We start from the raw sequence: 44,352 nt of genomic DNA, 5'->3' as shown, positions 1-44,352 counted from the left end.
GCGGTGCTGGGCGGCCCGCCGCGGGGGGGGGGGCCCCCCCCCCCCCCCCCCCGCTTCGGGCACTCACTCGACGTCGCCGCCCGCATGGGGGTTTTCCACCCCCCTATGAATGGGGCCAAGAGCCCCATTTATCCCCCCGAGGATATTTGACGCCGAAAGACGGAGTTCGGCCTGCCCCGCAAGTCCCGGCCCGTTCACCACGGCTTGACCGCCCCCCGGCTTGCGCGCGCCGCATCAAGCGGCCACCCTCTGTTCCGCACCCGCAAACCGGAGGCCGCTTGATGCGCCGCACCCTTGCCTTCCTGCTCGCGACCGCCGCCACGCCCGCACTGGCCGAGATGCCGCCGGGCATCAGCCATTTCACGCTGGACAACGGGCTTGAGGCCGTGGTGATCGAGGATCACCGCGCCCCGGTTGTCGTCCAGATGCTGTGGTATCGGATCGGATCGGCCGACGAACAGCCGGGCAAGTCCGGCCTCGCGCATTACCTGGAACACCTGATGTTCAAGGGCACCGACAAGCTGGAAGCGGGCGAGCTTTCGCGCACCGTGACCGCGAACGGCGGCCGCGACAACGCCTTTACCAGCTATGACTTCACCACCTATTTCCAGCGCATCGCTTCGGACCGGCTGGACCTGGTGATGGGGATGGAGGCCGACCGGATGGCCAACCTGCGGATCGGCGAGGACGACTGGCAGGCCGAGCGCCAGGTCGTGCTGGAGGAACGCGCCCAGCGGACCGACAGCGACCCCCGGGCGCTTTTCGGCGAGGAACGCGCCGCGGTGCAGTATTACAACCACCCCTACGGCCGCCCGGTGATCGGCTGGCGGCAGGAGATGGAGGGTCTGACCCGCGACGACGCGCTGAAATGGTATGACGACCATTACGCGCCCAACGTGGCGGTGCTGGTGGTCGCGGGCGACGTGACGGAAGACGAGGTCCGGGCGCTGGCCGAAAAGCATTACGGCCCGATCCCCCCCAAGCCCGACGCGCCTCGTGCCGAGCGCCCGCAGGAACCCGCGCAGAACGCCGAGCGGCGGATGACCATGGCCGACCCGCGCGTGCCGCAGCCGATCCTCAGCCGCAGCGTCATCGTGCCCGAACGCAATCCGGGCGACCAGAAGACCGCAGCCGCGCTCAGCGTGCTGGCCGAACTGCTGGCGGGTTCGGCCCAGACCTCGTTCCTGGGCCAGCGGCTGGTGCTGACGGGGCAGGCTCTGTGGGTGGGCGCGGGCTATGACGGGCTCAGCGTCGATCCGACCAGCTTCTCGCTGGCCATGGCCTATGCGCCGGGTGGCGACGATGCGGCGGCGGAAGCGGCGCTTGAGGCAGGCATCCGCGACTTCCTGGCCGAAGGGCCGGACCCCGCGCAACTGAAACGGGTCAAGACCCAACTGCGTGCGGCGCAGATCTACAAGCAGGATTCGGCCCATGCCCGCGCCTATGACTATGGGCAGGGGCTTGCCGTCGGGCTGACGGTCGAGGACGTGAACGACTGGCCCGAGATCCTTGCCGCCGTGACGGCCGAGGACGTGCAGGCGGCGGCCCGGCTGGTGTTCGAGGACCGCGCCGGGGTCACCAGCCTGCTGAAGCCCGCAGCCCCCGGACAGGTGGCCGGGGCAGAGATGGCCGCGGCCGGGGATGGGGGCGGAACCCCCGCAGGCGAGGGCGGGATGCCGGCTGCATCGCCGGAGATGGACGCCAGCCCGGCGCCCGCTTCGACCGCACCCCCGGCAGAGGCCCCGGTTGCCGCCGCGTCCTCTTTGCCCGAGGAAGCGCCCTACCCCGACACCGCCCCCCCCGGCACCGAGACGGCGGCGCCCATGCCTGCCGACACGCCGCATCCGGCGCAGCCGGCGCCCGCCTCGCCCCAGCCCGCGCCGACTGAGGAGCAGACCCGATGATCCGCAGCTTCCTTTCCGCGCTGGCGCTTGCGCTGCTGGCGGCCCTTCCCGCCCGCGCCATCGACATCCAGGAAATCACCTCTCCCGGCGGGATCACCGCCTGGCTGGTCGAGGATCACACGATCCCCTTTGTCGCCGTCGAGATCGCCTTCCAAGGCGGCGCCTCGGTCGATGCGCCGGCCAAGCGCGGCGCAATCAACCTGATGACCGCCCTGCTGGAGGAAGGCGCGGGCGAACGCGACGCCGTGGCCTTCGCCGAGGCGATGGAGGAGCTTGCGGCCTCGGCCAGCTTCGACGCCTCGGACGACGCGGTCAGCGTGGGCTTCCGCGCGCTTACGGAAAACCGCGATGCCGCTGCCGACCTGCTGGCCGATGCGCTGGCCCGCCCCCGCTTTGACCCCGACGCCATCGAGCGGGTGCGGGCGCAGGCGCAGTCGCTGATCCGGGCGCAGGACAGCGACCCCAATGCGATCGCCTCGAAAGAGATGGCCCGGCAGACCTGGGGCGACCACCCTTACGGCACGGTCCTGACCGGCACCGCCGAGTCGGTCGCGGCCCTGACCCGCGACGATCTGGTCGAGGCCAAGGACCGGGTGCTGGCCCGCGATCGGGTGCTGGTGTCCGCCGCGGGCGACATCGACGCGGCGGCGCTGGGGCGTCTGATCGACCCGATCCGCGGCGATCTCCCAGCGGAAGCGACTGCCCCCTTGCCCCCCGAACCGGAACTGCTGCTGACGGGCGAGACCACGGTGATCGACTGGGACAGCCCGCAGACGGTGGTCAGCTTCGCGCAACGCGGGCTGCCGATGGATCACCCCGATTACTTCGCCGCCTTCGTGCTGAACCACATTCTCGGCGGCGGCGGCTTCTCGTCCCGGCTGATGGAGGAGATCCGGGAAAAGCGCGGGTTGACCTATGGCGTGGGCACCGGCCTTGCCAACATGGTGCTGGGCGAGACATGGGCGGGCGGCATGGCCACGGCGAACGCCCGCACGGGCGAGGCGGTGGCGCTGGTGCACGAGGTCTGGGCAGGCATCCGCGACGGCGTGACCGAGCAGGAACTCACGGACGCCAAGACCTATCTCACCGGCGAATATCCCCTGCGCTTCGACGGCAACGGGCGGATCGCGGGCATCCTGTCGGGAATGCAACTGATGGGGATGCCCCGCGATTATGTGAACACCCGGAACGAGAAGATCGCCGCCGTCACCGCCGAGGATGTCCGCCGCGTTGCGCAGGAGGTGCTGGACCCCGAGGCGCTGGAATTCGTGCTGGTGGGCCGCCCCGAGGGGATGTGAGCGCCCCCAGGGTCATGCAGAAAGGCGCAGGGGATGACCCTGCGCCTTTTCCTTGAGATGCCGGCAGGGGATCAGGGATTGACCTGAACCGCCCCCGACCCGCCCAGGGCCGCCCCGGCCACGGCGCCCACGGGCCCGCCCACGACCGCCCCGGTTGCGGCGCCGGTGGTGGCGCGGGTGGCGGTGTTCGGGCCGCAGGCGGCGATGGTCAGGGTGGCGGCGGCCAGCAGCATCGCGGTCATCGTCTTCATGGCAGTCTCCTGTCAGATCACGTTCAAGAAAGTGAGATCGGGAAATCAAGCCGTCCGGGGGCGTTGCGGTTCCAGAATAATCCGGGCGCGGGGGGCGAAACGTTTACGCCCGGTCCCGGCGGCTGCTATATCCGGGGCGATGACGCGCCCCGACCCCCGCATCCCTCCGGTGATCCGCCAGCTTGACGAGGCCGCCGCCAACCGCATCGCGGCGGGCGAGGTGGTGGAACGCCCGGCCTCGGCGGTGAAGGAGCTGGTCGAGAACGCGCTGGACGCGGGCGCGACCCGGATCGGGATCGCCATTGCGGGCGGCGGCAAGCGGCTGATCCGGGTCACGGACGACGGCTGCGGCATGACCGCCAGGGACCTGCCGCTGGCGCTGGCCCGCCATGCCACGTCCAAGATCGACGGATCGGACCTGCTGGACATCCGCAGCTTCGGCTTCCGGGGCGAGGCGCTGCCGAGCCTCGGCGCCGTGGGCCGTCTGACCATCACCAGCCGCGCCGAAGGCCACGAGGCCGCGCGCATCGCCGTCGAGGGCGGCCGGATCGAGCCTGCCCGCCCCGCCGCCGCCAACCGCGGCACCGTGGTGGAACTGCGCGACCTGTTCTTCGCGACACCCGCCCGGCTGCGCTTCCTGCGGACCGACCGGGCCGAGACCCAGGCCATCGCCGAGGTGGTCCGCCGCCTTGCCATGGCCGAGCCGTCGGTGGCCTTCACCCTCAGCGACGAGGACGAGGGCCGCATCCTCTTCCGCGCCGATGCCGAGCAAGGCGATCTGTTCGACGCGCTGTCCGCCCGCATCGGCCGGGTCATGGGCCGCGAGTTCATCGAGAACGCCATCCCGCTGGATGCCGAGCGCGACGGGCTGCGCCTGACGGGCCTTGCCGCCCTGCCGACCTATTCGCGCGGCGCGGCGGTGGCACAGCATCTTTATGTCAACGGCAGGCCGGTGCGGGATAAGCTGCTGACCGGGGCGCTGCGGGCGGGCTATTTCGACGTGCTGCCGCAGGGACGCCACCCGGCGGCGGTGCTGTTCGTCCATTGCGACCCGCAGGGCGTGGACGTTAATGTCCATCCGGCCAAGGCCGAGGTCCGCTTCCGCGAACCGGACGCCGCGCGGGGGCTGGTCGTCGCCTCATTGCGCCATGCGCTGGCGGGGGTGGGGCACCGTGCCTCCTCGACCGGCGGGGCGGCCACGCTGGCGGCGATGCGGCCCGGAACGACGTCCTTCCGGCGTGATCCGCCGCCGTCGCAGGCGGCAGTCGCCGCCGCCCATGCGGCGCAGGCGCCGCTGGTGCCCGTTGCGGCTACCCCCCCGCCCCAGGGTTTCGCCGAAACCGCCACGACTGCCTTTCCCGCTGCCGCGCGGGTCGAACCCGTGGCCGAGGCGCCCGACGCACCCCTTGGCGCGGCCCGGGCGCAACTGCACGGCAACTGGATCGTGGCGCAAAGCCGCGACGGCATCGTGATCGTGGACCAGCACGCCGCCCATGAGCGGCTGGTCTACGAGCGGCTGAAGGCGCAGGCAGCGCAGGCGCGCGTGCCGTCGCAGGCGCTGCTGATCCCGGCCATCGTGGATCTTGGCGCGGATGCCGAGCGGGTGCTGGCGGCGGCGGATGACCTCGATCGCCTCGGCCTCGTCATCGAGCCCTTCGGCCCCGGCTGTGTCGCGGTGCGCGAACTGCCAGCCGCGCTGGGGCAGGCGGATGCGGCGGCGCTTTTGCGCGACATCGCCGACGAGCTGGCGGAACAGGGCGCCTCGGACCGGCTGCAGGGGTGTCTGGACGCGGTGCTGTCGTCGATGGCCTGCCACGGTTCGGTCAGGTCGGGCCGCAGCCTGACGGGCGAGGAGATGAACGCGCTTCTGCGCGAGATGGAACGGACGCCGCGATCGGGCCAGTGCAACCACGGTCGCCCGACCTGGGTGGAACTGCGGCTGTCCGACATCGAGCGGCTGTTCGGGCGCTGATTGACGCGGCCCGGCCTGCGGGCCAGAACCGGGGAAAAGGGGAACTGCCATGCTGGAACTCGGCGCCGACAAGATCGCCTTCGTCATCCTCCGCGCCCGCGACTATGACCACGGGCCGGACGGGCGCGGCGGCCGCAACGCCTTTGAACTGCGCGACTTCATCGCCGACATGACCGAGGACGAGCAGGCCGAAATGACCGCCGTGATGTGGATCGGCCGCGGCACCTTCGACGCGGATGACCTCGAGGAAGCGATCTCGACCGCACGGGCGGAAAAGACCACGCCGACCGAGGACTACCTGATGGGCGAGCCGCATCTGGCCGACCATCTGGAAGCGGGCATGGAGGCGCTGGGCCTGACGCCGGGCGAGGAAGAGGACGCGCTGCTGCGGGGATGAGGCAGGTCCGCGCTGTCCGAAGGACAGCCGATCCGCGGCCAGCCTCGATCCGCAAAGGACCAAGGGCTGCATAATATGCGGTGGGGCCGCTCCCATGCAGGGTTTGACCCCATTCATGGATGAGGTCCGTGAACGCAGAAACACCCTGTTCTGCTGGCTGCGGGCTTCGCAGGCATGTCATCGGGGGGGCGCGGTCGAACCTGCCCCTGCAACGTCGCCGTAAAAACCCGGCCAGGTCGTCGAACCGGCATCAACCTGCCTGGCATGGGCGAGACCGATGAAGCCGGGCCAATGATGGCGTGACTTGATCGGCCTGTCGCGCAGGAAGCCAAGGTCATCCGCGCGAGCGGCAACCACATGCGGCGCGAAAACGGGGCAGCTCTCGGAAACCGCCAGAAAGGGCATGGGTGAGGCCATCCCTCACCCATGCCCCGCTCCTCGAAATCACTCGCGCGTCACCCGCACCAGTTCCCCGTTCGGCTTGTCGGTCAGCAGCATGACCGCGCCATCGGCGGCCAGATCCACGTCGCGCACCCGGCCGATGCCCTGCAGGTGCCGCCCTTCGCCCGCGACCCCGTCGCCGTCCAGTTGCAGCCGCACCAGCCCGTGATCGCCCTGCAGCGCGCCGGTGAGGATCTGCCCCTCCCATTCCGGGAACATCCCGCCCCGGTAGAAGACCATGCCCGAGGGCGCGATCACCGGGTCCCAGTAATAAAGCGGCTGCTCCATCCCGTCGGCCTGGGTGATGCCGTCGTTGATCGGCTCGTCCTGGTAGGACACGCCATAGGTGATGACCGGCCAGCCGTAGTTCTTCCCGGCCTCGATGCGGTTCAGCTCGTCCCCGCCCTTCGGCCCATGCTCGATGGTCCAGAGCTGGCCACTGCCGTCCAGCGCCGCCGCCTGCACGTTCCGCAACCCCTTGGCCCAGATCTCGGGCAGGCCCAGGTCGGGGTTGCCCTCGGCGGGGGCGCCGGTCATCGCGTCGATGCGCAGCAGCTTGCCCAGGTGGTTGTCGTCCTGCTGGGCGCTATCGCGGATCGGCACGTCGGACCGTTCGCCCAGGGTCACGAACAGGTTGCCCTGGCCATCCAGCAGCAGCCGGCTGCCGAAATGCTTGTCGCCGTCATAGACCGGCACCTGCGCGAAGATCTGCTCGACGTTTTCCAGCGTCGAATTGTCCTGCGACAGCGTGGCCGTGGCGACCGCCGTGTGGTTGCCGCCCTCGGCCGGGGCCGCGTAGCTGATCCACAGCCTGCGCGTTTCGGCGAAATCGGGGGCGATCAGCACGTCCAGAAGCCCGCCCTGCCCGGTAGCCGAGATTTCGGGCAAGCCGCCGATGGGGTCGGACAGTTCGCCCTCGGCGGAAACGATCCGCAGCCGGCCCGGCCGCTCGGTCACCAGCCAGCCGCCGTCGGGCAGCTGCACCATGCCCCAGGGATGTTCCAGCCCGTCGGCGACGACGGTGGTTTCCAGCGCGATGTCGTCGGCCAGCACGGGCGCGCGGGTCTGCCCCTCGAAGGCCGGCACCTGGTCGGGCGCGTTGGGCGGTGCGGCGTTGAAATCCTGGGCCGAGGCCACGAAGGGCAGGGCAAACAGCGCGGCAAACGCCGCGGTGGGGCGGAGGAATGGCATGGGCAACTCCCTTGTGTCTGCCCTGCAAACCGGAGAACGGAGGATTCGTTCCGGCGCCTGACCGAAGCGTGAAGACAGGGGTTGCCGCCCCTGCCTTGCGCCGAGAACTGCTTGTTCCCGGCGTCGGGGAGGCGAGGGCGGCTTCCGAGAGGCTTCTGCGAAGAAGGGCGCTTGCCGGGGCGCGGCCTGACGCGGGCCTGTCCAGCGCCGGGCAGGACGGCCGACCGGATCAGGGGTGCGCGATCCGCCCCCTCTGCGCAGCGCAGGGACCGGCAGGCAGCCCGGCTTGACTGCCCCGGTCGCCCCCTGTCCGCAGGCTGGCCGGGAACGCCCGGAACTGCCGCTTCAGCCCTTCAGGTGGTCCACCTTGGCCATGTGGTCGGCGATGTCGCCCGCCTCGACCAGCCAGCGGCCGATCAGGTCGGGATCGTCGGGGGCGGCGTGGACGCCGGCAGGGAAGGCGCCCGCCAGCACCGCCTCGACCGCCAGCGCGACGGGGACCGACACGAGCTGCGCCATCGCGGTGCCGTTCTTGTCGCCCTGCGCGTCCAGCACCCATTCCTTGTCGAACACCGCCTCGTTCCCCCGCATCGCGGCAAGGCGGACGAACAGCACGACGCGGTCGGGCTCACCCTCGGCATAGGCGTGGCGGGACCAGAACTCGTCGGCCATCTCGCCCAGGCGGGCGTCGCCTTCAGGGCCGGCAAGGCCCTCGACCTCGGCGAAGACATCGGCCCAAGCCTCGGACCAGCCTTTCAGGCGGATCGTGCCGCGCACGAAATCCCTGATCTCCCAATCGGGATCGAAGCCGTACTGGCCGATGAAGGCGGTGGAATCGCGGTTCGGATAAACCTCGAAATGCTCGGGCACCGGCAGCGGCGCCTCGTAGGGCTCGATCGCGTGCCAGGGACGCTCGACCCGCCGCTCCTCGCCATCGCGGATCGACAGGGACGGCGAGCGCAGCGCCCGCAGCACGCCCAGCGGCGACCACGAGAACTTGTAGCGGAAGGGGTTGGGATGTTTGGGAATGCCGCCGCAATAGCTGGTGAAGCTGATCCGGTCGCCGGCCCTGGCCACATGGCGGTAGTCCGCCACCAGCTCATGCGCCATCAGGTGGTCGATGCCGGGGTCCAGCCCGACCTCGTTCACCAGCGCCACGCCCGCGTCCATCGCCGCCTGTTCCAGCGCCGCCATCTCGGGCGAGATATAGGACGAACTGACGAAATGCGCCCGCTTCCCGATGCAGATGCGGGCCACGACCGGGTGCTGGTCGGCGGGCAGCATGGACACCACTACGTCGCCCGGCTGGACCGCCGCCGCCAGCGCCTGCGAGGTGTATTCGCGGATGTCGGCGGCCAGGTCGCCGACCGCCTCGCGCGCCTTGTCGACCGTGCGGTTCCAGACCACGACGGGGGTCTGCCCCTGCAGCAGCCGCCGCAGACCGGGGATCGAGGAAAGTCCGGTTCCGACCCAGTGGATCGTCATGGCGCAAGCCCTTTCAGATGGGTGTCACAGATATCGGCGGCGCGGCCCCAGGGGCCGGTATCGATGGCGTCCAGCGCCCGCAGCACCGGCAGCAGTTGCGCGGCATAGTCAAGGCTCGATTCCCGCGGCAGCATCGAGGGCAGGTTATCGATGGCCATGACATCGAGCGGCGGATTGTCCGCCACCCGCAGCACAGGCGTGTCCCATGTGGTGGTGCGGTCATAGACGCGGACCGGATTGAAGGCGCTGGTCGGGTCGCAGGCGATGTCGCCGATGACCCTCAGGGCGCGGCCGGGGTTCACGGCGCTTTCCGGGACGAAGACCGGGCAGCCGGGCTGCGCGAGGATGCAGTTGAGGAAGACCTCGTGCAGCAGGATTTCCGGGAAGGGCCCGCCATGCGCGGTTTCCGCCATGTCCCATTTGGTGACCCGGACGCCGACTTCGGCGCAAAGGTCGGCCGCCCCGCTGCCCACGCGGCCCTTTGCGCCGATGACGATGGCGCGGGGACGGGCATGGCCGGTCCCGTCCAGTTCCGCCCGCAGCGCCGCCGTCAGCGCGTCCTTGCCGGGCCAGGTGCCGACAGGCGCGCAGATCTCGCCCCGCTGCTGCGCGGCCCAGGCCTTCAGCGTGACCGCCGCGCCCGCGTAGCCCGCCCAGTAGCCGAAGGCCGCAAGGCGGCGGCCCTTGTCGTCCAGCAGGTATTCCAGGTCGTAAAGCCGCCCGCCGCCCTCGCGGAAGCGGCGCAGCAGCACCTCGCCCGCGGGCTGGCCCTTGAAGGCATGGCCGAACATGATGTGGCGGTGCATCAGGGGGTTGCCGTCCTCGGGCAGTTCCTTCAGGCCGAAGATGATGGCGTCCACGGGCGCCTCAGGCCACGACCCTTCAGGCGCGATCGAGGCCCCGGCGGCGCGATAGTCGGCGGTCGGGATCACGCGGCGGGGGCTGTCCTCGACGGTGACGCGGAAGCCGCGGCGGATCAGGTCGCGCACGCCCTCGGGGGTGATGCCGACCCTGTCCTCGTTGGGGCGGCTTTCCGCCCGGACCCAGAGATGCACCATCAGACCCCTCCTCCTGCTGCCGCCGGCCCGCGGCGGGCCATTCGTCCATGCTGCGCGACAGTTACGGAAAGGCGATGCGGTCGTCCAGACGCGGACGGCGAGCGCCAAGGAAGGGGCCGTCGCCAGCGGCATCGATGCGGGCGATGGCGGCGGCGATGTTTTCGGTGATGACCGACATGGTCCAGGCGGTCGCGTGGACCATCGTCCGGGCGTCCAGCGCCAGCGCCACATGGCCCGGCCAGAACAGCAGGTCGCCGCGCTGGATCGTCTCGGTTTCAGGAAAGGCCTCGCGCTGCAGGTCGCTGTCGCCGGGACAGGCGATCCCCGCCCCGTGCAACGCCGCTTGCGCCAGCCCCGAGCAGTCGATGCCCCAGCGGCTGTTCCCGCCCCACAGGTAGGGCGTGCCGAGAAGGCGCAGGGCGACCTCGGCCGGGTCATCGGCAGGATGGTCCGAGATGTGCTGGAGCGGCACGAGGAGGCCGTCCGCCAGTCGCGCAAAGCGGCCCTCGGTGCCCGTGACCGCCAGCCGTGCGCCCATGGACAGGCTGCCCCGTTCGGGCTGCTTGAAGTCGGGCGCGGGCCGCTGCCGTCACGCGATGGCTGATTGCGGGGCGTTCCGCGGTCAGCGCGGACAGCGCCACCCAGCCGCAATAGCCGTCCGCCGCTGCCTGCACGAAGCCCCAGCCGTCGCGTTCCTCGATCAGTGTGACGTCGGCGCCGTGCAGAAGCTGGCGGTCCCGGGCGCCCTCGGGCGCGCGCAGCAGGTCGGCCAGCGGAGCGGCCAGCCGCATCGGCCGGCCATCGGTCAGCGTCTCCCGCGCGACCCCCGATCCGCGCAGGGCCACACGGTCGGTGGCGGGGGTCAGGCGGCGGTCCATCAGGCGATGGTCGGCAGCGCGTGCAGAATCGCGCGCATCCCCTGCCCGACGCCGCCCTTGGGCCGCCCCGGCGCCGCCGCGGGCTGCCAGCCGTAGATGTCGAAATGCGCGTAGACTCCCGCCCCGCCGGTAAAGCGGCGCAGGAACAGCGCGGCGGTGATCGCCCCCGCGAAGCCGCCCGAAGGGGCGTTGTCGAGGTCCGCAATGGCGGGCTCGATCATGGATTCGTAGGGCTCCCAGAAGGGCATCCGCCAGACCGGGTCGGCATGGTCGCGGCCCGCCTGATACAGCGCCTCGGCCACCGCGTCGTCGTCGCAGAAGAAGGGCGGCAGGTCAGGGCCGAGGGCCACTCGCGCGGCCCCGGTCAGTGTGGCCATGGACAGCAGCAGGCCCGGGCTTTCCTCGGCGGCATAGGCCAGCGCGTCGGCCAGGACCAGGCGGCCCTCGGCGTCGGTGTTGTTGACCTCGACCGTCAGGCCCTTGCGGCTGGCCAGCACGTCGCCGGGGCGGAAGCTGTCGCCCGCGACCGCGTTCTCCACCGCCGGCACCAGCACCCGCAGCCCGCCTGCGCGGCCCAGCCGTGCCAGCGTCTCGGCCAGGCCCAGGACATTCGCGGCCCCGCCCATGTCCTTCTTCATGATCAGCATCGAGGCCGAGGGCTTGATGTCCAGTCCCCCGGTGTCGAAGCAGACCCCCTTGCCGACCAGCGTGAGCGCAGGCCCCTCGCCCGGAAAGCGCAGGTCGATCAGCCGCGGGGCGCGGCCCGGCCCAGCCGCGCGACCGACGGCGTGGATCATGGGGAAGCCCTCGGCCAGCGCCTCGCCCGTGATCACATCCACAGAGGCGCCGTGCCGGGCGGCCAAGTCACGGGCGGCGGCTTCCAGATCGGCCGGACCCATGTCGGAGGCGGGCGTGTTGATGAGGTCGCGGGCCAGATACTCGCCCGCCGCCATCGCCAGCACGGCCTCGCAGTCCACGCCCTCAGGGCAGACCAGCCGGGCCTTCGGCGGCTCGGCCTTCTTGTAGCGGGCGAAGCGATATTGAGCGAACAGCCAGCCGAGCGCCCCATGCGTCAGATCATAGCTGTCGGGCGCACCCTCCAGATGCCACGCGCCCTCGGGCAGCCCCTCAGCGGCACGGGCCAGCGGGAAGCGTTCGCGCGCCGGGCGGTCGGCGGGGGTGGCGGGCTTGCCGATGCCGAACAACGCCCCCGATACCCCACCCTCTCCCGGCAGCAGGCAGATCTGGCCCGGATTGGCGGTAAAGCCGGACGCCTTGGCAAAACCCGCGTCCATGCCCTCGGGCCAGACCGGGCCGTCATCACCCTGGGGGACCAGCCACAGCGGGCGGCTTTCGGCATCGGCGGGGGCGAACTCGGGCTCGGTCATCGGCATCTCCTGTCCTGCGACACAGTTTCTGCGGCTATCCGGGCTGGAAAGGAAGACCGGCGGCTTCTTTCTGGCCCAAATACCCATTGCACCCGCGCAGCCTTCACTTCGCCCGCATTATCAGCTATGCCCCGCCGTCTTGTTCGTGAAAGGGACGTCGATGGGCTACAAGATCGTCGTCGCGGGGGCCACGGGGAACGTGGGCCGCGAAATGCTGAGCATCCTGGCCGAGCGCCAGTTTCCTGCCGATGAGGTGGTGGCTCTGGCCTCGCGCCGGAGCCTTGGCACCGAGGTCAGCTTCGGCGACAAGACGCTCAAGACCAAGGACATCGAGGGCTTCGACTTTTCCGGCTACGACATGGCGCTGTTCGCCATCGGGTCCGAGGCCACGAAGAAATACGCCCCCATCGCCGCCAGCCAGGGCTGCGTGGTGATCGACAACTCGTCGCTCTACCGCTACGACCCCGCGATCCCGCTGATCGTGCCCGAGGTGAACGCCGACGCGATCGAGGATTACCGCAACAAGATGATCATCGCGAACCCCAACTGCTCGACCGCGCAGATGGTGGTGGCGCTGAAGCCGCTGCATGACCGGGCGCGGATCAAGCGGGTGGTGGTGTCCACCTACCAGTCGGTGTCGGGCGCGGGCAAGGACGGCATGGACGAGCTCTGGTCCCAGACCAAGGGGATGTATGTCCCGGGGCAGGAGGTCGAACCCAAGAAGTTCCAGCGCCAGATCGCCTTCAACGTCATTCCCCAGATCGACGTCTTCATGGAGGACGGCCAGACGAAAGAGGAATGGAAGATGGTGGCCGAGACCAAGAAGATCCTCGACCCCTCGGTCAAGGTCACGGCGACCTGCGTGCGGGTTCCGGTCTTCGTCGGCCATTCGGAATCGCTCAACATCGAGTTCGAGGACTTCCTGGACGAGGACGAGGCCCGCGACATTCTGCGCGAGGCGCCGGGCGTGCTGGTGATCGACAAGCGCGAGCCCGGCGGCTACGTCACCCCGGTCGAATCCGCGGGCGAGGACGCGACCTACATCAGCCGCATCCGCCAGGACCAGACAGTGGAAAACGGGCTGAACCTGTGGTGCGTCAGCGACAACCTGCGGAAAGGGGCGGCCCTGAACGCGGTCCAGATCGCCGAGCTTCTGGGCAACCGCATCCTGAAGAAAGGATAAGGGACGTCCGCGAACGGTCCGGCGGACTGTTCGCAAAGGGCGGTTCCCGTTCCGAACCCTTCAAAGCCGCCTCACCAAGGCGGCTTTTCTCATGCAGTTGCCTGCCCTGCGGGCTGCGCATGGGTGCCGGCCAGCGGCCGGTTGCCGGTCAGGCGGCGGACGGCGACGTAAAGGCCGGGGATCATGAAGATGCCGAGGAAGGTGGCCGAGATCATCCCGCCCATCACCCCGATCCCGATCGAGTTCTGCGCCGCGGCCCCCGCCCCCGAGGCGATCGCCAGCGGCAGCACGCCCAGGATGAAGGCCAGCGAGGTCATCAGGATCGGGCGCAGGCGCAGCTTGGCGGCCTCGATGGCGGCATCGACGGTGCTGCGGCCCGCGACCTCGAGATCGCGGGCGAATTCCACGATCAGGATGGCGTTCTTGGCCGCAAGGCCGATGGTCGTGAGGATGCCGACCTTGAAATAGACATCGTTCGACTGCCCGAAGATCAGCGCGGCCAGCACCGCGCCGAGGATGCCGACCGGCACCGACAGCATCACCGCGAAGGGCACCGTCCAGCTTTCGTAAAGCGCCGCGAGGCACAGGAAGACCACCAGCGCCGACAGCGCGTAAAGGAAGGGCGCCTGGTTGCCCGCCTGGCGTTCCTGATAGGCAAGCCCGGTCCAGGCCACGCCATAGCCGCCGGGCATCTGGGCGACCAGTTCCTCCATCGCGACCATCGCCTGGCCCGAGGTCGCGCCCGGCGCCTCGTTGCCGGAAACCGAGATCGCGTTGGTGCCCTCGAAGCGCGACAGCCGCGGGGCGATCGGTTCCCAGCGGGTGGACATGAAGGCGCTGAAGGGGACCATCTCGCCCGAGGCGTTGCGGGCATACCAGTCTTCCAGGTTCTCGGGCTGCATGCGGAACTCGGCCCCCGCCTGCACGATCACCGGGCGCAGGGTGGCGCCCATGGCGAAGTCGTTGACCTCGCGCCCCGAGAAGATCGTGGCCAGCATCCCGTTCACCTCGGAGAGGCTGAGCCCCAGCGCCTCGGCCCGCTGGGGGTCGATGTCGAGCCTGAGCGCGGCGGTATCCTCGTCCCCCGAACTGCGGACGTTGGCCAGTTGCGGGTGGTCGTTGGCTGCCTCCTCCAGCGCCTGCGCGGCCTCGCGCAGCGCGGCCGTGCCCTGGGCCGACTGGTCGATCAGGAACATCTGGAAGCCGGCGCTGTTGCCAAGCCCCTGGATCGGCGGCGGCTGGACGAAGTTGATGCGGCCTGCGCGATGGTTGGCGAAACGCTCGGTGGCGCGCTGGACAAGGGCCTGGGCCGAAAGCTCGGGGTCGCCACGCTCGTCGAAGCCTTTGAGCCGCACGAACAAGGTGGCCCGCCCCTGCCCGGTTCCCGAGAAGCCGAAGCCCAGGGCGCCGAAAGTCGAGGCGACGGCGGGTTCCTCGTTCAGCAGGTAGGTTTCGATCTCCTCGACCACGGCCAGCGTCTGCTGGGTGGTCGAGCCTTCCGACAGGTTGATCTGGGCCATCAGCACGCCCTGATCCTCGGTCGGCAGGAAGGTCGAGTTCATCCGCGTGAAAAGCTGCCAGACCACGACGCTGATGACGGCCAGCAGCAGCACCACCAGCAGCGGGTGGCGCACGGTGCGGGCGATGACCCGCGTGTACCAGTCGGTCGCCCGGTCGAAGCCGCGGTTGAACCAGCGCGCGGGCGCGAAGCGTGGCGGTCCGTGATGGGGGCGCAACAGCGTCGCGGTCTGGGACGGCGTCAGGATCAGGGCCGCCGCCAGCGACAGCATCATCGCAGTAATGATCGTGACCGAGAACTGCCGATAGACCACACCGGTCGAGCCGGCCATGAAGGCCATCGGCAGGAACACCGCCGACAGCACCACCGCGATGCCGATCAGCGCGCCGGTGATCTGGCGCATCCCCACCTCGGTCGCCCGGACGGGGTCGAGACCGTCCTCGCGCATGATGCGTTCCACGTTTTCCACCACGACGATGGCATCGTCCACCAGCAGGCCGATCGCCAGCACCATGGCGAACATGGTCAGGGTGTTGATCGTGTAGCCGAAGGCGAACAGCACGGCGAAGGTGCCCAGCAGCACCACGGGCACCACGACCACCGGGATGATCGTCGCCCGCCAGCTTTGCAGGAAGACCAGGATCACCGCGATGACCAGGACGATGGCTTCCAGCAGCGTGTGGTAGACCTTCTCGATCGACTGCTCGACAAAGGGCGAGGTGTCATAGGCGACCCGCAGTTCCACCCCGTCCGGCAGGGCGGGCTGCAGCCCCTCCAGCACCGCCCGCACACCCGCGGCGGTGTCCACGGCGTTGGCGCCGGTTTCCAGGTTCACCCCGAAGCCCGAGGCATTGGCGCCGTTGAAGCGGCTGTTGGCGCCATAGGCTTCCTGACCGATCTCGATCTCGGCCACGTCGCCCAGCCAGACGTTCGAGCCGTCGGCGCCGGTCCGCAGCAGGATGCGGCGGAAATCGTCGGCGCTGGTCAATTGGCTCTGCGCGGTCATGGTGGCGGTGAACTGCTGGCCCGGCACCACCGGCTGGCTGCCGAGCGAGCCGACCGAGACGGTCGAGTTCTGTTCCGCCACCGCCGCCGTGATGTCCGAGGGCGTCAACTGGAACTGCGCGAGCCGAAGCGGGTCCAGCCAGATCCGCATGGCATAGCCCGAGCCGAAGATGTCGATGCCGCCCACCCCGTCCACGCGCTTGACCGGGCCTTCCACGACCTCCTCCAGCAGGTTGCCCAGTTCGACCGTGGAATAGCGCCCGTCGGTCGAGACCAGCGACCCCACCATCAGGATCGACGAGGTCGAGCGCGTGACCGACACCCCGTCCGACTGCACCGCCGAGGGCAGGCGCGATTCGACGCTGCGGACCCGCGACTGCACGTCGTTCAGGGCATCCGTGGGGTCCACGCTGTCGTCGAAGGTCAGGGTCAGCGAGGACCGACCCCGGAAGGACGAGGATTCGAAATAAAGCAGGCCCTCCAGCCCGGTCAGCGTGTCCTCGATCTGCGTCGTGACCGAGTTCTGCACCGCCTCGGCGGTCGCGCCGGGATAGCTGGCCGAGATGCGGATCGTCGTCGGTGCGATGTCGGGATATTGGGACACGGGCAGGCTCAGCAGCCCCCAGACCCCGGCCAGCATCGTCACGATCGCCAGCACCCAGGCGAAGACCGGGCGATGGATGAAGAACTGCGCCATCAGTTGGCAACGCCGGCGGGGCGCGGGGCCGGAGCGGCCGCCACCGCCGGCACGGGCGCAACCTCGCCCGATGCCGGGGCGGTCTGGAAGGCGGTGGCCTCGGGTCCGGGGACCTCGCGCACCACGCCCTCGGGGTCGATGGTGACGGGAATGGTGGTGATCTCGTCGCCGTCGTTCAGGTTGGTCAGCCCGTCGAGAATCAGCAGGTCGCCTGCCTCGACGCCATCGATCACGATCCAGTTGCTTTCATGGGTCCCGGCCTCGGTCAGCACGACCTCGACCGCGCGGCCCTCGCGGGCGACAAAGGCCGTCAACTGGCCCACGGCGGATCGCCGCGTCGGACCCTGCGGGACCAGCACCCCCTCGACCGCGCCGACGGTCATCTGCACGCGCACGAACTGCCCCGGCAGGATCAGGCGGTGGGGATTCGGGAACTCCAGCCGGAAGGGGACGGTGCCGGTGGTGGGAGAGACCTCGCGCCCCGGCGCGACGAAGCGCCCGGCCTCGGGATAGACCTGCCCGGTTTCCAAGATCAGCTCGGCCTCGCGCCCCTCGACCCGGACCATCCGGCCCTGCGCCCGCTGCTCGCGGTTGCGCAGGATGCGGGCGCGGGAATCCGAGACATCGACGTAGATCGGATCGATCTGCGTGACGGTGGTCAGCACATCGCCCTGGTTGGCGGTGACGAGATCGCCGATCGAGACATTGGCGATGTCGGGCACGCCGTCGATGGGGCTGCGGATCTCGGTCCGGTCCACGGCAAGCTGGGCCAGCGCGCGTTCGGCCTCGGCCGCCGCAAGGCTGGCGCGGGCATTGGCCAGCGCGACCTGCACGGTTTCAAGCTCGGCCCGGCTGACGCCGCTGCCCTGCAGGCGGTCATAGCGGTTGACGGTGGCGGTGGCGCCCTGGACGGCAGCCTCGGCGCTGATCACCGCGGCCTCGGCGGCCGAGAGCGTGGCGGCAAGCTGGTCGTCGTTCAGCCGGAAAAGAACGGTCCCCGCCTCGACCGAGATGCCGGGCTGATAGGCGATCTCGACGATCTCGCCGCCCACCTGCGGGCGGATGCCGGTTTCCTGATAAGCCACCGCGCGGCCGGGCAGGGTGACGGTCACCGGCACCGTGTCGCGCTGAAGGGTGGTGACGCCGACCTCGCGCGGGCCCTGCGGCGCGCCCGGCCCGGAACCCGGCGCCTGCGCAGCGGCGGGAACAGGGGCGATCAGGGCGAGGGCGAAGGCCGCCACGACCATTTTCATGCCCGCCTTGCGGCGCGGCCGAAGCCTCCACGAAATCGGTCGCAGTCGGAATGTCATGGGTTTCAGCATCGCAGCCGTCCCGATGCCCGGCAAGGGCACGAAATCGTCAGAAAAGCGTGTCGAGCCAGCCTGCGAAGCCCAGTGTCCCGTCAAGCACGGCGATGTGATCGGCGGGGGTACCAAGCGCCAGGGCCAGCGGCGCCAGCCCCATCGCCCTGCGGGGCACATCACCCGCCATGGCGATGCAATCCCCAAGCGCAACGCCACCCTGAAGATGCAGCCGCGCAAGCCCCGTCATCATGTCCAGATGCGCCCCCGCCAGCGCGCCGTCGGCGTTGACCAGCCGCCCGTCGCGCAACGCGATCCGGCGACCGTAGAGGGTGAAGGCCGCGGGGCCGCCGACGCTGGGCATGGCGTCCGACACGATGAAGCACCGCCCGGCCCGCGGACGCGCGGCCAGCGCCAGCCGCAGCATGGCCCAGTCCACATGGATGCCGTCCGGGATGAGGCCGAGCCAGGCGTCCGACAGGATCGCGGCGGCGGCAAGGCCGGGTTCGCGGTGATGCAAGGGCGGCATCGCATTGAACAGATGCGTGGCCATGCCGACGCCATTGGCAAAGGCCAGTTCCGCCTGCGCCACCGTGGCCGAGGAATGACCCGCCGACAGCACCACCCCCAGCGCCCGCGCACGGGCCAGCAGCACCGGATCCGCCAGTTCCGGCGCCAGCGTCAGCAGCACCGGGATGCCGGCCGCGCGCAGCCGCGCCATCACCGCCAGCGTGCGCTCGTCCATGGGCCGGATATGCCGGGCGTCATGGGTGCCCCGCCGCTCGGGGGCGATATGGGGACCTTCGATGTGGATGCCGGCGATGCCCGGCATCCCCCAGACCGCGATCACGGCATCGGCGGCAGCCTCCATCACCTCGGGCACGTCGGTGATCACGGTGGGCAGGATCGCGTGGGTGCCCAAGGACCGATGCGCCACCCGGATCGCGGCAAGGCCAGCGGGCGAGGGATCGGCGTTGAACAGCACCCCGCCGCCGCCGTTCACCTGCAGGTCGGTGGCGCCGGGCATCAGCAGGTGAACCCTGCGGTCCGGCCTGTCCCGGCCAAGCGGTCCCGCAGCGGCGATGCGGCCGTCCCGCAGGCGGAGCGCCCATCCTTCCCGCAGCGCGCCGCCGGCCCACATCAGGTCGGCGGCGATCAGGGCATCCACGGCATCTCGCCCCGGGCGGTCATGCGGGCCAGGAGCGCCGCGCCCCGGACCCCGCTTGCATCCCCGTGCCGGGCCAGGCGGAGGATGGGAAGGGGCGTGCCTGGCATCAGCCGCGCCGGAAGCGCCGCCTGAAGCCGCTCAATGATGCCGGGCATCTGCGACACGCCGCCGCCGAGAACCACGATCTCGGGGTCGATGGTCATCTGCAGCACCTCCAGCGCCTCGGCGGCAAGGTCGGCCCAGGCGGCCAGCACCGCCTCGACCGCGGCCTCATGCGCGCGGGCGGCCAGTTCGGGGGCGGTGATCTTTCCCAGCCCCATATGCGCCGCCAGCTGCGTCAGGCCGGGCCCTGCGACATAGGCCTCGATGCAGCCGGGCCGTCCGCAGCCACAGGTCCACAGGTCCAGCCCGTGCCGCGCAAGGGCGCGGGCGGGCATCCCGCAATGGCCGATCTCGACCGCGATGCCGCCGGGGCGCTGCGCCGGACGGCCGTCAAGGCAAACGCCGGCGGCAAAGCCGGTGCCGATGATCAGCCCGACCGCCGCCGCATGACCGTCGGCCGCGCCGCCGTTCGCTTCCGAGAAAGCCAGCGCCATGGAATCGTTCATCACCGGCAACGGCCGTCCCGCAACCTCGGTCAGCCTTGCGGCCATGTTCTCGCCGCTGATCGGCAGGTTGGCGGTCCGGGCGATGCCGCTGCCGGGTTCGACCACGCCGCTCATGGCGATGCCGATGGGCAGGTCGGTGCCCGCGCATTCCCGCAGCCAGCCGACCAGCCCGCCCAGCGCCGCGAAGAAGCCGTCGGCGCTGTCGCGGGGCGTCGGCACCCGGCGCGTGTCGATCGTCCCGAGGCCGGCGTCAAACAGCCGCGCCTCGATCTTGGTGCCACCGATGTCGAGTCCGCCGCAGTCCATGGTCCCTCGCGTTTTTTCCAGTTCCTAGCGCCCACGGGACGGCTTGCCAAACGCCCTGCGCCGGCCAAGTTAGAAACAAATGCGGAAGGAAGGCCATGACGGTGGTGCCGGGCATCGTGGTGAAGGGTTCGGGCCTGCCTGACGTGGCGGCGACCGGGCTGGTCCGGGCCGAACCATGCGGAAATCCTGGCCCCCCGGCCGCTGGGATGTGCCGGGGGCCACGATGAGCCCTCTGCAGCCGCCTTTCAGCGCAAAGGAAGATCCCGCCTTGCCCGGCCAACCCGCCGGCCCGTCCCTCCGCCGTGCGCTGGTCACAGGGCATTTTTCGACCGTCGGCGACATAGAGGTGCTGCACCGGGTCGAGGCCCGCCTGCACGAACTGGGCATTCCCTTCGATGTCGCGCCCTATACGCTGGACCTGCTGGGGCTTGATCCCTCCTGGGTGGACGCAGCCAGCCTCGATCCGGCCGGCTTCACCCATCTGATCGTGGTCTGCGGTCCCTATGCGCCCGATTACCCGGTGAAGTTCCCGCATGTCCTTGCCCGGTTCCGGCATTGCACGCAGGTCGGGGTGAACCTGACGATGGTTGCGCCCTTGGCCGCCTGCAACCCGTTCGACGCGCTGCTGGAACGCGACAGCGACCGGATGGTGCGGCCGGACCTGAGCTTTCTGCAGAAAGTGGCCCGCGTCCCCGTGGTGGGGCTGTGCCTTGCGCGGTCGCAGCGCGAATACGGGACGCGGCAGATGCACGACCTGGCTGAACAGCGGCTGCAAGCGCTGCTGCGGCGCGCGGGCGCGGCGGTGGTCGAACTGGACACGACCCTGCCCCGTTCCGCCAACCGCAGCGGGATCGGCAGCCCGGCCGAGTTCGAATCGATCCTCGCGCGGCTCGACGCGCTGGTGACGACGCGGCTGCATGGCACGGTGCTGGCGCTGAAGAACGGGGTGCCGGTGCTGGCCGTGGATGCGATCGCGGGCCGCGACAAGGTCACGCGGCAGGCGGACCTGCTGGGCTGGCCCGAGATCCATGCGCTGGAAACCGCCAGCGACGCGCAGCTTGATCAGGCGCTGGCCCGCTGCCTGCAGCCAGAGGCGCGGGACCGCGCGCAGGCCTGCGCGGCGCACGCCCGCGCGTTGCTGGCCGGTCACGGGGACGACTTCGCCGCGGCGCTGGGGGCCGAAGCCCGGCCGGAACGCCGTCCGCCGGTCGCCTCGGGCAAGGGCCGGCTCAGCCAGTTGGCCGCGCGCTGGCGGCACTGGAAACGCGGGCGGTTTCCCCGGCGGTAGGATGCCGCCCCCGGAATGAAAAAGGCCCCGGCCGTTTCCAGCCGGGGCGCGTGCAAAGGGATGGCAGGACCGGGCTTACTCGGCCTGTGCCTCTTCCTTCTTCGGCTCGGTGATCTCCTCGCCGGTGTCCTGATCGACCATCTTCATGCCCAGCCGGACCTTGCCGCGGTCGTCGAAGCCCAGAAGCTTGACCTTGACCTCCTGGCCTTCCTTCAGCACCTCGTTCGGGTGCGTCAGGCGCTTGCCGGAAATCTGGCTGACATGGACCAGCCCGTCGCGCTTGCCGAAGAAGTTCACGAAGGCGCCGAAGTCCACCAGCTTGACGACCTTGCCGGTGTAAACCTTGCCTTCCTCGGGCTCGGCCACGATCGAATAGATCATGTCATAGGCCTTCTTGATCGAATCGGCATTGGCCGAGGCGATCTTGATGGTGCCGTCGTCGTTGATGTCGACCTTGGCGCCCGAGGTTTCCACGATCTCGCGGATGACCTTGCCGCCCGAGCCGATCACTTCGCGGATCTTGTCGGTGGGGATCGTCATCGTCTCGATGCGCGGGGCATGGGCCGAGAACTCGCGCCGGCCTTCGGTCAGGGCCTTCGACATCTCGGACAGGATGTGCATCCGGCCGTCCTTGGCCTGCGCCAGCGCCTGTTCCATGATCGCAGGGGTGATCCCCTGGACCTTGATGTCCATCTGCAAGCTGGTGATGCCGTTCTCGGTGCCCGCGACCTTGAAGTCCATGTCGCCCAGGTGATCCTCGTCGCCGAGGATGTCGGTCAGCACCGCCCAGTTGTCCCCGTCCTCAAGGATCAGACCCATGGCCACGCCTGCGACCGGAGCCTTCAGCGGCACGCCCGCGTCCATCATCGCCAGCGAGCCGCCGCAGACCGAGGCCATGGACGACGAGCCGTTCGATTCGGTGATCTCGGACACGACGCGGATGGTGTAGGGGAAGTCGGTCGCCGCCGGCAGCACCGCCTGCAGCGCGCGCCAGGCCAGCTTGCCGTGGCCGATCTCGCGACGGCCGGGGCTGCCCACGCGACCCACCTCGCCAACCGAATAGGGCGGGAAGTTGTAGTGCAGCAGGAAGTTCGACCGCGAATTGCCATGCAGCGCGTCGATGATTTGCTCGTCGTCGCCAGTGCCCAGCGTGGTCACGACCAGCGCCTGGGTCTCGCCGCGGGTGAACAGCGCCGAGCCGTGCGTGCGCGGCAGGATGCCGACTTCCGAGTCGATGGCGCGGACGGTGCGGTTGTCGCGGCCGTCGATCCGGGCGCCCCCGCGGATGATGTCGCCGCGCAGGATGCCCGATTCCAGCTTCTTCAGCGCCGAGCCGAGGTTCGGGTCGGCCAGTTCGGCTTCGGACAGGTCGGCGACGATCTGTTCGCGGACCGCCTGGATGGCGTCGCGGCGGTCGGCCTTGTCGATGATCGCATAGGCCGCGCGCATCCCTTCCTCGCCCAGCGACTTCACGCGGGCGGAAAGCTCGGAATAATCGGGCGACTGGAAGTCGAAGGGTTCCTTGGCGGCATCTTCGGCCAGTGACACGATCAGGTCGATCACGGGCTGCATCTGCTCGTGGCCGAACTTGACGGCGCCGAGCATCTCTTCCTCGGTCAGCTCGTAGGCTTCCGATTCAACCATCATCACGGCGTCCTTGGTGCCGGCGACGATCAGGTCCAGACGCTGCTCGGGGTTGGACCGCAGGTGGTCCATGTCGGCAACCTCGGGGTTCAGGACGTATTCGCCACCCGCGAAACCCACGCGCGCCGCCCCGATCGGCCCCATGAAGGGCACGCCGGAAATCGTCAGCGCCGCCGAGGCCGCGATCATCGCCACGATGTCGGGGTCGTTGACCAGGTCATGCGACAGCACCGTGCACATGACCAGCGTTTCATTCTTGAAGCCGGGCGCGAACAGCGGGCGGCAGGGACGGTCGATCAGGCGAGCGGTCAGCGTTTCCTTTTCGGTCGGCCGCGCCTCGCGCTTGAAGAAGCCGCCCGGGATCTTGCCGGCGGCATAGTATTTTTCCTGGTAGTGCACGGTCAGGGGGAAGAAGTCCTGACCGGCTTTCGGTTCCTTGGCGAAGGTCACGTTGGCCATGACGCTGGTTTCTCCCAGCGTGGCGATGACGGACCCGTCAGCCTGGCGGGCAACCTTGCCCGTTTCCAGGGTGAGCGTTTCCTGCCCCCACTGGATCGATTTCTTCACTTCGTCGAACATCTGGTTTCCTCAGGGGCGCACCGGCCCTCCGGCCGCCCGTGTCATATGGCGGCCCCATTGCCGCCTGCCCCAATCCTTAAGCGCGGCCGGGGGCGGGCCTCACGTCGCAGATTGACCGCCCATACAGGAAAACGGAACGCGAGAAAAGGATTATCCGTGGCGGCGGCCGGACTGGCACGGCAGGTCCCAGGCCTTGCAGGCAAGGACAGGTCGCTGATTGTCGGGGTCCATGCCCAGCGGCATCATCCTGTCGCGGGCCTACCGGGCGCGTGCTGTCGGCGGCTCGTGGGCGCCGCCGAACAGCCTGCCGATCCAGCCAATGCCGGCACTGACGTGAAAGGCCGCGCGATGGTCCTGACAGTGATGCGTCGGGTGGGGCTGCCGGTGACATGGCGGCCGAATCGGCCATCCGGCAGGTTCAGATGCGAAGGGAAGCGCCGCAGCCAGGCTGGAGTCATGGGAAAGGGCCGTCCCCGAGGGAAAGGCCTTGGGGACGCAACCGGCCTTTCCGCACGGGCGAGCGTCATGCGCGCGCAAGCGTCCGCGGCTCGTTGGCTTCGGCACCGGGGACAGGGGCCGCGGGCTCTGCCGCCTCGGGACGGTCGGCCATCCCTGCGATCCGGTCGATCAGTCCCAGCCTGTTTTCATGGGAAAGCGACTGGATTGCCCAGGCGCGCGCCGCGGCCTCGTCGTCGGGGATGACGCCTGCCTCGGGCGCGCTGCTCGAGGTCGCGAGCTGCACCCCGGCGGGGACCATGGTCGCGGGACTTGCCGACAAGGCCGAAGCAGACGGCGCGGCCGGATAGGCACTGGCGGCCTTGGCAGAAGTGACGGCGTTCCGCGCCTCCGGCAAGGGAGAGGCTGCGGCAACCTTGGCGGCAGGCGTCACGGGGGCAGGGGTTCCATTCGCCGGGACAGCCACCGGCGCCCTGTCACGGGCAGCCTGCTCCGCCTGCCGGACCTCCTGACCGGACAGGTCGAACCGGACCGCGCTTTCGGCGGGCTCGGGCGTGGCCGGCGGGGGGTTTGCCTGCCGGGAAGACTCGTCCGCGGCCCGTCTTGCCGCGTTCCTGAGATGCATCAGGGCGCTGACAATCTGGCCGGCGGGGCCATGGGAAATGCTGCTGGGCATGATGTTCGCTCCGTTTCGTTGCGAACACAGGATTTCCCGCCTGCCGTTAAGACACCAGAAACCAATATCGCGCATTTTAGGCGAAGCGCGCGCCGCCGTCCGGAACGAAAAACGCCCGCGGCTTTCGCTGCGGGCGCGGGGATCGACGAGGCGATGGTGTCAGCGGCGCAGGCCCAGCCGCGCGATCAGGTCGGTGTAGCGCGCCTCGTCCTTGTTCTTGAGGTAGTCCAGCAGCTTGCGGCGCTGGGCGACCATCATCAGAAGGCCACGGCGCGAGTGGTTGTCCTTCTTGTGGGTCTTGAAATGCTCGGTCAGCGTCGCGATGCGCGAGCTGAGGATGGCCACCTGCACTTCGGGCGAGCCGGTGTCGCCGGCTTTGGTGGCATATTCGCCCATGACGCGGGCCTTTTCCTCGACGGTGATCGACATCGGGGACTCCTGTTTGCAAAAGGGTGATGGCGCAGGCCGGGATGTCGTCCAGCACAGGCCCGTGGAGGTCATCCGCCCGAATCGCCGGAACGGATGGGCGCGTATAGGCAAAGTTCTTGCCGAAAGAAAGCCTCAGGCCGCGCGCAGACCGATCTGCGCGGCGTCAAGTCCCGCGGCGTTCAGCACATGGACGACCGCCGTGCCGTTCAGGCGCACATAGGCCGACCCGTCGGGCTGCGGGTCCAGCGTGACAAGGGCCTGGTCCAGGTCGGTCCTGGAAAGAACCAGATCCAGCCGGTCATGCGCGGCGTCGAAATCGCCCAGCGTGGCGGGGGGCTGGCCCGCCATGCGGTCGGCGGGAAGCTCGAACAGGTCGTTGCCCGCCCCGCCCTCCAGCCAGTCATCGGCGGCGCCGATCAGCGTGTCGTCGCCCTCGCCCCCGTGCAGCCAGTCGCGCTCGGCATCCTCGTCATCCGCGATCAGCAGGTCGTCGCCCGCGTCGCCCGACAGGTCGTCGGCGCCCGCACCTGCCCGCAGCGTGTCGTTGCCCTCGCAGCCCGACAGCCAGTCGGCGCCACTGCCGCCAAGCATCAGGTCGCTGCCCTCGCCGCCAATCAGGGTGTCGTCGCCGGAGCCGCCCTCCAGCCGGTCATCGCCGCCTTCCCCGGCCAGCAGGTCGTGGCCCGCACCGCCCAGCAGGGTGTCGTTGCCGAACCCTTCCACCGCGTAATCGCCGTGGATCACGTCGTCGCCGTCGCCACCCGACACGAGGTCATGGCCGCTGCCCGCCCGGATGTCGTCGTCGCCCCCCGCGCCATCGATGCAGTCGTCGCGCTCGAACCCTTCCAGCCATTCGCCGGCATCCGATCCGGTGATCGGCTCGGGTCCGGGTTCGGCCAGATCCGGCTCGGCTGCGGGATCATCCTGATCGTCCTGATCCTCCTCGTCGTCCGAGGTCAGGTCGAAGGCGAAGGCCAGCATCATCACGCTGGCAAGCGAAAGCAGGACGAGCATGCGGAAGCCCCGGTCAGAACGCGGCAAGGGCCGCCGGACCTTCCTAGCCGCGAATCATCCCGCCGGATATCCAAAGGTTACGAAAGGGTTAAGGCGCATCTGGCCCCCGTGGGCGGCGCAACCAGACGTAATAGGCCCCGCCGCCGCCATGGCGGACATGGGCGGGAACCACCTGCAGCACGGCGCGCGAGACCGGCGCCATCTGCAGCCAGTGCGGCACCTCGTGGCGCAGCGCGCCCGAACGGAAGGGCAGCGGTCCCTGGTCGCCCCTGCCCTTGCCAGTGATGACCAGCACCAGCCGGTGGCCCGCCCCCTGCGCCCGCAGGATGAAGCCGGTCAGTTCCGCCTTGGCCACCGCCAGCGTCATCCCGTGCAGGTCGATCCGCGCATCGGGCCGCATCTTGCCGCGCGTCAGCGAGCGGTGGGTCTTGGCGTCCATCCGCAGCGGCTGCGCGGCAAGCCGCTCGGCCGGGGAAGGCACGCGGGCGACATGCACCGGCGGCAGCGGCCGGTCCCGCCCAAGGCTGAAGTCCTGGGGCAGGGCAGCGCTCGGGGCGCGGGGCGTGACTGCGGGCGGCGCGGGGTCGGGGTGCGGGGCCGTGATCCGCCGCCGCCCGGCCGCGGCCATGGGTGTCACGCTGCGCGCAACCTGTGCCCAAAGCGCCTTGTCATCCTCGGACAACCCGCCCCGGCCGCGGCGGCGGGACATCTCAGGCGGTCGCGACCAGTTGCCAGTTCGGGTCGTCCTGACCCATCCGGCGAGCAAAGGTCCAGACGTCGCGCTGCTTGCGCGCGGCCTTGGGATCGCCCTCGACCACATTGCCCTGGGCATCGCGGTGGACGGCGATCAGCTCGCCCACGAAGCGGACGGAAATCTCGCCCGTGCCGCTCTGCGGATCGAAGCTCGCCCCCTGCAGACCGGTCTCGCGGGTGCCGAGATACTGCACCTCGGTGCGGATGCCCTGCGCCTGCCGCTGCTGGATCACCCCGTCGAAGGCCTCGGCCACCTGCGGGGCAAGGAAGGGGCGGACCTCGGACAGGTCGCCGCGCTCGAAGGCGGTCAGGATCATCTCATAGGCCTGCCGGGCGCCGGCAAGGAAAGGTCCCACGGCAAAGGACGGCTCGGCCCGCTGCATCGCGGTCAGCGCCTCGGCGGCGGGGGTGCCGGGCTCGGCATGGTCCAGCACATCGCTTTCCTCGGGGGCGGGTGCTGCCACGGGCGCGGGGCGGCTGGCCTGGACCGGCTGCGGCGGACGCTCGAATCCCTCGCGGGTACCCAGGACATTGCGCAGGCGCATGATGAGAAAGACCGCGATGGCCCCCAGCACGATGATCTGTAGCATCGTATTCGACATTATCCGCGTGCGCCCCTGGCGTTAGGTCTGGTCTGATCTGAACGTCTGATTATGTAGGTGGCACAGCCCGCCAAGTCCAGTTGCGGGCCGATCACGAGGTTCAACGATGTGGTTCCTGATCCTGTTCGTCCTGTGGCCGATCCTCGAGATCGCGCTGTTCATCCAGATCGGAGCCGAGATCGGGATTGCGGCGACGATCCTGTGGGTGCTGCTGTCGGCGGTCCTGGGCGTCTGGGTCATGCGCCGGCAGGGGGCGGCCGCGATGGCCGATCTGCAGCGGGCGGTCGAGGAGTTCCGCGACCCCGGCCAGCCCATCGCCCATGGCGCGCTGATCATGCTGGGGGGCGGGCTGCTGGTGCTGCCGGGCTTCTTCACCGACGCGATGGGCATCCTGCTGCTGATCCCGCCGGTGCGGGGGCTGGTGCTGCGGACCCTGGGCAAGCGGGTGCGCGTCACGCAGGCGGGCTTCGGCACTGGGCGCCACGGCACCCCGCGGGGCCGGCCCACGGTGATCGACGCCGAATATGTCGTGGTCGAGGACGAGGACCCGGACGAGCCGCCGCCCGCGCTGCCGCCGCGCGGAACGCGCCGCCCTTCCGGCTGGACGCAGCATTGAGCGGAGACGGCCGCGATGCTAACACCCGCGGGAACCGCTGTGTGCGAGGATGAAAGATGACTGACGAGACCACGAACGGCGCCGCCTCCGGCGCAGCCGCCCCCCCGGCCCAGCCCGGCCAGCCCGCTGTCCGCCTGAACATCCTGGCCCAGTTCACCCGCGACCTGTCCTTCGAGAACATCGTCGCGCAGAAGGGCCTCGGCGGCGACGTCTCGCCCGAGATCCAGGTGCAGGTCAGCCTTGATGCCCGCAAGCGTCAGGTCGAGCATCAGTACGAGGTGATCTGCAAGTATCGCGTGACCTCGCAGAACGCTTCCGACAAGGCCAAGCTGTTCCTGTGCGAACTGGACTATGCCGGCGTCTTCCATATCGAGGGCGTGCCGGAAGAGCAGATGCACCCCTTCCTGATGATCGAATGCCCGCGGATGCTGTTCCCCTTTGTCCGCCGCATCCTGTCGGACGTGACGCGCGACGGGGGCTTTCCGCCCTTCAACCTCGACCCGATCGACTTCGTGGCGCTTTACCGGCAGGAGGCCGCGCGCCGGGCGCAGGCCGAGGCGCAGTCGGGGGCCGAACGGCCGCAGGGCCAGCCCTTGTCCTGAGCCATGCGCCGCGATCGCCTGACCGGGCCGCCCTGCAACGGGCGGCCTTTTTCCATCGCCGCCCCGAGGTGCCGCTGATGGCGCGCGCAAGGGCATGGCAGCGGATGCTGTCAGGCCGCAGGCTGGATCTGCTGGACCCGACGCCGGTGGATGTCGAGATCGGCGACATCGCCCATGGGCTTGCCTTTGTCGCGCGCTGGAATGGCCAGACCCGCGGCGACTGGGCCTATACGGTGGCCGAGCATTCCCTGCTGGTCGAGGAGATCCTGACGCGGCTCGATCCCGACATCGCGCCGCAATGGCAGCTTGCGGCGCTGCTGCATGACGCGCCGGAATATGTGATCGGGGACATGATCTCGCCGGTCAAGGCGGCACTGGGGCCGGAATACCGCGAGATGGACGCCCGCCTTGCCGCGGCGATCCACCGCCGCTTCGGCCTGCCGTCGGCGATCCCGGCCCCGGTCAAGGCCCGGATCAAGCGGGCCGACCGGATCTCTGCCCGGCTGGAGGCGGTCGAGATCGCGGGCTTCACCCCCGCCGAGGCCGACCGCCTGTTTCCCCTGCCCCGTGGCGCGACCACGGACGGTCTGAGGATCAGGCTGCGCCCGCCTGTCGAGACGCGCACAGCCTTCCTTGATCGCTTTGCCGCGCTGATGGTCCGCCTGGACGGCTGACCCCGGCGCGGCGTCCTGTCAGGCCAGCAGGTCTTCCAGCGATTTGCCCGCCTCGATCTGCTCGAGCACCCAGCGCGGCCGCCGGCCGCGGCCCGACCATGTCTGGTTGGGATCGTCGGGGTGAGCGTATTTGGGCTGGCCTTCGCTGGCCGCCCCGGCGCCACGGCGTCCGCGGCCCCCGGCGCCGGTCAGTTCGGACAGGTTGAACCCCATGTCACGGGCAGTCCGCTCAAGCGCGGCCATGGCTTCTTTCCGGCGGCGGGTTTCGTAAGAACTGATCGCCTTGTCGATCTGGGTGCGCAGCGCCCGCAGATCTTCCAGCGACATCGAGTCCACGTCGAGTTCCAAATTCCATTCCTTTCGCGCGAAATGCGGAGCACTGGATGACAAATAACGTTTCTTCGCGCAACTGCAATATTCAGCGCGGTCCGCGCTTGGCCAATATTCTCTGCAATGTCCGCCGATGCATATGCAGCCGCCGCGCCGTTTCGCTGACATTGCGGTCGCATTGCTCGAACACGCGCTGGATATGTTCCCAACGCACCCGGTCGGCGGACATCGGGTTTTCGGACGGGGGCGGCAGCGCCGAGGCCTGTGCCAGCAGCGCCGCGGTCACTTCATCGGCATCGGCGGGCTTTGACAGGTAATCGGCCGCGCCCATCTTGACTGCCGCAACGGCCGTCGCAATCGCGCCATATCCCGTCAGCACGACAATGCGGCAATCCTCGCGCCGGGAACGCAGCGCGTCCACCACATCCAGCCCGCTGCCATCCTCAAGTCGCAGATCCACAACGGCATAGGCGGGCGCGCGGGCTGCCACCTTGTGGCGCGCAACTTCCACGCTGGTCGCGATTTCCGTCCGAAATCCGCGCCGTTCCATCGCCCGGGCCAGCCGGGTCACGAAAACCTCGTCGTCATCGACCAGCAGAAGGCTGGGATCGTCGCCAATGCCGGTCGTATTCTCTGCGTTCATCCTGATCTCGCTGCAATGGCCGTTTTCATAACCCGCATCCTGCCGATCCCGCAACCGGATCAGGTCGCCTCGACAAAACAGGCAATTTGATCGGCCATCTGTTCCGGGCTGGTATCGCGGGTAAAGAACTCGACCGTGCCATGGCCGGGAAGAACAAGAAAGCTGTTTGTCGTATGATCAACAAGATAGCTTTCCTTGTCCTCTTCGTCGTTCAGGCGGAAATACCCGCGCCAGGCGCGGCTGACTGCCGTGACTTCCTCGACGCTGCCGGTAATTCCCAGCATGTCGGGGTGCATCGCATCGGTGAAGTCGCGCAATTGTTCGGGGGTGTCGCGGGCGGGATCGACCGACATGAACACCGGCTTCACCGACATTCCGCGCTCGCTCAGGATATCCGCGGCGCCGGCATTGCGCGCCGCGTCCATCGGGCAGACATCCGGGCAATAGGTATAACCCATGTAGAAGATCGAGGGCCGGTCGAAAACTTGGGCGTCCGTCACCCGTGCGCCGTTTTCGTCCGTCAGCGTGAAGCTGCCGCCCAGCGCGTCCAGCCCGCCCGCGACCGTGGACCTGCGGCATTGCGCGAACTGATCGCCCGATGCCGGACGCAGCCACAGCCATCCCGTCAGCAGCACCAGCACCGTGGCGAGAAGCCCCAGCATCATCAATCGGCGTTCCGTCATGGGTCGATCCTCTTCATTGCCGCGTCCCATCGGGGTGGCTATCAAGCGCGGGCCACCAAGGCGAGGGCGACATCATGCCACCGAAGTTCCAGGGGCGCCACGACCCTCTGCCCGGCTCCACCGGGCGAGGGCTGCGGCTGCTGGCCGGTCCCGGTCCCATCCGGCCCCGGCGCCTGATCACCGCGCGCTGGATCGCGCTGGCAGGCCAGGCGGCCGCGGCGGCGGGCGCCTGGGCGTTGGGCGCGCGTTTCCCGCTGATGGCGGTTTTGCTTGTGCTGGCGGCGGCGGTCGCCATGAACCTGCTGCTGACGGCGCGAAGCCGGCGGGTCGATGCGCGCCATGCACTGGCACAGCTTGTCTTCGACACGCTGCAGACGGGGGCGCTGCTGACGCTGACCGGCGGCATCGGCAACCCCTTCGCCCTGTTCGTGCTGGCGCCCCTGACCATTGGCGCCACGGTGCTGCCGCTACGTCACATCCTTGCGCTCGCCATGGCCACGACGGCGATGCTGCTTGCGATGACGGCGCTGGCGGTGCCGCTGACCTTTCTGCCCGACATGGCCCCGCGCCCCGAGACCGCGCTGCATGTCGGCCGGGTGCTTGAGCTGTTCATCGGCGGGGCCTTCTTCGCACTCTGCGTCTATGGCGTCTCGGCCGACCTTCGCGCGACCTCGGACGCGCTGGCGGCCACGCAGATGGGGCTTGCCCGCGAACAGCGGCTGCAGCACCTGGGCGGCGTGGTCGCCGCGGCGGCGCATGAGATGGGGACGCCCCTGGCCACCATCAAGCTGATCGCGGGCGAGCTGGCCGACGAGTTCGCCGACCGCCCCGAGATCGCCACGGACCTGGCCGAACTGCGCCGCTCGGTGGACCGCTGCCGCGATATCCTACGCGGGATGGGCAGCGCGGGAAAGGACGACCTACTGCTGCATTCCGCGCCATTAGCGGACGTTCTGGACGAGGCCGCGGGTCCCCACAGCCATCGCGGGGTGCGGATCGGCATGGATCTGGGCGCGGTCGGCGCGCTGGTCGTCCAGCGCGACGCGGGGCTGATCCATGCAATCCGCAACCTGATCCAGAACGCCGTAGATTTCGCCGTTGGCCGGGTCGAGATCAGCGCCAGCCGCGAAAGCGGACGGATCACCGTCGAGATCCGGGACGATGGCCCCGGCTACCCCCCGCATCTGCTGGGCCGCCTGGGCGAACCCTATCTTTCCACACGCAAGGCGGGATCGGCGGCGGGTCCCTACGAGGGCATGGGGCTTGGTCTGTTCATCGCCCGCACGCTTCTGGAACGCAGCGGCGGGACAGTGGCCTTCTTCAACCAGGACGGTGCCGTCGCGCGGGTGTCCTGGCCCGAGGACGCGATTCTCGCCGATGACCGCATGGCGCTTGGTCCCAATCCGACAATCACCGATTGAACGGCCCGGAAGCCCGGCTTAACCCTTATTTAAGGCGGAGGATGCTAGCACGGTCGCCGAACAGACGCAGAAGGCGGCCATGGACGACGCGATCACGGTGATGATGGCCCTTGCGGCAGGGGTGGTCTCGGTTCTCATCGGGCTTGCGCTGGCGCATCGGATCGGCAATCCGCAGCACGCCCCCCGCACGGCGGCGCGCGCCCGCCCCGAGGCCGAGCCCATAGCCTTTCTGTTCCGCAACCGGCGGCTGGCCGACGCGACCGGCTCGGCACAGACCCTTCTGGACATGCTGCCGGGCGACGGCGACTGGCAGAAGCTCTGGCTCTGGCTCTGCCGGCGTTTCGATGATCCCCAGCGGCTGCTGGGCGTGGCGGCCGCCGAGGGCACGGCCACGCTGGGCGGCGCGGGTCTTTCGGACCTGCGGCTGACGCTGCAGGATCTGGGGGACGGGCTGATCCGGGTCGAGGTCGTGGACCCCCGGCTGGAACACGCGGCGATCGCCGTCAATTCCCACTCGCTCGCCGCCATGGAGGACGAGCTTGAGGTTTTGCGCGAATCGGTCGACCGGGCCCCGGTGCTGATCTGGCGCGAGAATGCCGAGGGCGCGGTCACCTGGGCCAACGCCGCCTATCTAGCCGAGGCCGAGGCGCAGTTGACGGGCGAGGTGCGCTGGCCGCTGCCGCGCCTGTTCACCCTGCCGCAGGACGCGGGCGGCACCCCCCGGGCGCAGATCGAGGGCGACGACCAGATGCGCTGGTTCGATTGCCACCTGCAGCCGGGCGACGGACACCGCACGATCTTCGCGGTGCCCGCCGACAATGCCGTGCGGGCCGAGCGCAGCCTGCGCGAGTTCGTGCAGACGCTGACCAAGACCTTCGCCGACCTGCCCACCGGGCTTGCGATCTTCGACCGCGACCGGCGGCTGCAACTGTTCAATCCGGCGCTGATGGACCTGACGGGCTTGTCCATCGGCTTTCTCACCGCCCGGCCCACGCTTTACGCGATGCTGGACGGGCTGCGCGAATTGCGGATGGTGCCCGAGCCCAAGGACTATGCAAGCTGGCGCAACAGCATCGCCACGCTCGAGGCCGAGGCCGCCTCGGGCCGCCATGTCGAAACCTGGTCGCTTCCCGGCGGCCAGACCTATCGCGTGACCGGCCGCCCCCATCCCGACGGCGCCATCGCCTTCCTGTTCGAGGACATCACCGGCGAGATCGCGATGACCCGCCGCTTCCGGGCCGAGCTGTCGCTGGGGGCCGAGATCCTCAACGGCATCGACGCGGCAGTCGCCATCTTCGACGCGGATGGCCGGATGCTCAGCGCCAACCGGGCCTTCGACGGCACATGGGGTCCGAAGGCCGCCGACAGCCTGCGCGGCTATCTCGAGTTGTGGGGGCGGATCGCGGCGGACAGCCCCGGTTACCACGGCCTGCGCGCGGCCCTGGGGCAGGAACGGGCCGAGGGGCCGCTGCAGGGCGCCATTGCCGGGCCGGACCGCGTGATCCTGTCCTGGCGGGTGCGCCCGCTCTCCGCCGGCCGCCGCATGGTGCAGTTCGTTCCCGCCGTGGCGGGCGGGTTGTCGGGCGACATGCCCCTGCCGCTTGCAGGGCGGGATTCAGGGGACGCGATCAACCGTCCCCTGCGCGCAGCCGCAGGCGCGTGAACAAAGCATCCCCTGCCCTTCATGGCCCGACGAGGCCACGGGAACGGGGATGAGCTTGGCTGATGCCGTGAGGCCATCCGGCCGAAAGGATGCGTCCAGCAGGTTCCAGACCGGGCAAAGCGGCGGCAAGGACCAACGGGGCGGTCTCAAGGGTTGAAGATGACGCTGGCGTGGCCCCGACGAATACCCTGCCGCAGCTCGGAAACGCGCTCCTGCAGTCCGGGCGTGATGCGTCGCAAGCCGGCGGAACGCAATTGCTTCGGCCCAAATGGCGGCTTCAGCTGTGCCTGTCGATTGCACGGCCTTTCATCTGTTTTGCCTCCTTGCTCAGCGCAAGCGCAGGGCTGCCCGGTACGGCGGCCTTGGGTGGCCGTTCCAGGCCTTCGTGGCGCCATCCCGAACCCTGCCAGCAGGCCGGCACCCGCGCCCTTGTCGGGGTGGCAGCGACCCCGGACTGCAGCAGCGCGGGTCGGACCTGCTGCCGGTGCCTGACGATCCTTCCAAGGCGCACCGTCGCCGGACCAGTCGCCTCAGCCGTTCGCACCTGTGGGCCTTGCGCCGAAGATGGCGCTGCCGATCCTGACATGGGTCGCGCCTTCGGCAATGGCGGTCTCGAAATCGCCGCTCATCCCCATCGACAGGCCCGGAAGGCCGTTTCGCCGGGCAATGTCCCGCAGCAGGCGGAAATGCGGCGCGGGATCGTCGTCATCCGGGGGAATGCACATGCAGCCCGCAAGCGGCAGGTAAAGGTCCCGGCACAGGGCGATGAACGCATCCGCCTCGGCAGGCGGGATGCCGGCCTTCTGCGGCTCGTCGCCGGTATTGACCTGCACGAACAATTGCGGCGCGCGCCCCAGCTCCTGCACGATCCGCGCCAGCCTCCGGGCCAGCGAGGGCCGGTCGAGGCTGTGGATCGCGTCAAAACTCTCGACCGCGGCGCGGGCCTTGTTGGACTGCAGCGGCCCGACCAGATGCAGCTCGATTCCCGGCCGCCCTTCGCGCAGCCCGGGCCATTTCCGCTGCGCCTCCTGCACGTAATTCTCGCCGAAGACGCGCTGTCCGGCGTCCAGCGCCGCCCGCACCCGGTCGTCGGGCTGCAGCTTGCTGACCGCGATCAGCGTCACCCCCGCCGGATCGCGGTCCGCCCCTGCCGCCGCCGCTGCAATGCGCTGCCTGATTTCGCCAAGGCTCATCACCGTCCCTCCTGCGATCCGGGGGTCGCAAATGAAAAGAGCGGGCGCAAGGCCCGCTCTTTCCGGTTCGATCCGCAGGCGGATCAGAAGTTGAAGCGGACGCCCATGTCGGCGGACACGCGCTCCTGATAGTCGCGCTGCAGCGACGCGCCCAGGCGGGCACCGCCGAGGTCGTAGTTGACGCCGATACCCAGAGCGATATCGGTTTCCTTCTGCGACCAGTCGCCGTCGTTGTTGGCGACATAGGCTTCGATGTTGGTCAGCCCGTCGGCCAGGGTGTAGTCGCCATACAGGGTGACGGTGTTGCCCAGGTCGTCGATGACGTTCACGAAGTCCGCATCGCTGGAGTCGGTGCCGATGATGCTGCCGACGTCGCCGTTGTCATAGAAGTTCAGGCCGATGCGGGCGTTTTCCATGACCGCATAGCGGGCGCCGACGAAGAAGACGTCGTGATCGTCCCAGCCGGCGGCGTTCATCGACGCGGCAGCCGACAGTTCCAGGCGATCGTTCCACTTGTAGTCGGCGCCGATGCTGAACTCTTCCTTCTGGTTCAGTTCCACCGGAAGGCCGGTTTCCGGATCGATCCCGTCGGTGGCTTCCAAGGCGCCCGACTGGCTCGGGTCGACATAGGACGCGCGGACCGTCAGGGCATCGAAGGAATAGCGCAGGCCGATCCCCAGCCGGTCATCGTCGGCATAGGGCGAGCTTTCATAGGCGAAGAAGGAGCCCAGCGGGTTGCCGCCGACCGAGCGGTCGGTATAGCCGAGTTCCGACGCATAGACCAGGCCGACGCTGTCCATCGCGGTGTCGACGTTGCCGATCTCGACGGTCAGGCCCTGGGTGGTGACCCACAGCTTGCCGGCGTTGGTCGAGGCGTTTTCGCCGCGCGCGCTGTTGCCCTGGTCCCACTGCAGCCGCAGGCGGCCGCCGAACTCGATGCCGCCGTCGGTTTCGGTCGTCGCGTCGAGGTTCATCCGCAGGCGCGAGATGACCTGCGAGTCATTGTTGCCGACCGTCTGGATACCGTCTTCGTAATAGATCACGCCGGTCCGGCCGTAGCCCGAGATCGTCACGTCGGCAGCCGCGACGCCAGCGGACAGCATCACTGCGGTCGTGGCGAGAAGAGCCTTTTTCATGATTCCGTTCCCTCTTGTCTCATTCGTCCCCAAGGCGGCATGAACCACCCTGGGTGTGAGCATCTTGTTCCCCCTTCCACCCTTGCGATGCAACGACTTACCCCCTTCCGAGGCTTTTCGGCACGGCTGTGATGCACCCCGGCCACAGTCTTCCTGCCGGAAAGGACAGGGTGCCGCCCAAGGGCCTGCGGACCCGCGAAGCTGGCGGCTTGTGGCAACGCCACGATCCGCGCTAAAGCAGGGCCAAGCCGAGGAACGGGGGACGCCCATGAAGACCGCACGCGCCGCGACGCTGGCGACCGCGATCACGCTTTGCGCCGCGCTTGCCGCCTGTGGGGGCGGGGGAAACCGGGCCCGGACAGCGGCTCCCGTCGAGCCCGACATGCGCAACGAGACCAACACGATCTGGGACGTGTTCGGCAACCGCACCGACACCAACACGGCCGTCGCCGTGAACCGCTATCTGTGGAACGCGAGCCTCGAGGTGCTGAACTTCCTGCCGATCCAGTCCATCGACCCTTTCACCGGGGTGATCGTCACGGGCTACGGCACGCCTCCGGGCGGGGGCCGGGCCTATCGCGCGACGATCAAGGTGTCGGACCCGGCGCTGGACGCGCGCAGCCTCAAGGTCGCGCTGCAGGGCGCGGGCGGCGCGGCCGTCGCGCCCGACACGGTGCGCGCGGTCGAGGACGCGATCCTGACCCGCGCCCGCCAGCTTCGGGTGCGCGACGGGCAGTTGTAAGCCGCTGGACCTGACGGGGCCGCAGGGCTAAACCCGCCGGGCATTTCACCGCCCGGAGTCCCGCCATGTCCTATGATCCCGCCCATAGCGAAAAGCGCTGGCAAGAGGCGTGGGAGAAGGCCGGCAGCTTCCGCGCCGTCCGGGACGAGCGGCCCAAGTATTACGTGCTGGAGATGTTCCCCTATCCTTCCGGGCGCATCCACATGGGCCATGTCCGCAACTACACGATGGGCGACGTGGTGGCGCGGTATAAACGCGCTCGGGGCTTCAGCGTACTGCATCCGATGGGCTGGGACGCATTCGGGATGCCGGCCGAGAACGCCGCGATGGAACAGGGCGGCCATCCGCGTGACTGGACCTATGCCAACATCGCCACGATGAAGAAGCAGTTGAAGCCGCTGGGCCTGTCCATCGACTGGAGCCGCGAGTTCGCCACCTGCGACGACGATTACGTGGCCCAGCAGCAGGCGCTGTTCCTGGATTTCCTCGACGCCGGGCTGATCTACCGCAAGAACGCCGTGGTCAACTGGGACCCGGTCGACATGACGGTGCTGGCCAACGAGCAGGTCATCGACGGCAAGGGCTGGCGCTCGAACGCGCCCGTCGAGCGGCGGGAGCTGACGCAATGGTTCTTCCGCATCTCGGATTATTCCGAGGAACTGCTTTCGGCCCTCGACACCCTGAAGGGCTGGCCGGAGAAGGTCCGGCTGATGCAGGCCAACTGGATCGGGCGGTCGCGCGGGTTGCAGTTCCGCTTCGACACGGTGAACGCGCCCGAGGGCTTCGACCGGATCGAGGTCTACACCACCCGCCCCGACACGCTGCTGGGGGCGAGTTTCGTGGCCTTGTCGCCGGATCATCCGCTGGCGAAGGCGTTGGAGGCCAAGGACGAGCGACTGGATGCCTTCGCAGCCGAGGCCCGCAAGATCGGAACCAGCGAGGAGGCGCTGGAAAAGGCCGAGAAGCTGGGCATCGACACGGGCATCCGCGTCCGCCATCCGCTGGACCCGGACTGGGAACTGCCGGTCTGGATCGCGAACTTCGTGCTGATGGATTACGGCACCGGGGCGATCTTCGGCTCGCCCGCGCATGACCAGCGGGACCATGATTTTGCCTGCAAATACGGGCTGCCGATCCGCGCCACCTTCGGCAAGCCCGGCATGACCGAGGCCGAGGCGGATGCTCTGGTCGCGGACGAGCCTTACGTCCCGCTGAAATCCGAGACCGTGACCTATGTGCGCGGCTTCTCGGGCAACCGCGACCAGACCGGAGAGGCCGCCGTGGACGCCGCCATCGCTCATGCCGAGGCGCAGGGCTATGGCGAGGGCGTCACGAAATACCGCCTGCGCGACTGGGGCATCTCGCGCCAGCGCTACTGGGGCTGCCCGATCCCGGTCGTCCATTGCGCGGTCTGCGGCACGGTCCCCGAGGCCAAGGAGAACCTGCCGATCCTGCTGCCGCGCGACGTCAGCTTCGACGTGCCGGGCAACCCGCTGGACCGTCACCCGACCTGGCGGCAGGCGACCTGCCCGAAATGTGGCACCGCTGCCCGGCGCGAGACGGACACGATGGATACCTTCGTCGATTCGTCCTGGTATTACGCTCGCTTCACCGCGCCCCATGCGGCGACGCCCACGGTGCGCGAGGATGCCGATTACTGGATGAACGTGGACCAGTATATCGGCGGCATCGAGCACGCGATCCTGCACCTGCTCTACTCCCGCTTCTTCGCCCGAGCGATGGTGAAGACGGGGCACCTGCCGGACACGGCGAAGGAGCCGTTCGACGCGCTGTTCACGCAAGGGATGGTGACGCACGAAATCTATAGGATCACAGAAAAATTTGCTCTAAGCGAAATGGATTGGGAATCCAGAGGAACAATCCTCGTGGATCATCCAAACGCTAAAGCTGTTCATTGGCCAATCTACTACTTTCCAGAGCAAGTCGAACATCGTGACGGCAGCGTATATCTGAAAGGTTCGGATATACCTGTTGAGGTCATCCCCTCGGCCAAGATGTCCAAGTCCAAGAAGAACGTCGTGGACCCGGTGAACATCGTTCAAAGCTTCGGCGCCGACACCGCGCGCTGGTTCATGCTGTCAGACAGCCCGCCAGAGCGGGACGTGGAATGGACCTCGGCCGGGGCCGAGGCGGCCGCGAAGTTCCTCGCCCGCGTCCACCGGCTGGCCGAGGACAAGGGCACTGACGACCGCGAGGACCCGGACCTGCTGCGCGCCGCCCATCGCGCCATCGACGAGGTGACGCGCTCGATCGAGAGCTTTGCCTTCAACAAGGCCGTGGCCAAGGTCTATGAACTCGCGAACGCCGTGTCCAAGTCGCAGGCCTCGGGCGAGCCGCGCCGCGTCGTCCTGCGGATCATGGCCGCCCTGATGGGGCCGATGGTCCCGCATCTGGCCGAGGATGTCTGGGCCTTAGCGGGCGGTCAGGGGCTGCTGGTCGATGCGCCCTGGCCCGAGGCGGACCCGACGCTGCTGCAAAGCGCCTCGGTCACGCTGCCGATCCAGATCAACGGCAAGCGGCGGGGCGAGATCACCGTGCCCGCCGACATGGGACAGGCCGAGGTCGAGCAGGCCGTGCTGGCCGACGAGACCGTGCAGAAGTTCCTGAACGGCCAGCCGCCGAGGAAGCTGATCGTCGTGCCGGGGCGGATCGTCAATGTGGTCGCGTAGGCTCGCGCTGACCGCTGTCCTCGCGCTGGCCGCCTGCGGGTTCGAGCCGGTCTATGGACCGGGCGGCGCAGGCACCCGGCTGCAGGGTCAGGTCCGCGTCGCCGATCCGCAGACCGCCGACGACTATGCCTTCCTGCGCCGGCTGACCGAACGGCTCGGCCCCGAAGAGGCTGCGCGCTATGAGCTTGCCTATGCGCTGCGGATTGCGACCGTGTCGCAGGCGATCACGCCGGACGAGGTGACGACGCGCTATTCACTGAACGGCACCGCCGCCTATGCCCTGACCGACAGCGCGACCGGCGCGGTGGTGGCGCAGGGCGAAGTCAGCAATTTCTCCAGCCACTCGACCGTGGGCACGGTGATCGCGACCAACGCGGCAGAACAGGACGCGCGGAACCGGCTGGCGGTGATGCTGGCCGACCAGGTGGTGACGCGGCTGCTGGCGACGGTGCCTGCGGCCCGATGATCCTCAAGGGTGCCGAGATCGCGCGCTATCTCGCGCGCCCCGATCCGACCCGGCCCGCACTGCTGATCTACGGCCAGGACGCCGTGCGCGTGGCGCTGAAGCGGGCCGAGGCGGTGGCCGCCCTGACCGGCCCCGACGCCGAGGCTGAGATGCGCCTGACCCGCCTTGCGGGGGCCGACCTGCGCAAGGACGCGGCCATGCTGCTGGACGAGATCAAGGCGGTGGGCTTCTTCCCCGGCCCCCGCGTGGTGCTGGTCGAGGAGGCGAACGACACCGCCGCCCCCGCCATCGCCGCCGCGCTGGAGGCCTGGGCGCATGGCGACGCCGTGATCGTGGTGACGGCGGGGGGGTTGGGCAAGACCTCGGCGCTGCGCAAGCTCTTCGAACCCCACAGGGCGGCCGTGACTGCCCCCATCTACGACGACCCGCCGGGCGAGGAGGAGATCGCGCGCTGGCTGGCTGATGCGGGCCTGCGCGCCGTGCCTCCGGCCGCGATGCGCAACCTGACGGCGCTGGCCCGCGCGCTTGATCCCGGAGACTTCCGCCAGACGGTCGAGAAGATCGGGCTTTACAAGCACGGCGACGACAGCCCGCTGACGCCCGACGAGATCGCGGCGCTGGCCCCGGCAACGGTCGAGGCCGACGTGGACGAACTGGTCGAGGCGGTGGCCGAGGGCCGCTCGGACAGCATGGCGGCGCTGATGCGGCGGGTCGAGACGCAGGGCATCCTGCCGGTCACGATCTGCATCGCGGCCCTGCGGCATTTCCGGACCCTGCATGCGGCGGCCTCGGACCCCGGCGGGGTGGCGGCGGGCATCGGGCGGCTTCGCCCGCCGGTCTTCGGGCCGCGCCGCGACCGGATGGCACGGCAGGCGCAGTCCTGGGGGATGCGCGCGCTGGAGGATGCCCTGCACCACCTGATCGACACGGACCTGGTGCTGCGCTCGTCCTCTCGCGCGCCAGCCATGGCGGTGATGGAACGGGCGCTGATCCGGCTGGCGATGATGCCGCGGGGACGGCGGTGATCGAGGAGGTTCCGGCGCTGGTGATCGGCGCGGGGCCTGCCGGGCTGATGGCGGCCGAGATGCTGTCCGCCGCCGGGCACCCGGTGGTGATCGCCGAGGCGATGCCCTCGCCCGCGCGCAAGTTCCTGATGGCGGGGAAATCGGGGCTGAACCTGACAAGGGACGAAGCTGCCGGGGTATTCGCGGCGCGGCTGCAGGGGGGCGCTGCCCCCGCGTCCCTGCGGGACACTCCCCCGGGATATTTCGGCGAAGAAGAACTGCGGGCGATCGTGGCGGAGTTCGGTCCCGCCGAGGTCATGGAATGGGCGCGCGGGCTGGGGGTGGAACTATTCACCGGCTCGACCGGGCGGGTGTTCCCGGTCCGCATGAAGGCCTCGCCGCTGCTGCGGGCCTGGCTGGCGCGGCTGAACGGGCGGGACGTGACCCTGCGGACGCGCTGGAGATGGACGGGGTTCAGGGGTGGACTGGCCTTCGACACGCCGGAGGGACCGCGCACCATCCGCGCGGGGGTGACGGTCCTGGCCCTGGGAGGCGCAAGCTGGCCGCGGCTGGGCTCTGACGCGGCCTGGGTGCCGTGGCTGCGCGACGCCGGGGTGGCGGTGGCGCCGTTCCGGCCCGCGAACATGGGGTTCCGCGTGGACTGGTCGCCGGTGATGGCGCCGCTGCAGGGCGCTGCGGTCAAGGGCACGCGGCTGTCGGCGGGCACGCTGGAGAGCCGAGGCGAGTGGGTCATCACCCGCGCGGGAATCGAGGGCGGCGCGATCTACGAAATCTCGGCCGCGCTGCGCGACGGGGCGGCGGGCGAGATCGACCTGATGCCCGATCTTGGCCCCGAGGTGCTGGCCGCGCGGCTGGCCCGTCCGCGCGGCAGGCTGTCGGTCGGGAACTGGCTGCGCCGCGTCCTGCGCGATCCGGTCAAGGTGGCGCTGCTGATGGAATGGGGGAAGCCGCTGCCCGCGGATGCGGCGACGCTCGCGGCCCGGATCAAGGCGCTGCCGCTGCGCCATGCAGGGCCGATGGGGCTTGAGCGCGCAATCTCCTCGGCGGGCGGGATCAAGGCCGAGGCACTGACGGACGGGCTTGAACTGCGGGCGCTGCCCGGGATCTTCGCCGCCGGAGAGATGCTGGACTGGGAGGCGCCGACCGGCGGCTACCTGCTGACGGCCTGCCTCGCCACCGGCCGCCATGCGGGGCTTGCCGCCGCCCGCCACCTTCGGCAGAGGGCCTGAGCCGGTCCATTGACGGCTGCCCCTGCCCGTAGTCATCTGCGCCATCCGGAAGGAGCGTCCCCCATGTCCCCCAGCCAGTCCCGCCTGTTCACCCCGATCCTGATCGGCGGCTGCATGATCCTGATGATCAACTTCGCGCTCAGGGCCAGCTTCGGCGTCTTCCAGATCCCCGTGGCCGAGACCTTCGGCTGGCCGCGGGCCGAGTTCAGCATGGCGATTGCCATCCAGAACCTCGCCTGGGGCTTCGGCCAGCCGCTGTTCGGGGCCTTGGCGGAACGCTGGGGAGACCGGCTGGCGATCATCCTCGGCGCGGTCCTTTATTCGCTGGGGCTGCTGATGACGGCGATGGCGACCACGCCCGAAGCCATGCAGATGTGGGAAATCGCCGTCGGCTTCGGCATTGCCGGAACCGGCTTTGGCGTGGTGCTGGCGGTGATCGGCCGCGCGGCAAGCGACGAGAACCGCAGCCTCGCGCTGGGAATCGCCACCGCCGCGGGGTCCGCCGGGCAGGTCATCGGCGCGCCCCTGGCCGAGGGGCTGCTGGCCGTCATGCCATGGCAGCAGGTCTTCATGGTCTTCGCCGTGCTGATCCTGTCGGTGCTGCTGTTCCTGCCGATGCTGGGCAACAGCCGGCCTGCGCCGCGTCACGAACTGGAAGAAGGCATGGGCACGGTCCTGCGCCGCGCCTTCACCGACCCGAGCTACCTGATGATCTTCGTGGGCTTCTTTTCCTGCGGCTACCAGCTCGGCTTCATCACCGCGCATTTCCCGGCCATGATCACCGAGATGTGCGGTCCCATCGCGCCCGACGGCGGGCTGGCCGCGCTGGGGATCACCACGACCTCGGCCTTGGGGGCCATCGCGATCTCGCTGATCGGCTTGGCCAATATCGGCGGCTCGATCATGGCGGGATGGCTGGGGAAGAAATACACCCGCAAGTATCTGCTGGCCGGGATCTACGCGCTGCGGACGGTGATCTCGGCCTGGTTCATCCTGACGCCGATCACGCCGCCCACGGTGGTGTTCTTCTCGCTGTCGATGGGGGCGCTGTGGCTGGCGACGGTGCCGCTGACCTCGGGGCTGGTCGCCCATATCTACGGGCTGCGCTACATGGGGACGCTTTACGGCTTCGTCTTCCTGTCCCACCAGATCGGGTCCTTCCTGGGCGTCTGGCTGGGCGGGCGGCTTTACGACATCCATGGCGACTACACGATGGTCTGGTGGGTCGGCGTGGGCGTCGGGGCCTTTTCGGCGCTGATCCACCTGCCGGTGCGCGAGGCGCCGTCTCGCGGGCTTGCGGCCGCCCCGGCCTGAGACGTGCCGCGCGGTCTGCCAGAACCGGAGGCGCCCGATCCCCGACCGCCCGTCACGGTGCTGATGGCGCTTTACCAGGGCGAGCGGTTCCTGCGGGAACAGCTTGACAGCATCGCGGCCCAGCAGGTCCGGTGGCGGCTGGTGGTCGGCGACGACGGCTCGACCGACGCGGGCCTGAAGATCCTACAGGCCTTTACCAGGGAATGGGACGGGCGCGTCACCGTCAGGACAGGTCCGGGAAAAGGCGCGGCGGGCAATTTCCTGGGGCTGCTGGCGGGATTGCCCGAGGAACCGGGCTTTGTCGCCTTGGCCGATCAGGATGATGTCTGGCATGCCGACAAGCTGGCGCGGGGCCGGCGGGGGGGGGGGGGGGCGGGCCGACCCCCCCCTTAGTGGACCCCCGGGGAGAAACGGGCCCTGGCGCGGCGCCCCCA

Annotated in this window: 38 protein-coding genes and 1 pseudogene; 18 read left to right on the top strand and 21 right to left on the bottom strand. The window is 69.3% G+C overall.

The genetic code is table 11. The features are described 5' to 3' along the window. Nucleotides 1–281 precede the first annotated feature (281 nt). Together Q4F04_RS00660 and Q4F04_RS00655 are read left to right on the top strand one after the other, a co-directional pair. The gene (locus tag Q4F04_RS00660) at nt 282–1,904 is read left to right on the top strand and encodes a pitrilysin family protein (RefSeq protein ID WP_303367900.1); all 1,623 of its coding nucleotides are present in this window, start codon (nt 282–284) and stop codon (nt 1,902–1,904) included. Then, nucleotides 1,901–3,202: a pitrilysin family protein gene (locus Q4F04_RS00655; protein ID WP_303367899.1), complete on the top strand. Its 1,302-nt coding sequence runs from the start codon at nt 1,901–1,903 to the stop codon at nt 3,200–3,202. The genes Q4F04_RS00660 and Q4F04_RS00655 overlap by 4 nt, the downstream gene beginning before the upstream one ends. A 71-nt stretch (nt 3,203–3,273) precedes the next feature. Here the strand turns inward: Q4F04_RS00655 and Q4F04_RS00650 are convergent, their stop codons facing one another. Then, nucleotides 3,274–3,453, bottom strand: coding sequence for a hypothetical protein (locus tag Q4F04_RS00650; RefSeq protein WP_303367898.1), 180 nt, complete (start codon nt 3,451–3,453; stop codon nt 3,274–3,276). 139 nt (nt 3,454–3,592) lie between these two features. On the opposite strand from Q4F04_RS00650, the gene mutL reads away from it, so the two are divergent. Continuing rightward, nucleotides 3,593–5,425 carry a DNA mismatch repair endonuclease MutL gene (gene mutL, locus Q4F04_RS00645; RefSeq protein ID WP_303367897.1) on the top strand — a complete coding sequence of 611 codons (1,833 nt, stop codon included), beginning with the start codon at nt 3,593–3,595 and terminating at the stop codon, nt 5,423–5,425. Nucleotides 5,426–5,474: 49 nt separating this feature from the next. Further along, nucleotides 5,475–5,822, top strand: coding sequence for a DUF3775 domain-containing protein (locus Q4F04_RS00640; protein ID WP_303367896.1), 348 nt, complete (start codon nt 5,475–5,477; stop codon nt 5,820–5,822). Between the two features lie 444 nt (nt 5,823–6,266). Here Q4F04_RS00640 and Q4F04_RS00635 read toward each other — a convergent pair whose 3' ends face one another. The 5 genes and pseudogenes from Q4F04_RS00635 to Q4F04_RS00615 form a co-directional block, all read right to left on the bottom strand. Next, the gene (locus Q4F04_RS00635; RefSeq protein WP_303367895.1) at nt 6,267–7,454 is read right to left on the bottom strand and encodes a PQQ-dependent sugar dehydrogenase; all 1,188 of its coding nucleotides are present in this window, start codon (nt 7,452–7,454) and stop codon (nt 6,267–6,269) included. A 345-nt stretch (nt 7,455–7,799) separates the two neighbouring features. Further along, nucleotides 7,800–8,939: a saccharopine dehydrogenase family protein gene (locus tag Q4F04_RS00630; protein WP_303367894.1), complete on the bottom strand. Its 1,140-nt coding sequence runs from the start codon at nt 8,937–8,939 to the stop codon at nt 7,800–7,802. Continuing rightward, nucleotides 8,936–9,997, bottom strand: coding sequence for a saccharopine dehydrogenase (locus Q4F04_RS00625; protein ID WP_303367893.1), 1,062 nt, complete (start codon nt 9,995–9,997; stop codon nt 8,936–8,938). Before Q4F04_RS00625 ends, Q4F04_RS00630 begins: the two co-directional genes overlap by 4 nt. A gap of 61 nt (nt 9,998–10,058) precedes the next feature. Continuing rightward, a pseudogene (locus tag Q4F04_RS00620) lies at nt 10,059–10,875 on the bottom strand (C40 family peptidase). After that, nucleotides 10,875–12,263 carry a M17 family metallopeptidase gene (locus tag Q4F04_RS00615; protein WP_303367892.1) on the bottom strand — a complete coding sequence of 463 codons (1,389 nt, stop codon included), beginning with the start codon at nt 12,261–12,263 and terminating at the stop codon, nt 10,875–10,877. The pseudogene Q4F04_RS00620 and the gene Q4F04_RS00615 overlap by 1 nt, the downstream one beginning before the upstream one ends. Before the next feature lie 160 nt (nt 12,264–12,423). On the opposite strand from Q4F04_RS00615, the gene Q4F04_RS00610 reads away from it, so the two are divergent. Next, nucleotides 12,424–13,446 (top strand): aspartate-semialdehyde dehydrogenase, encoded by a 1,023-nt coding sequence (locus Q4F04_RS00610; protein WP_303367891.1) that lies wholly within the window; start codon nt 12,424–12,426, stop codon nt 13,444–13,446. Between the two features lie 89 nt (nt 13,447–13,535). Here the strand turns inward: Q4F04_RS00610 and Q4F04_RS00605 are convergent, their stop codons facing one another. From Q4F04_RS00605 to Q4F04_RS00590, 4 genes are all read right to left on the bottom strand, one after another. Further along, the gene (locus Q4F04_RS00605; protein WP_303367890.1) at nt 13,536–16,667 is read right to left on the bottom strand and encodes an efflux RND transporter permease subunit; all 3,132 of its coding nucleotides are present in this window, start codon (nt 16,665–16,667) and stop codon (nt 13,536–13,538) included. Continuing rightward, on the bottom strand, nt 16,667–17,920 hold the full coding sequence (locus tag Q4F04_RS00600; protein WP_303367889.1) for an efflux RND transporter periplasmic adaptor subunit: 1,254 nt from the start codon (nt 17,918–17,920) through the stop codon (nt 16,667–16,669). The genes Q4F04_RS00605 and Q4F04_RS00600 overlap by 1 nt, the downstream gene beginning before the upstream one ends. A 106-nt stretch (nt 17,921–18,026) precedes the next feature. Next, entirely contained in the window at nt 18,027–19,136 is a 1,110-nt protein-coding gene (locus Q4F04_RS00595) for an N-acetylglucosamine-6-phosphate deacetylase (RefSeq protein WP_303367888.1), read from the bottom strand. Next, a complete protein-coding gene (locus Q4F04_RS00590) occupies nt 19,124–20,050 on the bottom strand; it encodes an ROK family protein (protein WP_303367887.1) in 927 nt (308 codons plus the stop codon). The genes Q4F04_RS00595 and Q4F04_RS00590 overlap by 13 nt, the downstream gene beginning before the upstream one ends. A 268-nt stretch (nt 20,051–20,318) precedes the next feature. On the opposite strand from Q4F04_RS00590, the gene Q4F04_RS00585 reads away from it, so the two are divergent. Then, the gene (locus Q4F04_RS00585; protein WP_303367886.1) at nt 20,319–21,338 is read left to right on the top strand and encodes a polysaccharide pyruvyl transferase family protein; all 1,020 of its coding nucleotides are present in this window, start codon (nt 20,319–20,321) and stop codon (nt 21,336–21,338) included. A gap of 75 nt (nt 21,339–21,413) precedes the next feature. Here Q4F04_RS00585 and pnp read toward each other — a convergent pair whose 3' ends face one another. From pnp to Q4F04_RS00555, 6 genes are all read right to left on the bottom strand, one after another. Beyond that, the gene (pnp, locus tag Q4F04_RS00580) at nt 21,414–23,561 is read right to left on the bottom strand and encodes a polyribonucleotide nucleotidyltransferase (RefSeq protein ID WP_303367885.1); all 2,148 of its coding nucleotides are present in this window, start codon (nt 23,559–23,561) and stop codon (nt 21,414–21,416) included. A gap of 523 nt (nt 23,562–24,084) precedes the next feature. After that, the gene (locus Q4F04_RS00575) at nt 24,085–24,693 is read right to left on the bottom strand and encodes a hypothetical protein (RefSeq protein ID WP_303367884.1); all 609 of its coding nucleotides are present in this window, start codon (nt 24,691–24,693) and stop codon (nt 24,085–24,087) included. A gap of 159 nt (nt 24,694–24,852) precedes the next feature. Continuing rightward, the gene (gene rpsO, locus Q4F04_RS00570) at nt 24,853–25,122 is read right to left on the bottom strand and encodes a 30S ribosomal protein S15 (RefSeq protein WP_182792649.1); all 270 of its coding nucleotides are present in this window, start codon (nt 25,120–25,122) and stop codon (nt 24,853–24,855) included. Nucleotides 25,123–25,254: 132 nt separating this feature from the next. Beyond that, entirely contained in the window at nt 25,255–26,136 is an 882-nt protein-coding gene (locus Q4F04_RS00565) for a calcium-binding protein (RefSeq protein ID WP_303367883.1), read from the bottom strand. 88 nt (nt 26,137–26,224) lie between these two features. Then, a complete protein-coding gene (locus tag Q4F04_RS00560) occupies nt 26,225–26,845 on the bottom strand; it encodes a Smr/MutS family protein (RefSeq protein WP_303367882.1) in 621 nt (206 codons plus the stop codon). Nucleotide 26,846: 1 nt separating this feature from the next. Next, nucleotides 26,847–27,491: a Tim44/TimA family putative adaptor protein gene (locus Q4F04_RS00555; RefSeq protein ID WP_303367881.1), complete on the bottom strand. Its 645-nt coding sequence runs from the start codon at nt 27,489–27,491 to the stop codon at nt 26,847–26,849. 106 nt (nt 27,492–27,597) lie between these two features. Here Q4F04_RS00555 and Q4F04_RS00550 point away from each other — a divergent pair, with 106 nt between their 5' ends. The 3 genes from Q4F04_RS00550 to Q4F04_RS00540 all read left to right on the top strand — a co-directional run bounded on the left by Q4F04_RS00550 (nt 27,598) and on the right by Q4F04_RS00540 (nt 29,383). Beyond that, complete coding sequence (locus Q4F04_RS00550; RefSeq protein WP_303367880.1) at nt 27,598–28,107, top strand: FxsA family protein; 510 nt, start codon at nt 27,598–27,600, stop codon at nt 28,105–28,107. Nucleotides 28,108–28,163: 56 nt separating this feature from the next. Then, entirely contained in the window at nt 28,164–28,709 is a 546-nt protein-coding gene (gene secB / locus Q4F04_RS00545; RefSeq protein WP_303367879.1) for a protein-export chaperone SecB, read from the top strand. A gap of 77 nt (nt 28,710–28,786) precedes the next feature. Next, complete coding sequence (locus Q4F04_RS00540; protein WP_303367878.1) at nt 28,787–29,383, top strand: HD family hydrolase; 597 nt, start codon at nt 28,787–28,789, stop codon at nt 29,381–29,383. A gap of 18 nt (nt 29,384–29,401) precedes the next feature. Here the strand turns inward: Q4F04_RS00540 and Q4F04_RS00535 are convergent, their stop codons facing one another. The 3 genes from Q4F04_RS00535 to Q4F04_RS00525 all read right to left on the bottom strand — a co-directional run bounded on the left by Q4F04_RS00535 (nt 29,402) and on the right by Q4F04_RS00525 (nt 31,039). Beyond that, complete coding sequence (locus tag Q4F04_RS00535) at nt 29,402–29,731, bottom strand: H-NS histone family protein (RefSeq protein ID WP_303367877.1); 330 nt, start codon at nt 29,729–29,731, stop codon at nt 29,402–29,404. A 70-nt stretch (nt 29,732–29,801) separates the two neighbouring features. Beyond that, nucleotides 29,802–30,356, bottom strand: a complete 555-nt coding sequence (locus Q4F04_RS00530; protein ID WP_182792641.1) for an ActR/PrrA/RegA family redox response regulator transcription factor — start codon at nt 30,354–30,356, stop codon at nt 29,802–29,804. Between the two features lie 59 nt (nt 30,357–30,415). After that, nucleotides 30,416–31,039: an SCO family protein gene (locus Q4F04_RS00525; RefSeq protein WP_303367876.1), complete on the bottom strand. Its 624-nt coding sequence runs from the start codon at nt 31,037–31,039 to the stop codon at nt 30,416–30,418. A 74-nt stretch (nt 31,040–31,113) separates the two neighbouring features. Between Q4F04_RS00525 and Q4F04_RS00520 the strand changes: the two genes are divergently transcribed. Both Q4F04_RS00520 and Q4F04_RS00515 read left to right on the top strand, forming a co-directional pair. Then, on the top strand, nt 31,114–32,460 hold the full coding sequence (locus Q4F04_RS00520; RefSeq protein ID WP_303367875.1) for an ActS/PrrB/RegB family redox-sensitive histidine kinase: 1,347 nt from the start codon (nt 31,114–31,116) through the stop codon (nt 32,458–32,460). A 79-nt stretch (nt 32,461–32,539) separates the two neighbouring features. Next, nucleotides 32,540–34,123 carry a PAS-domain containing protein gene (locus Q4F04_RS00515; RefSeq protein WP_303367874.1) on the top strand — a complete coding sequence of 528 codons (1,584 nt, stop codon included), beginning with the start codon at nt 32,540–32,542 and terminating at the stop codon, nt 34,121–34,123. Between the two features lie 530 nt (nt 34,124–34,653). On the opposite strand, the gene Q4F04_RS00510 is transcribed toward Q4F04_RS00515, so the two are convergent. After that, nucleotides 34,654–35,316: a YggS family pyridoxal phosphate-dependent enzyme gene (locus Q4F04_RS00510; RefSeq protein WP_303367873.1), complete on the bottom strand. Its 663-nt coding sequence runs from the start codon at nt 35,314–35,316 to the stop codon at nt 34,654–34,656. Between the two features lie 83 nt (nt 35,317–35,399). After that, nucleotides 35,400–36,452: a porin gene (locus Q4F04_RS00505; RefSeq protein WP_303367872.1), complete on the bottom strand. Its 1,053-nt coding sequence runs from the start codon at nt 36,450–36,452 to the stop codon at nt 35,400–35,402. Between the two features lie 268 nt (nt 36,453–36,720). Here Q4F04_RS00505 and Q4F04_RS00500 point away from each other — a divergent pair, with 268 nt between their 5' ends. From Q4F04_RS00500 to Q4F04_RS00470, 7 genes are all read left to right on the top strand, one after another. Next, on the top strand, nt 36,721–37,194 hold the full coding sequence (locus Q4F04_RS00500; RefSeq protein ID WP_303367871.1) for a DUF3576 domain-containing protein: 474 nt from the start codon (nt 36,721–36,723) through the stop codon (nt 37,192–37,194). Nucleotides 37,195–37,259: 65 nt separating this feature from the next. Next, on the top strand, nt 37,260–39,884 hold the full coding sequence (leuS, locus tag Q4F04_RS00495; protein WP_303367870.1) for a leucine--tRNA ligase: 2,625 nt from the start codon (nt 37,260–37,262) through the stop codon (nt 39,882–39,884). After that, nucleotides 39,871–40,350: an LPS assembly lipoprotein LptE gene (gene lptE, locus Q4F04_RS00490; protein WP_303367869.1), complete on the top strand. Its 480-nt coding sequence runs from the start codon at nt 39,871–39,873 to the stop codon at nt 40,348–40,350. Before leuS ends, lptE begins: the two co-directional genes overlap by 14 nt. Continuing rightward, complete coding sequence (gene holA / locus Q4F04_RS00485) at nt 40,347–41,375, top strand: DNA polymerase III subunit delta (RefSeq protein ID WP_303367868.1); 1,029 nt, start codon at nt 40,347–40,349, stop codon at nt 41,373–41,375. The genes lptE and holA overlap by 4 nt, the downstream gene beginning before the upstream one ends. Further along, on the top strand, nt 41,375–42,604 hold the full coding sequence (locus tag Q4F04_RS00480) for a TIGR03862 family flavoprotein (protein WP_303367919.1): 1,230 nt from the start codon (nt 41,375–41,377) through the stop codon (nt 42,602–42,604). Before holA ends, Q4F04_RS00480 begins: the two co-directional genes overlap by 1 nt. Before the next feature lie 63 nt (nt 42,605–42,667). After that, the gene (locus Q4F04_RS00475) at nt 42,668–43,918 is read left to right on the top strand and encodes an MFS transporter (protein WP_303367867.1); all 1,251 of its coding nucleotides are present in this window, start codon (nt 42,668–42,670) and stop codon (nt 43,916–43,918) included. A gap of 3 nt (nt 43,919–43,921) precedes the next feature. Continuing rightward, entirely contained in the window at nt 43,922–44,311 is a 390-nt protein-coding gene (locus Q4F04_RS00470; protein WP_303367866.1) for a glycosyltransferase, read from the top strand. The last annotated feature ends 41 nt before the right edge of the window (nt 44,312–44,352 follow it).

It is taken from the genome of Paracoccus sp. (in: a-proteobacteria), from assembly GCF_030536915.1.
GTDB lineage: Bacteria > Pseudomonadota > Alphaproteobacteria > Rhodobacterales > Rhodobacteraceae > Paracoccus.
The sequence above is the reverse complement of the archived record's forward strand: the minus strand, read 5'-3'. Positions and strand labels throughout refer to the sequence as shown.

Bases quoted from the DNA above. Each gene is read 5' to 3' on its own strand.
- Q4F04_RS00515 (WP_303367874.1), top strand. From the start codon at position 32,540: ATGGACGACGCGATCACGGTGATGATGGCCCTTGCGGCAGGGGTGGTC.
- rpsO (WP_182792649.1), bottom strand. From the start codon at position 25,122: ATGTCGATCACCGTCGAGGAAAAGGCCCGCGTCATGGGCGAATATGCC.
- Q4F04_RS00615 (WP_303367892.1), bottom strand. From the start codon at position 12,263: ATGACCGAGCCCGAGTTCGCCCCCGCCGATGCCGAAAGCCGCCCGCTG.
- Q4F04_RS00500 (WP_303367871.1), top strand. From the start codon at position 36,721: ATGAAGACCGCACGCGCCGCGACGCTGGCGACCGCGATCACGCTTTGC.
- Q4F04_RS00565 (WP_303367883.1), bottom strand. From the start codon at position 26,136: ATGCTCGTCCTGCTTTCGCTTGCCAGCGTGATGATGCTGGCCTTCGCC.
- Q4F04_RS00640 (WP_303367896.1), top strand. From the start codon at position 5,475: ATGCTGGAACTCGGCGCCGACAAGATCGCCTTCGTCATCCTCCGCGCC.
- pnp (WP_303367885.1), bottom strand. From the start codon at position 23,561: ATGTTCGACGAAGTGAAGAAATCGATCCAGTGGGGGCAGGAAACGCTC.
- Q4F04_RS00655 (WP_303367899.1), top strand. From the start codon at position 1,901: ATGATCCGCAGCTTCCTTTCCGCGCTGGCGCTTGCGCTGCTGGCGGCC.
- Q4F04_RS00560 (WP_303367882.1), bottom strand. From the start codon at position 26,845: ATGTCCCGCCGCCGCGGCCGGGGCGGGTTGTCCGAGGATGACAAGGCG.
- Q4F04_RS00575 (WP_303367884.1), bottom strand. From the start codon at position 24,693: ATGCCCAGCAGCATTTCCCATGGCCCCGCCGGCCAGATTGTCAGCGCC.
- lptE (WP_303367869.1), top strand. From the start codon at position 39,871: ATGTGGTCGCGTAGGCTCGCGCTGACCGCTGTCCTCGCGCTGGCCGCC.
- mutL (WP_303367897.1), top strand. From the start codon at position 3,593: ATGACGCGCCCCGACCCCCGCATCCCTCCGGTGATCCGCCAGCTTGAC.
- Q4F04_RS00510 (WP_303367873.1), bottom strand. From the start codon at position 35,316: ATGAGCCTTGGCGAAATCAGGCAGCGCATTGCAGCGGCGGCGGCAGGG.
- Q4F04_RS00505 (WP_303367872.1), bottom strand. From the start codon at position 36,452: ATGAAAAAGGCTCTTCTCGCCACGACCGCAGTGATGCTGTCCGCTGGC.
- Q4F04_RS00555 (WP_303367881.1), bottom strand. From the start codon at position 27,491: ATGTCGAATACGATGCTACAGATCATCGTGCTGGGGGCCATCGCGGTC.
- Q4F04_RS00590 (WP_303367887.1), bottom strand. From the start codon at position 20,050: ATGGACTGCGGCGGACTCGACATCGGTGGCACCAAGATCGAGGCGCGG.
- Q4F04_RS00660 (WP_303367900.1), top strand. From the start codon at position 282: ATGCGCCGCACCCTTGCCTTCCTGCTCGCGACCGCCGCCACGCCCGCA.
- Q4F04_RS00475 (WP_303367867.1), top strand. From the start codon at position 42,668: ATGTCCCCCAGCCAGTCCCGCCTGTTCACCCCGATCCTGATCGGCGGC.
- Q4F04_RS00610 (WP_303367891.1), top strand. From the start codon at position 12,424: ATGGGCTACAAGATCGTCGTCGCGGGGGCCACGGGGAACGTGGGCCGC.
- Q4F04_RS00650 (WP_303367898.1), bottom strand. From the start codon at position 3,453: ATGAAGACGATGACCGCGATGCTGCTGGCCGCCGCCACCCTGACCATC.
- Q4F04_RS00530 (WP_182792641.1), bottom strand. From the start codon at position 30,356: ATGAACGCAGAGAATACGACCGGCATTGGCGACGATCCCAGCCTTCTG.
- Q4F04_RS00635 (WP_303367895.1), bottom strand. From the start codon at position 7,454: ATGCCATTCCTCCGCCCCACCGCGGCGTTTGCCGCGCTGTTTGCCCTG.
- Q4F04_RS00630 (WP_303367894.1), bottom strand. From the start codon at position 8,939: ATGACGATCCACTGGGTCGGAACCGGACTTTCCTCGATCCCCGGTCTG.
- Q4F04_RS00540 (WP_303367878.1), top strand. From the start codon at position 28,787: ATGGCGCGCGCAAGGGCATGGCAGCGGATGCTGTCAGGCCGCAGGCTG.
- secB (WP_303367879.1), top strand. From the start codon at position 28,164: ATGACTGACGAGACCACGAACGGCGCCGCCTCCGGCGCAGCCGCCCCC.
- Q4F04_RS00625 (WP_303367893.1), bottom strand. From the start codon at position 9,997: ATGGTGCATCTCTGGGTCCGGGCGGAAAGCCGCCCCAACGAGGACAGG.
- Q4F04_RS00600 (WP_303367889.1), bottom strand. From the start codon at position 17,920: ATGAAAATGGTCGTGGCGGCCTTCGCCCTCGCCCTGATCGCCCCTGTT.
- Q4F04_RS00550 (WP_303367880.1), top strand. From the start codon at position 27,598: ATGTGGTTCCTGATCCTGTTCGTCCTGTGGCCGATCCTCGAGATCGCG.
- holA (WP_303367868.1), top strand. From the start codon at position 40,347: ATGATCCTCAAGGGTGCCGAGATCGCGCGCTATCTCGCGCGCCCCGAT.
- leuS (WP_303367870.1), top strand. From the start codon at position 37,260: ATGTCCTATGATCCCGCCCATAGCGAAAAGCGCTGGCAAGAGGCGTGG.
- Q4F04_RS00520 (WP_303367875.1), top strand. From the start codon at position 31,114: ATGCCACCGAAGTTCCAGGGGCGCCACGACCCTCTGCCCGGCTCCACC.
- Q4F04_RS00525 (WP_303367876.1), bottom strand. From the start codon at position 31,039: ATGACGGAACGCCGATTGATGATGCTGGGGCTTCTCGCCACGGTGCTG.
- Q4F04_RS00605 (WP_303367890.1), bottom strand. From the start codon at position 16,667: ATGGCGCAGTTCTTCATCCATCGCCCGGTCTTCGCCTGGGTGCTGGCG.